The organism is Actinosynnema pretiosum (assembly GCF_024171695.1).
In the GTDB taxonomy this organism is placed as follows: domain Bacteria; phylum Actinomycetota; class Actinomycetes; order Mycobacteriales; family Pseudonocardiaceae; genus Actinosynnema; species Actinosynnema pretiosum.
In genome coordinates this window covers 115,343-173,013 of sequence record NZ_JAMTCF010000013.1, presented here as the reverse complement: position 1 = coordinate 173,013, position 57,671 = coordinate 115,343, and the positions used below count along the sequence as shown (strand labels likewise).

Below are 57,671 nucleotides of genomic sequence, written 5' to 3'. Positions count from 1 at the left end.
GGTGCCCTTGGCCGCCCAGTCGCGGGACGAGCCGGAGCCGTACTCCTTGCCCGCCAGGACGACCAGCGGCACGCCCGCCTCGGCGTAGCTCGCCGACGCGTCGTAGATCGTGGTCTGCGGCGCGCCCTCGGCCAGGAAGTCGCGGGTGAAGCCGCCCTGGACGTCGTCGAGCAGCAGGTTGCGCAGGCGGATGTTCGCGAACGTGCCGCGGATCATCACCTCGTGGTTGCCGCGCCGCGAGCCGTACGAGTTGAAGTCCTTGCGGTCCACGCCGTGCTCGGTCAGGTACTTGCCCGCGGGCGAGTCTGCCTTGATCGAACCGGCCGGGGAGATGTGGTCCGTGGTGACCGAGTCGCCCAGCAGCGCGAGCACGCGCGCGCCGCTGATCTCGGTGACCGGCTTCGGCTCCATCTCCATGCCCTCGAAGTACGGGGGCTTGCGCACGTAGGTGGAGTCGTCGGCCCACTCGAAGGTGTTGCCGGTCGGCGTGGGCAGCGACTGCCAGCGCCGGTCACCGGTGAACACGTTCTCGTAGCCCTTGGCGAAGCCCTCGGGCGAGATCGCCGAGCCGACGACCTCCGAGACCTCCTGCGGCGACGGCCAGATGTCGGCCAGGTAGACCGGCTTGCCCTCGTTGTCGGTGCCCAGCGGCTCGGTGGTGATGTCCTTGTCCATCGAGCCCGCGAGCGCGTACGCCACCACGAGCGGCGGGGACGCCAGGTAGTTCATCTTGATGTCGGGGTTGATCCGGCCCTCGAAGTTCCGGTTGCCCGACAGCACCGACACCGCGGCGAGGTCGCCGTGGTTGATGCCCGCGCTGATCTCGTCCTGCAGCGGGCCGGAGTTGCCGATGCACGTGGTGCAGCCGTAGCCGACCAGGTGGAAGCCCAGCTTCTCCAGGTACGGCATGAGACCGGCGCGCTCGTAGTAGTCCATGACGACCTTGGAGCCGGGCGCCAGCGTGGTCTTGACCCACGGCTTGCGCTCCAGGCCCTTCTCCACGGCCTTCTTCGCCAGCAGCGCCGCGCCGATCATCACCGACGGGTTCGAGGTGTTGGTGCACGAGGTGATCGCGGCGATCGCGACGGCGCCGTGGTCCAGCTCGAACTCGTTGCCGTCCAGGGTCACCTTGACCGGGTTGGACGGGCGGCCCTCGCTGCCGGTCGCGGCCGAGTGGACCACGCGCGGCGCGCCGCCGTTGTCACCGTTCGCGGGCGAGATCGGGTCGCTGGCCGGGAAGGTCTCCTCCACGGCCTCGTCCACGCTGGAGGCCGAGGTCGGCTCGGTGTCGGAGACGTACGCGCCCAGCGCCTGGCGGAACGCGGTCTTGGACGACGCCAGCTCGATCCGGTCCTGCGGGCGCTTCGGACCGGCGATCGACGGGACGACCGTCGACAGGTCCAGCGACAGCGTCTCGGAGTACACCGGCTCGCGGTCGGCCTCGTGCCACAGGCCCTGCTCCTTGGCGTACGCCTCGACCAGCGCCAGCTGCTCGGCCGAGCGGCCGGTCAGCTTCAGGTAGTCGATGGTCTCGCCGTCGATCGGGAAGATCGCGCAGGTGGAGCCGAACTCCGGGCTCATGTTGCCGATGGTGGCGCGGTTGGCCAGCGGCACCGCGCCGACGCCCGAGCCGTAGAACTCGACGAACTTGCCGACCACGCCGTGCTTGCGCAGCATCTCGGTGATCGTGAGCACCAGGTCGGTGGCGGTCGCGCCCGCGGGCAGCTCGCCGTGCAGCTTGAAGCCGACCACGCGCGGGATCAGCATCGACACCGGCTGGCCCAGCATCGCGGCCTCGGCCTCGATGCCGCCGACGCCCCAGCCCAGCACGCCGATGCCGTTCACCATGGTGGTGTGGCTGTCGGTGCCGACCAGGGTGTCCGGGTAGGCGACGCCGCCCCGCACCATGACCACGCGGGCCAGGTGCTCGATGTTGACCTGGTGGACGATGCCGGTGCCCGGCGGGACGACCTTGAACTCGTCGAACGCGGTCTGGCCCCAGCGCAGGAACTGGTAGCGCTCCTTGTTGCGCTCGTACTCCAGGTCCACGTTCAGCTCGAAGGCGTCCGGGCGGCCGAAGATGTCGGCGATCACCGAGTGGTCGATGACCAGCTCGGCCGGGGCCAGCGGGTTGACCTTCGCCGGGTCGCCGCCGAGCTGGGTCACGGCCTCGCGCATGGTGGCGAGGTCGACCACGCAGGGCACGCCGGTGAAGTCCTGCATGACCACGCGCGCGGGCGTGAACTGGATCTCCTTGTTCGGCTGGGCGCTGGGGTCCCAGGCGCCGAGCGCGCGCACGTGGTCGGCGGTGATGTTCGCGCCGTCCTCGGTGCGGAGCAGGTTCTCCAGCAGGATCTTCAGGCTGTACGGCAGGCGCTCCGCACCCTCGACGGCGCTCAGTCGGTACACCTCGTACGAGGCGTCGCCGACCGAGAGCGTGCCGCGGGCGCCGAAGCTGTCCTTGCTCGCTGGTGCAGTCACGTCCAACTCCATCTGGTGACTCTGGTGACGCGCATAAGTCGGTAGGGGAACATCCGTGAGTCTTCCGCACCTGTGGGTGCGGCGCCCTCTCGCCCTAAACAGTACGCGTGTCCTGTATTCGGGTTCAAGCTGACCCGCGAGGTTGGTCGGCGGTGGCGGTGGTGCTGCGGGGACCCGCTGGGGCCGGTGACCTCGGGCGGCGTGGCGGGTCGGGGCGGGCCGCGCCCGGTGGGAGGGTGTCGCGGGTGAGCGGCTGGGGGCTGGGTGGCGTGCGCGGTGCGGCCGGGGATGGCGCGGTCGGGGATAGTGCGGCCCGGTTGGCCGGGGTCGGCAAGCGGTACGGGCGCGGGCCCTGGGTGCTGCGCGGGGTCGACCTGGACGTCGGGGCGGGCGAGCTGGTCGTGGTCGCGGGTGGCAACGGCGCGGGCAAGTCCACGCTGCTGCGCGTCGCGGCCGGGCTGACCAGGCCCGACGAGGGGCGGGCCACGCGCGCGGACGACGTCGGCTACCTGCCCGAGCGGTTTCCCCCCGACGTGCGGTTCTCCGCGCGGGACTACCTGCGGCGCCTCGCCTCGGTGCGCGGGGTGGCCGACCGGTGGGAGCTGGTGGAGGCGCTCGGGTTCGCGGGTGATCCGGACGGGCCGATGTCCGCGCTGTCCAAGGGCAACGCGCAGAAGGTCGCGCTCGCCCAGGCCCTGCACGCGCGCGGGCTCCTCGTGCTGGACGAGCCGTGGTCCGGGCTGGACGCGAGCGCGGGCGCCGCGCTGGTCGGGCTGCTCGCGCGGGCGCGGGAGGACGGGGCCGGGGTGCTGGTCACCGACCACACCGGGCGCGAGCCGGCCGGGGCGCGGCACTTCGCGCTCGGCGGCGGGCGGGACCGGGTGGTCGTGATCGAGCTCGACCGGGCGGGGGCGGTGTTCGAGCAGGTCAGGGCGGCGGACGGGGTGCTGGTGGCCGAGCGGGGCGGGGACGGGGTCCGGGTGGAGGTCGAGCCGGGGCGCAGCGACGAGGTGCTGGCGCTCGCGCTGCGGCTGGGGTGCTCGGTGCGCGGGGTGCGGTCGTGAGGACGCTCGCGCTGGTGCGGTACCTGGTGGCGGACGTCGCGCGCGGGCAGCGGTTCCTGCCGCCGGTGCTGCTGCTCCTGGCGGTGCTCGCCATGCTCTACGCCGGGGACGCGGGCGAGGCGCCGCAGGCCTACATCGGGTCGAGCGCGCTGCTATACCCGGTGTCGGTGTGGCTCGCGATCGTGGTCGCGGGGTCGGAGGACCCGGTGCGGCACGCGGTCACCGTGACGGCCTCGGGCGGGTGGGCGCGGGCGCGGGTCGGGGTGGCGCTGGCCGCGCTGGTGTGGGCGTGCGGGGCGGCGGTGCTGGGCACGCTGGTCCCGGTGCTGACGCAGAGCAGGCCCTACCCGGCGGCGGTGGTGCTGACCGGGCTCGCGGCGAACCTGGTGTGCGCGGTCGCCGGGGTCGGCGTCGGGCTGCTGTGCGCGCGACCGGTGGTGGTGCGGGCCGGGTGGACCGCCGTGGCCGCGCTGGCGCTGACCGTCGCCGCCTACCCGCTGGGGCCGGTGCCGCCGGTCGGGGCGGTGCTCGGGGCGCTCGGCGGGCGGGTCGCGCCCGTGCCCGCGCTGGGCTGGTCGGCGGTGATCGCCTCGGGCCTGGTGGTGGCCGCTACCCTGGCTGCTCGGGTGATCGGATCGCGCAGGGGGTGACCTGGATGGGGACCACCGGACCGGGGCCGTGGGACATCGTCGGCCGGAGCGCTGGCGGGCGCGGGGCGCGAGGTCCCGTCGAACGGGCCTCCGACAGCGGGAAGGGCTGCGTCGACCGGGGGTCGGCGTCGTCCTCCGACTGCGTCGGCGGGGCGCCCTCGGCCAAGCCGGGCGGGGCCGGGCGCTCGGGGATCGGGTTGACCGGCCTGATCGCGATCGGCCTCGCCATCGCGGACGCGGCCAAGGGCAGGCGGAGATGAGCCCCCGGCTGCGGCTCGTGGACGGGGTGCGCCCCGACGAGCCGGACCTGCCGGTGCCGGTGCTGCTGGTCGACCCCGGTGGGACGCCGGGGGAGCGGGCCGTGGCGGCGCTGCGCAGGCACTGCGTCGAGGGCGTCGGCGTGCTGTTCCTGATGGGCAGCGACGGGTGGGCGCGGCAGGAGCTGCGCGACGGGGTGCTGGTGGTGGAGATCGCGGCGCACCCGTTCACGCTCGGGCAGGTCGACGTGGACCCGGAGGACTTCCCCGAGCGCGTCGGCGACTCGGTGCTGCTGCTGCGGGCGGAGGCGGAGGTCGACCCGGAGCGGTTCGCCCGCGCGGCCGGGGAGACCGCGCTGCTGGCGGCCGGTCCCGAGGTGGAGCTCGCGGACGCGCTGGCAGGCGCGGCGCGCAAGGTCCTGCTGCTGGGGCCGCCACCGGCCGCGGTGCCCCGGTAGCCGCGCCCGCTCAGCCGGTCCGGGCGAACGCCGCCAGCAGCACCCCGACGTCGGCCGGGGCCAGTGCGGGGGCGGCGGTCAGTGCTGCTCGCACGAGCGTGCGGGCCGGGCTGACGTGCCACCCGCCGGACCCGCGCGTCGCCACCACGGGCACCCCCTCGGTGACCAGCCGCTCCAGCACCCGCGCCAGGACGTCCAGGGTCTCCGGTGGCGCGTCCGGCGGGGTGAGCAGGGCGGCCAGGTCGTTCGCGCACAGCGGCCGGGTTGGTGTGTCCGGGGTGTAGCAGGCGCCCTCGCGGGTGAACCGGCCGCTCGCGCCCCCGGTGGTCAGGGTCAGCGCCCGGACCACCGCGTGGGCCCCCTCGGGGGTCTCGGACACGTCGACCTCGATGTCCCGCACGCCCACCGCGCTCGGCACCGCCCCGGCCAGGTCCACGAGCGCCGGTCCGGCGGCCTGGACGGCGCCCATCTCGTCCGGCGGCAGGAGCGCGATCGCGGTGGTCAGGTCGCCCCCGGCCACCGCCTCGGCGAACCGGCGCACGGCCGCTCCCGGCGAGCTCTCGGCGATCGGCGCGATCCCCCGCCGAGGCCAGTCGAGCCCGTGGCCGTCCAGCAGGGCGTGCACGGCGGTGCGCAGCGCGCTCGCGTACCACCGACCGCCGACCTCGACGGTGGCGATCTCCACCGGCGCGCCCCGCCGCGCGCCCAGCTCGCCGAAGTCGACCGTCCACCCCCGCCCGTCCGGCGACGCCCCGAGCGCCTCCGCCAGGCTCCCGGTCACCACGTCCCCGGCGGCGGCCGACGTCGTCAACCAGCCGCCCACCACCTCGGTGACGGCCGCCCGCTCGCCGATCCGGCGGGTCCCGCCCACCGCGACGCCCCCGCCGCGCACCGAGGGCAGGGCGCTGATCAGCGACAACCTGCTCCCCTCCGCGACGACCGCGCGGCCGTGGTCGACGACCACCGCGGCCTCCGCGGGCGCCAACGCCCCCAGCGCGCCCGCGAGGTCGTTCCCGGCGAGCGCCCCGAGGAACCCCGCCACCACCTCGGCGGGCCCGTCGCCACCGGCGTCGGACGTGCCGGACCGCACCGCCTGACCGGCGACCAGACCCCCCGACAGCACCCCCGCCACCAGCGCGAGCACCCCGAGCGCCCGCCCGACCGAACCCCGACGCACCACCCGCGACCACCGCCCGTGTCATCCGAAGCGCACGCCCGCGAACCGGAGAGCCGGGCACGGTCATGCTCGCACCGACCCGGCTTCCGGTCCCGGCGCGCGACGTGACACGGTGGTGTGGTGACGCCCCAGGAAGCGATGGCCGCTGCTCGTCGGATCACGGTCCTGACCGGGGCGGGCGTCTCCACCGAGTCGGGCATCCCGGACTTCCGTGGGCCGCACGGGTCGCTGAGCGGGGTCACCGAGGCGGGGCGGTCCTACACCCCCGAGGAGTACCTGAGCGACCTCGGGGTGCGGCGGCGGGTCTGGTTGGCCCGGCTGCACCACCCGATGTGGGTCGCCGAGCCTAACGGGGCGCACCGGGCGCTGGTCGAGCTGCAGCGGACCGGGCGGCTGCGGGCGCTGCTGACGCAGAACGTCGACGGGCTGCACCAGCGGGCCGGGGCGCGGGGGGTCGTGGAGCTGCACGGGTCGCTGCTGCGGACGGCGTGCACCGACTGCGGGTCGCCGGGGGACATGCGGGAGGCGCTGGAGCGGGTCAGGGGCGGGGAGGACGACCCGGACTGCCCGGCCTGCGGCGGGGTGCTGCGGGCCACCACGGTCGCGTTCGGGCAGCCGCTCGACCCGGACGTGCTGCGGGCGGCCCGCGCCGCCGTGGTGGACTGCGACCTGCTGCTGGTCGCCGGGACGTCGCTGGTGGTCAGCCCGGCGTCGGACCTGGTGCCGCTGGCGGCCCGCGCCGGTGCGGCGGTGCTGATCTGCAACGGGGAGCCGACGCCGTGCGACCCGCTGGCGAGCGCGCTCGACCGGCGGCCGGTCGGGGTGTCGCTGCCCGAGCTCGTGGCCGTGCCGGTGACCGGCGAGGGGCCGGTGCGCACCTGGGGCGACCCGAGCACCTGGTGACGCGCCGGGGGCGAACCCCACCAACGGGTTAGTCGACCGGCGCGGGGACCGGGGGTCTGGTCTTCTGCCGGTGTGCGCAACGCTTCCTCCTGGCAGTCACCGGTCAACCTCCGTGCGCCCATCGTCGTCCCCGGCGCGAGCGGGTCGCTCGACCTGCGGTGGGAGAGGGGGAGCCAGCGGTTCGACGTCGTCGCCGAGCCGCACGGGCAGCGGTTCCGGCCGGTCGTCGCGCAGGAGGCCGCGCTCGGGGACGAGGTGTTCCGGCTCGCCAACGTGCACTTCCACCGGCCCGGCGAGCACTGGGTCGACGGGGAGCCGCAGCAGGCCGAGCTGCACGCGGTGCACGTCCGGGCCGAGCGCGCCCTGCACGTCCTGATCGTCTCCGTGCTGCTGCGGTACGAGGCCGACGGCGAGGGCGGCGCGCCCACCTCGTTCGACCTCGGCGCGCTCCTGCCGGGGCGGCGCGCCTTCTACCGGTACGAGGGCTCGCTCAGCACCCCCGACCACAGCGAGAACGTCAGCCACGTCGTGTTCGCCGAGCCCGTCCAGGTCGCCGACCAGCACCTCGCCCGGTTCATCGCGGGCCGCGCCGACCGGGCCCGCTCGCCCCAGGACCTCGGGCGGCGGTTCCTGCTGCTCTGCGAGTGAGCGCGCGCCTGCGCGCACTGAACCGATCCGCCGCCAACTGAGACGCATCGTCCCTGGTCAGCGGCCCCCGGCTCGGAATAACGTCGGCGGATGCGCGTACCGCTGACCGTTGCGGACTTCCTCGACCGGGCCGAGGTCGCCTTCGCCTCGACCACCGCCGTCGTCGACGAGCCGCACCAACCCGCGCCACCCGTCCCCACCACCACCTACGCCGGGTTCGCCGACCGCGTCCGCGCCTGGCAGGCCGGGTTCGACGCGCTCGGGATCGGCGAGGGCGAGCGGATCGCCGTGGTCAGCCACAACTCGGCGCGGATGCTCGAACTCCTGCACGCCGTGCCCGGCAGCGGGCGGATCTGCGTGCCCGTGAACTACCGGCTGCGCCCCGCCGAGGTCGCCCACATCGTCGAGCACAGCGGGGCCACCGCGCTCCTGGTCGACCCGGAGCTCGAACTCGGCGGCGTCCGCGCCCCGCACCGCTTCACCCTCGGCGCGCACACCGAGGAGGAGCTGATGCTCTTCGGCGTCGCACCGCGCCCGTGGCGCGAACCCGACGAGGACGCCACCGCCACCGTCAACTACACCTCCGGCACCACCGCCCGGCCCAAGGGCGTGCGGCTGACCCACCGCAACGTGTGGATCAACGCGGTCACCTTCGCCATGCACACCCGCGCCTGGGAGCGGGACGTCTACCTGCACGTCCTGCCGATGTTCCACTGCAACGGCTGGGGGATGCCCTACGGGTTGGCGGGTCTCGGGGTGCCGCAGGTGGTGCTGCGCAAGGTCGACGGCGACGAGATCCTGCGCCGCGTCCGCGACCACGGCGTCACGCTCATCTGCGGCGCCCCCGCCGTGTGGAGCGCGGTGCTCGACGCCGCCGCCCGCTGGGACGGCGAGATCCCAGGGCGGGGCGCGGTGCGGGTGGTGTGCGCGGGCGCCCCGCCGCCCAGCCGCGTCATCGCCCGGATCACCGCCGAGCTGGGCTGGGAGTTCCTCCAGATCTACGGCCTGACCGAGACCGCGCCGCTGCTCACGTTCAACCGCGCCCGCCCCGAGGACGACGGGCTGACCGACGAGGAGCGCGCCCGCAAGCTCTCCCGCGCAGGCGCGCCCGCGCTCGGCGCCCGCCTGCGGATCTCCGACACCGGCGAGGTGCTGGCCCGCTCGAACGTGGTCATGGACTGCTACTGGGACAACCCCGGCGCCAGCGCGGAGGCGCTGGACGGCGGCTGGTTCCACACCGGCGACGGCGGGCACGTCGACGACGACGGACACCTGGTGATCTCCGACCGGAAGAAGGACGTGATCATCACGGGCGGCGAGAACGTCGCCTCCGTGGAGGTGGAGGACGCGCTGTACGACCACCCGGCGGTCGCCGAGGCCGCCGTCATCGGCGTCCCGCACGAGAAGTGGGGCGAGACGGTCAAGGCGCTCGTCGTGCTCGCCGACGGCGCGTCCGCCACCGAGGCCGAGCTGATCGCGCACTGCAAGCAGCGGCTGGCCGGGTACAAGGCCCCGACGTCGGTGGAGATCCGGGACGCCATCCCGCGCACCGCCACCGGGAAGGTGCAGAAGTTCAAGCTCCGCTCGCCCTACTGGAGCGACCTCAACCGCGAGGTCAACTGATCGTGCGCGTCAGCCACCCGTGTGGTTGAAGTTGCCCGTGTGGCGCTGAAGGCCCTCGTGGGGCGGTGGCACAGTCTCCGTCGAGGTGTTGCGCCGAACGGCGCAACGGGTCGACGCGGCGGAGGCGGGAGCGGTGGGTCGGTGGACGGGTTCCGGTGTGGTCGCGCTGGTCGCTCTCCTCGTCCTGACGGGACAGTCAGCGGCTGTCCCCCCGCCTCCGCCCAACCCCAGCGACAGCGAGATCAGCGAGGGCCACGAGGCCGCTGACGCCGCCGCGGCGCGCGTCGGGGAGCTGAACAGCAAGCTCAGCGAGGCCGAGTCCCGCCTGCAGGCGCTGGACAGCGAGGTCGCGTACAAGATGGAGCTGGCGAACAAGGCGCGGGTCGACCTGGACATCGCGCGCGGCGCCGCCGACTCCGCGCGCGCCGAGGCCGACTCGGCCCGCGCCCAGTCCGACGCGGCGTTCGAGGCGGTGGAGCGCTCCCGCACGGCGCTGGACGAGTTCGCCGCCGCCAGCTACGAGCACGGCAGCGCGCTGGGATCGGTCACCGCCTACTTCGGCGCGACCAGCCCCGAGGACCTGCTGGCGCGCGCCCAGCTGCTGGAGGCGGTCGGCGGGTTCGGGCTGGACACGCTCGATGACCTGCACAAGGCCCAGGACGAGGCGGCCAACAAGGACTCCGCGGCGCGGGCCGCGCGCGGTGAGGCGGAGAAGAAGGAGAAGGCGGCCGACGACGCGCAGCGCGCAGCCGAGGGCGTGATGGCGGCGGCGGTGCAGGCGCAGCGGGCGCAGCGCGAGCAGGCGGGCGCGATCGAGCAGGAGCGCGGCCGGGTGCAGGGGGAGCTGGAGCAGGCGCTCGGGTCCGTGGAGGGGCTGGAGTCGCAGCGCGAGCGGTACGGGCGGTGGTTGGAGGACAAGCGGCGCGAGGACGCCGCCGCCGCTGCCTTCCGGCCGCCCGTGGTGATCGCGCCACCGGCGGGTGGGGGCGGGCCGGTCGGCGAGGGCGTGGAGACGGTGATCGCGCGGGCCATGACCCAGATCGGGGTGCGCTACTCGTGGGGCGGGGGGAACTACACCGGGCCCACGGTGGGGGTGCGGGACGGCGGCGAGGGCGACGTCCACGGTGACTACTACTCGGTGGGGTTCGACTGCTCCGGGTTGATGATGTACGCGTTCGCGGGGGTGGGGATCTACCTGCCGCACTACTCGGGGTACCAGTACACGTCGGGCGACCGGGTGCCGCTGGAGCAGGCGCGGCGGGGGGACATGCTGTTCTGGGGGCCGGGCGGGGGGACGCACGTGGCGCTGTACCTGGGGGACGGGATGATGCTGGAGGCGCCCTACTCGGGGTCGGCGGTCAAGGTGTCGCCGGTTCGGTACAGCGGGATCGTGCCTTACGTGACGCGGTTGCTCTGAGGTTTTTGCGCTGGGTTTTTCGCTTGGTTTTTGCGCTTGGTTTTCTTGTTGGGCTTGGGATTCGGGAGCGGGGCCGTGCCACTCTGGCGCGGTCCCGCTTTTTCGGGTCGTGAACCTCGCGGGCCCGTTCGGCGACTGAACCGGGCGAGGAGGTCACATGGACAACGACGAGCTGCTCGTCCTCCGCTGCAAGCTCGGTGAGCGGGACGCCTGCGCCGAGCTGGTGCGGGGGTGGCACCCGGTCGTGGAGCGGTACGTGGCCCGGATGCTCGGGCGCGCCGACGACGACGCGGTCCAGGAGGTGTGGATCGGTGTGTTCGCCGGGTTGCCGAAGCTGCGCGACGCGGGGCGGTTCACGCCCTGGCTGTACACGATCGCCCGGCGCGCGGTGGTGAACCGGTTGCGCGGGTCTTACCGGGAGCCTCGGGTCGGGTTGTTGGACGGGGACGGTGGGGTTGGTGGGGTCGGGGGGAGCGGCGGCGGGGCCGGTGGTGGGTTCGGTGGTGGGTTCGGTGAGCCCGCCGTCGATCCGGTCGCGGATCTGGTGCTCGACCGGGAGGCGGTCGCGGCGGGGCTTGCGGACCTGCCGCCGCTGGAACGCGAGGTGATCGTGCTGTTCCACCTCGAAGATCTGGCGCTGGAGACCTGCGCGCACGTGTGCGGCGTGCCCGTGGGCACCGTCAAGTCCCGGCTCAACCGGGCACGCGGCCTGCTGCGGGCCGCACTGGAGCGGAAGGGGTACCCGGCGTGAACCCGGAGGACGTTCTCGGCGGGCTGCGGCCCGTGCTGTCGCTGCGGCGGCGGGTTGGTTACCTGCTGGTGGGGCTTGGGGGGTTGGTGGGGGCTTGTTTGATCGGGGTGCTGTGGGCGACCGAGGCCGCGCTGCCGGTGCGGACGGCGGCGTCGTTCGCGGTGTTGATGGTGATCGGGGTCGGGTGGGCGGGGTTCGCGTTGTGGGTGCTCACCCGGAGGGCGCCGTTGTACGCGCGTGATCGGGTGGTGGCGGCTTGGTTGGGGGGTGCGGCCTGGGCGGTGTTCTCGGTCGGGGCGCTGGTGATCGTGCGGGGGGCGGCCGGGGGGTGGCTGCTCGGGGTGATCGGGGGGCTGGGGGTGGTGGCTGTGGTGAACGGGTGGTTCGCGGGGCGCGAGCGTGCTCGGTTGCTTCGGCGGGTTCGGGAGTTGCGGGGGTGAGGGTGGGGTGGTTTGCGGTTGAGGGGTGGTGACGGGGGAGTGGTGTGGCTTGTGGTGGCTGGGGGGTGGGGTGGCGGGTGCCGGTTGGTTGAGCGGTCGGTGGCGGGGGCCAGTCGGTTGAACGGTCCGTTCAACCGGGGGTGAACGGACCGTTCACCCCTCAAGCCAGCAAACTGCCCTCCGTTCAAGCGTTGAACGGTCCGTTCAATAACGTTGAACGGACCGTTCAACTTTCAAGCTGGCAGTCCGCGCTCCAGCGACACGATGAACGGTCCGTTCACCCCGCCCTCCATCACCCCGCCCTCCATCAGTCTGTCTCCGGCAGTTCGCCCTCCGGCAGTGCGCCCTCCGGCAGTTCGCGCTCCGACAGAGTGGTGAACGGACCGCTCACCTCGCAGACCAGCAGTCCGTCCCCTGGCAGAGCGGCGAACAGCCCGATTACCCCACAAGTCAGCAGCCCGCCCCTCAGTAGCGCGGTAAACAGCACGATTAGCCAGTGAGTCAGCAGTCGCCCCTGGTGGGGAGTGAACGGTCCGTTCAACTCGTAGTGAGCTGTCCGATCGTTGCTGTTTGGCCGGTCCGTTCATTGCTTCGCCGAGAGGCAGGGGTGAGGAGTGTTGTCTCCCCGGTTGAACGGTCCGTTCAACCGAGGAGGGGAGCTTTTGGTCGAGGTGAACGGTCCGTTCACCTGTGGGTTGAACGGACCGTTCGTCGCCCTCCTGAGGTGGGGGAAGGGGTGTCGGGGTGCTGGAGTGTCGGTTGAACGGTCCGTTCAACCGGGGCGGTGGACCTTTGATCGAGGGTGAGTGGTCCGTTCGCCGGGGGGGCGATTGCGGGACCTGGTGGAGTGGGCCGAGCGGCTTCCGATGGGGCCTGTGCCGAGTGGCGTCTGAAGAGGCTTGGGCCGAGTGATGCCTGATAGGGCCATGAGTCGCGTGGGACTGATGTGTGGCCCAAGGGACGCGGTGTGCGGGTGCGGGGCGGTGTGCGGGGCGGCTGGGTGTGCCTGAGCAGTGGCCGTTTGAGGTGAGGGGTCAGTGCTGGTCGGCTAGGTCTTGAGGGGTGTCCACGTCCTTGGACTCCGCCTCGGTCGCGGGGAGTCTGGTTTCCACCAGTTCCGCCAGCACCGCGCGCATCGGGGCGTTCCTCGGGTCCTGGGGCAGGGCGGCTCTCAGCTCCTCGGTTCGCCACACGCCGGTCAGCCACTGGGTTCTGCCGTCCGCGTCCACCAGAACGGTGTTCGGGCCCGAGGTCAGGAGGCGGGACACGGTGGATGCCGTCACGCCCGGTTGGTCTACCGCCAGGACTACCACGCACGGGTGTTCCACCAGGGCCACGCCTGCTGCCAGACCTGCCAGTGGGCCGCCGCCCGGTGGGGATTCGCGGGTCCACTGGACGTCGGGTTCGTTCTTCGGGGCGCCCACCACGATCACCTGGGCGGCGTTGGAGACCGCGTCCAGGGCGTGTCTGAGCAGGGTTCGGCCTCGGACCACCAGGTCCGACTTGTCCACCCCGCCCAGTCTGCTGCCGCGACCGCCGCTCAGGACTACGGCTGACCACGCGGCACGCGCGGTGCCTGAGGCGCCTGCGGCATCAGCGGTACCTGCGGTACCGGACACGCCGGCCAGGTCTGCCGTACCGGCCACGTCCGGTCCGCCTGCCGTGCCAACCCCGCCAACCCCGCCAACCCCGCCGGCCGAGCCAGACTCGCCGGCCGCGCCCGCCCCGCCAACCCCGCCGTTGCCCACCCGCTCCACCACGCCGCCAGGCTAGCGCCGCCGCAGCAAGAACCCGTGCTCGCGCAGCTCCTCCAGCCCGAACTTCTCCACCATCCGGTGCCCCGGCTGCGCCTCGTCCACCCAGTGCTCGATCTCGAACGCCTCCCCGTAGTACCCGGCCACCTCCCCCGGCCCCACCGAGAACGGTGGCGAGTCCAGGGCCGGGCGGTACTCCAGGGTGTTCAGGAAGTACCTCGTCCCCGGTTCCGCCAGCTCCAGGATCTTCGCCACGTACCGGCCCCGCATCGCCTCCGGGAACGCGATCAGCGCGGCCCGGTCGTACACCACGTCCACCCTCCCCAGGTCGCCCCTCCCCAGGTCGAACAAGCTCTGGTTCCGGATCGTCAGGTTCCCCGCCGTGAACACGCCCTCGTCCACCTCGGTCGGCGACAGGCCGTTCTCCGCGAAGAACTCCTCCACCGCCCGCCCGACCAGTTCCACGCCGACCACCCGTTCCGCCCGCTCGGCGAAGAACAGCAGGTCGACCGTCTTCCCGCACAGCGGCACCAGCACCACCCGCCCCTCCAGGGGGACGCGCTCGGCCAGCAGCTCGGCGTGCGGGTGCACCCTCCTCAGGTGGAAACTCGTGCGGGACCCGCCCTCGGCCCACGAGTCCACCCAGAACTCCTCTTCCACAACCTGCGACGATAAGCCCGCCCGCGCCCCGCGCCGGTTACCCGATCGGGCGGTGTCCCGAGCGGGGGCGCTGGTCGGCAGGGGGGTCTTCACAAGGTCCATACCGGCCGGGGGCGACACTGGGAAAGTCGCACAACCCCGTCTAGGAGGACCCTTGTCCGAGCCCGCCGCCGAGGCGCACACCACGCCGGCTCGTGACGCCCAGCTGCTCGAACGCACCGTGTTCGAGGTCAAGCGGGTGATCGTCGGCCAGGACCGGCTGGTCGAGCGGATGCTCGTCGGCCTGCTCGCGAAGGGCCACCTGCTCCTGGAGGGCGTGCCCGGCGTCGCCAAGACCCTGGCCGTGGAGACCTTCGCGACCGTGGTGGGCGGCAGCTTCTCGCGCGTGCAGTTCACGCCCGACCTCGTGCCCGCCGACATCCTCGGCACCCGCATCTACCGGCAGGCCAGCGAGAGCTTCGACGTGGAGCTCGGCCCGGTCGTCGCGAACTTCGTCCTCGCCGACGAGATCAACCGCGCGCCCGCCAAGGTCCAGTCCGCGATGCTGGAGGTCATGGCCGAGCGGCACGTGTCCATCGGCGGCAAGACCTTCCCGATGCCCACGCCGTTCCTGGTGCTGGCCACCCAGAACCCGATCGAGAACGAGGGCGTCTACCCGCTCCCCGAGGCCCAGCGCGACCGGTTCCTGTTCAAGATCCAGGTCGAGTACCCCACGGCCGAGGAGGAGCGGGAGATCGTCTACCGGATGGGCGTCGAGGCCCCCGTCCCGCAGCAGGTGCTCAGCCCGGACGAGCTGGTGCGGCTGCAGGGCGTGGCCTCGCGGGTGTTCGTGCACCACGCGCTGGTGGACTACGTGGTGCGGCTGGTCATCGCGACCCGCGCGCCCAAGGAGCACCAGCTCAACGACGTCGCCGGCTGGGTCGCGTACGGCGCCTCGCCGCGCGCCAGCCTCGGCATCATCGCCGCCTCGCGCGCGCTGGCCCTGGTGCGCGGGCGCGACTACGTGCTGCCCCAGGACGTCGTGGACGTGGTGCCGGACGTGCTGCGGCACCGGCTCGTGCTGTCCTACGACGCGCTCGCCGACGGCGTCCCGCTGGACCACATCATCACCCGCGTCCTGCAGACCGTGCCGCTGCCGCAGGTGTCGGCCCGGCCCCAGGCAGGCGGCGCGCCGCAGCCCGTGGGCAGGCCGTGACCGCAGCCGACCACCCCACCGCAGGACCGGGAGCGCAGGCCTCGGGGGCGCAGAACCCCAGCGGGCTGAACCCCGACGCGGAGCCGGAGAGCGCGGCGGACCGGCCCCACTGGGCCCCGCCCGCGCTGCACGGCGGTCGCATGGAGGCCGCACTGCGCACCCTGGAGCTGGAGGTCAACCGGCGGCTCGACGGGCTGCTCCAGGGCAACCACCTCGGCCTGGTCCCCGGACCCGGCTCCGAGCCCGGCGAGGCCCGCCCGTACCAGCCCGGCGACGACGTGCGCCGGATGGACTGGGCGGTCACCGCGCGCACCACCGTCCCGCACATCCGGGAGACCGTCGCCGACCGCGAGCTGGAGACGTGGGTCGCCGTCGACCTCTCGCCCAGCCTCGACTTCGGCACCGCCGCGTGCGAGAAGCGCGACCTGGTCGTCGCGGGCGTCGCGGCTGCCGCCCACCTGACCAGGGGCGGCGGCAACCGGATCGGCGCGCTGGTGTCCACCGGCGAGCAGGTCGTCCGCGTCCCCGCGCGCGGCGGCCTCGCGCACGCCCGAGGGCTGGTGCGCAAGGTCGCCGAGACGCCCAGGGCGCCCGAGGGCACCAGGGGCGACCTCGCCCAGCTCGTGGAGCAGCTGCGCCGACCGCCGCGCAGGCGCGGGCTGGTCGTGGTGATCTCCGACTTCCTGGGCGAGCTGGAGTGGCAGCGACCGCTGCGCGCCCTGTCCGCCCGGCACGACCTCCTGGCGATCGAGGTCGTCGACCCGCGCGACATCGACCTGCCCGACGTGGGCACCGTCGTGCTGTCCGACCCGGAGACCGGGCGGCAGCGCGAGGTGGTCGCCTCGCCGCTGCTGCGCCGCGAGTTCTCGGCCGCCGCCGCCGAGCACCGCGCCGAGGTCGCCGCGGGCCTGCGCCGCGCGGGGGCCGGACACCTGGTGCTGCGCACCGACTCGGACTGGATCGCCGACACCGTGCGCTTCGTGGTCGCCCGCAAGCGCCGCTGGTCGGGAGGGGTGGCCTGATGAGCCTGTCGGGATTCGCCTCGGCGTGGTGGTTCCTGCTGCTGCTGGTCGTCGCAGGCCTCGCGGCGCTGTACGTGGTGCTCCAGCGGGTGCTGCGCAAGCGCTCGCTGCGGTTCGCGAACCTGGCCCTGCTGGAGCGCGTCGCGCCCAAGAGGCAGGGCTGGTACCGGCACGTGCCCGCCGCGTTCCTGATGGTGGCGTTCATCCTGCTGACGGTCGCGCTCGCCGGGCCGACCGCCGAGCAGAAGGTGCCGCGCAACCGGGCCACCGTGATGCTGGTGATCGACGTGTCGCTGTCCATGAAGGCCACCGACGTGCAGCCGACCCGCCTGGAAGCGGCGCAGGTCGCGGCCAAGTCGTTCGCGGAGGGGCTCACGCCGGGCATCAACCTCGGGCTGATCTCGTTCGCGGGCTCGGCCACGGTGCTGGTCGCGCCGACCACGGACCGCTCGGCGGTGTCGCAGGGCATCGACGGGCTCAAGCTCGCCCAGTCCACCGCCACCGGTGACGCGATCGTCGCGGCGCTGTCCGCGATCGACTCGTTCGGCAAGGTCGTGGGCGGCGCGGACGGACCGCCACCGGCGCGCGTCGTGCTGATGACGGACGGCAAGGAGACCGTCGGCACCCGCAAGGCCACCGACGCCGCCGGGGACGCCAAGGAGGCGGGCATCCCGATCTCCACGATCTCCTTCGGCACCGAGCGCGGCAGCGTCGACATCAACGGCAAGGCGCAGGAAGTGCCGGTGGACGACGAGTCCATGAAGGAGATCGCGAAGATCTCCGGCGGCGAGTTCTTCAAGGCGGCGTCCGCCGAGGAGCTGCGGCGGGTGTACGACACGCTCGGCGAGCAGATCGGCTACGAGAAGAAGCAGGCCGACGCCAGCAGGCCGTGGCTCATCGCGGGCACGCTGGTCGGGATGCTCGCCGTGGCCGGGGCCCTGCTCCTCGGGCAACGCCTGCCTTGACGACCGCGCGTGCGTGGCAGGAGGTGGCCGACTGGTCGGCCACCCTGCTGCGCAGGCAGACCGGGGCCGGGGTGCCGGAGTGGAACCGGCGGGTCCTGGGGTGCGGCGAGGGGACCGAGGCCGGGGTCCGGCGGTGGCTGCGGGAGCGCGGGGTGCTCGGGTACCCGCAGCTGCTGCTGGTGATGGAGCGGTTCGGCCGCCCAGGGCCGCTCGGCGGGGTCGCCTCCGGGGTGCTGGCCGCGCAGTACGCGGGGCGGCCCGAGCTGCGGCCGGTGCTGGAGCGGCTGGTCGCCGAGGGCGGCACGTTCGGGGCCCAGCACGTGCAGGTCCGGCGCACGCACGTGGCGCTGGTGACCCCTCGGCGGACCTACGCGGTGCTGCGGCCGGTCGGGCGGGACCGGGTGGACCTCGGGCTGCGGCTGGCCGGGCAGGAGCCGGTGGGGCGGCTGTCGGCCGTCGCGGTGTCCGGGAACGCCTCGCTGACCGTGCGGATCGCGGTGACCAGCGCGGACGAGGTGGACGGCGAGACCGTCGACTGGCTCCGCCGGGCCTACTCGGAGAACCGCTAGCCGGTCAGCCGTGCAGGTCGCGGTACGCGGACGCGGCGCCGGGGTGCAGGGGGACGCCGTGGGTGGTGATCAGGCTGCGGACGTCCAGGAACTGCGCGCCGAGCGCCTGGTGGGGGACCAGGGACGCGGCTCGGCCCGCGAGGGTGCGCGCGGTGGCGCCCGCGGTGGCCTGCGGCAGGTCCGGGCGGCAGACCAGCAGGTTCGCCACGCCGATCGTGCGCACCTCGGTCGTGGCGCCGTAGACGCCCGCCGGGACGGTGACCTGCTCGTAGTGGTCGCCGCCGAGCGCGCGCAGCGCGGGCAGGACGTCGGCCAGGGGGAGCAGGCGGACCCCGCCCAGGTCGGCGAGCACGGGCGTGGGGACGCCGCCCGACCACAGCAGCGCGTCGATCCGGCCCGCCGCCAGCTCGCGCGCGGCGGTGCGGAACGGCAGGTGGTCCACGCGGGTGGTCCGGTGCAGGTCAAGGGCGGTGAACAGGCGGTCGCCCGCCAGCGCGGCGCCCGAGCCCGGCGCGCCCAGCGAGACCCGCAGGCCGCGCAGGTCGCTCGCCGCGCGGGCCGGGGAGTCGGCGGGGACGACGAGTTGCAGGTAGTTCTCGTACACGCGGCCCAGCGCGCGCAGGTCCTCGGCCTCCTGGGCGGCGTCGGCGAGGGTCAGCGCCAGGTCCGCCTGGCGGGCGGCCAGCAGGCGGAGGTTGTCGCGGCTGCCCTCGGTGGGGCGCGGGGTGGCCGGGAACGGGAGCTGGGCGGCCAGGAGGGTGGCGAAGTCCAGGTAGAAACCGCCCTCCTCGCCCGCCGCGATCACGGTCGTGGCCTGCGGGGCGCTCGGGGCGCAGGTGGCCAGCAGCGGGGTCAGCGCGCAGGCCAGCAGGGCGGTGCGGCGCGGGAACGGCGGGCGGGCGGTCACAGCGGCGGCTCCAGGGGCAGTTCCACGCGGGCGCGCAGGCCGCCCGGCGAGGTGAGCAGCAACCGGCCGCCGCAGGCCCTGACCAGCTCGTCCGCGATCGCCAGGCCCAGACCGGTGCCGGTCGCACCGGTGTCGCCGCGCCAGAAGCGGGTGGTGGCGCGCGGCAGGGCCTCCTCGGGCAGGCCGGGGCCGTCGTCGTGGACCTCGAACCACGCCGTGCCCGCCGCGCGGTCCGCGCCCACCGCCACCCGCGCCGTCCCACCGTGCTTGTCGGCGTTGTCCAGCAGGACGTCCAGCACCTGCGCCACGTCCTCCGCGCGGCACCTGGCCAGCACCGGCAGCGGGGTCGGCGGGGGCGGGGGAGTGCGCCAGGCGTCGGCGCGGTCGGCCACCACGGCGCCCACGTCGCACAGCTCGTCGTGGTCGCCGCTCGCGGTCTCGGTGGTGCGGCTCTCGGCGGACGCCAGCGCCAGCAGGGCGTTCAGCATCGACTCCAGGCGGTCGGCCTCGGCCAGGCCCGCCGCGTACGCGCGCTCGCCCCTCGGGCGCACGTTCGGGGCCAGCGCGTCCAGCCGCAGCCGCAGGGCCGCCATCGGGTTGCGCAGCCGGTGCGAGGTGTCCGCGACGAGCGCGCGCTGGCGCTCCGCCGCCTCGCCCACGGTCTCGGCCATCCGGTTGAACAGCACGGCCAGCTCGCGCAGCTCCGGCGGTCCGCTCACCGCAGCCACCCGCGCGTTGCGGTGGCCCAGCGCCACCGCGCGCACCCCGGCCTCCAGCTCGGCGACCGGGCGCAGCAGCCAGCGGGTCGCGGCCACCACCAGCAGCACCGACCCGGCCGCCGCCGCCAGCGCGCCCAGCAGCACCCACAGCCAGCGGCGGGCCACGTCGGCGGCGGCCCGGTCCACGTTCGCCCGCAGCACCACCGCGCCCTCCACGCGGGTTCCGGTGCCGACCGGGCGGGCGAACACGACCTCGCCGGACGACCACGGCAGCACCGTCGGGACGGGGGCGGCGGGCTGGTTGCGCAGCGCCGCGTCCAGCGCGCCCGCCAGCTCGGGGGCGTCCGTCCCTGCCAGCGGGGCGCGGCGGGCGTCCACCACCAGCACCGGCTCCCCGTACAGCTCGGCGTGGGCGCGGACCTCGGCCGCCAGCGGCACCGCGTCGCCGGTCGCGCGGCTCTGCTGGGCCAGCGCGGCGAACCGGTCCAGGTCGGCGGTGCGGTCCAGCGCGAACCGCTGGGTGCGCTCGGCGGCGGTCGTGGCCAGGAGGGGGACCGCGAACCCGGCCACCGCCGCCGACGAGAACAGCAGCAGCACCAGCAGCAACCGGCGGCGCACCCGGCTCAGCCGCCCAGCCGGTAGCCGAAGCCCCGGATCGTGGTGATCAGCCCCGGCCGGTCCAGCTTCGCCCGCAGGCCCGCCAGGTGCACGTCCAGGGAGCGGGACACCGCGAGGTAGGCGTCGCCCCACACCTCGTCCATGAGCTGCTGCCTGCTCACCGCCGTGCCCGCCCGGCTGGCCAGCGCGGCCAGGACCGCGAACTCCTTGGCGGTGAGCCTCGCCTCCGCGCCCGCGACCAGCACGCGCCTGCCCGCCAGGTCGATCTCCACGTCGGCCACGCGCACGCGCTCTGTCGCGCTCGTCACGGCTGTGCGCCTGACCACCGCGTCCATCCGCGCCAGCAGCTCGCCCAGGCGCACCGGCTTCACCAGGTAGTCGTCCGCGCCCAGCCGCAGGCCCCGCACGACGGACCGCTCGTCGCCGCGCGCGGTCAGCACCAGCACCGGCGCGGACCCCACCAGCCGCAGCTTCCGCAGCACGTCAAGGCCGTCCACGTCGGGTAAGCCGAGGTCCAGCAGCACCAGGTCGTGGTCCCGGTGGACCAGCAGCGCGTCCGCCCCGCGCCGGACCCGGCGCACCCGGTGGCCGTGGTCGCGCAACGCCTCCACGAGGGCGTCGGCGACGCCGTCGTCGTCCTCCACGAGCAGCACGCGCACGCGGCCCCCTTCCGGTGCGGGTGATTATGGCGTCCGGGGTGTAGACAATGCGGTGTGAACACCGATGCCACCGCCGCTGAGCACCTGGACGAGGCCAGTCAGGCGCTGGAAGACCTCATGGCTCAGCTCGCCGACGAGCACCCGCTCGCGGGCGTGCTGAACCAGCTCGCCGAGTCCGCCGTGCGGGTCATCCCCGACACGACGGCGGTCAGCGTCACGCTCGTGGAGGGCGAGGGCGGGCGCACCGCCGCCGCGACCGAGCAGCTGGTCGCGGACGTGGACGAGGTGCAGTACCGGGCCGGGTTCGGGCCCTGCCTGGAAGCGGCGCACTCGCTCAAGCCGGTGCGGGTGTCGGTGACCGAGGCGCGCGACCGGTGGCCCGACTTCGCCGACGCGGCCGAGCGGGCCGGGGCGCGGGCCTACCTGTCGGCCCCGCTGGTGGTGGACGTGGACGGGCACCGGCTGCTCGGGGCGCTGAACCTGTACAGCGAGGACGAGCACGGGTTCGACCCGTTCGACGAGGCGCTGCTGCGGCTGTTCACCACGGCGGCGTCCACGGCGATCACCGGGGCCCGGCGGTACGAGCGGTCCAGGGCGCTGATCGCGAACCTGCAGCGGGCGCTGCTGTCCCGCGCGGAGATCGACCAGGCCAAGGGGGTGCTGATGGCCGCGCACGGGATCGGGCCGGACGAGGCGTTCCGGAAGCTGGCGGAGGAGTCGCAGCGGCAGAACACCAAGCTGCGGGACGTGGCGAAGAACCTGCTGGAGTCGGTGCGCGCGTCGGAGGGCGCGGAACCCGCCTGATCAGGGCTGCCGGTCGGCGCGCAGCGCCAGGACGATCAGCCAGGTCCAGCCGAGCGCGTTGGTGAGGCGCTGCCACAGGCCGAAGGTGTCCGGTGACAGCGCGCCGACCGCGAAGGCCAGCGGCACGGCGGCGCCGACGGCGAGGCTGCAGCGGCGCCACCGGGGGGTGGGGCGCCAGCGGGCGGCGGTGAAGCAGGCGATGATCAGCGCGACCGAGCTGAGCGTGCCGGCGGTGTTGTGGACCGCGCCCTGCCAGGTGGGGGCGTCGGTGGGCACCGGGTCGGTCGGGAACGCGCCCGCGAGCGCCAGGCCCGCCCCGACCAGGGCGACCAGCGCGCCCGTCCAGCGGCCGACCCGGCTCGCCACGGCCGGTGCGGAGACCGCGATGAGCAGGCCGGACAGCAGGAAGTTCGTGGTCTGCACCCAGCCGCCCGCCCCGAGCGCGGCCTCGCTCACCGCGTCGCGGAGCGGGTCGTAGTCGGGCTTGACGGCGTCGTCGAGCAGGAGCAGCGCGAGGAACAGCGCCGAACCGGCCGCGCCGCACCAGAGCAGCGCGCGGTGGACGACCATGGGGTGAGGCTGGGGGGAACTTCCCCCGATCGGGGCATCCGGGGTGGGGAACCGGCCGGCGGCGCGGGGCGTCCACGGGACGGTGGGATTTCTGCGACTGCGACTGCCCTGGGGGATCGTGTGACCGGTTACGAAGCTGTGGCGGGGGAGATCGACGCGCTCGCCGGTCGGGTCGACGGGCTCGCGGGGCGGTTGACCGGGGCGGCCGACGCGGGGCGGACCGTGGCCATGAACGACTCCGCCTACGGGGTGATCTGCCAGCCGTTCGCGGCGCTGCTCCAGCCGTTCGAGGAGATGGGCGTGCAGGCGCTGTCCGCCGCGGCGGAGGCGGTGGCGGGGAACGCGGCGAAGCTGCGCGAGACCTCCCGCGAGTACGACCGGCGGGAGAGCGAGCAGTCGGCGGACTTCGACGGCATGAACGCGTGAACAGCCCTCTGGTGGCCACGCCCTCGGAGGACACCTCGGCGGTGGCCGGGATCGGGATCGCCGAGTCGTCGGTGGACCTGGCGAACGGGATCGCGGACGGGAACTGGGTCGAGGCCGGGCTCGGGGGTGTCGGGGTCGGGTTGGAAGTGCTGTCGATGGTGATCGACCCCGTCGGCACGGTGGCCTCGTACGGCGTGGGTTGGTTGATGGAGCACGTGCAGCCGCTCAAGGAGGCCCTGGACTGGCTTGCGGGTGATCCGCCGGTGATCCGGTCGTTCAGCGAGACGTGGGGCAACGTCGCGGCCGAGGTCAGGGCGGTGGCGGAGGAGTTGGGCAGGCAGGAGGCGGCTGGGTGGGAGGGCGAGGCGGCGCAGGCGTTCCGCCGTGCCAACGCCGAGACGGTTGACGCGATCGCCGGGGCCGGGGTGCTCGCGGAGGGCGTCGGGATCGGCGTGATGGCCATGGGCGAGGTCGTCGCCGCCGTCCGCGAGTTGGTGCGGGACCTGGTGGCCGAGCTGGTCGGCCGGTTGATCGCGTGGGCGTTGGAGGCGGTGGCGACCCTCGGCCTGGCCACGCCGGTGATCGTGGCGCAGGCGGTCACGGCGATCTCGCGGATGTGCTCGCGGATCGCGGACCTGGTGCGCAAGCTGGTGAAGACGATCTCGAACGTGGCTCCGCGCATCCGGGCGGTGGTGGACAAGCTCGGCGAGATCATGCGGAAGCTGGGCAAGCTCGGGCGTCGGGGCGACGCGCCCGGCGGCCCGGACGCGCCGAGTCCGGCGGGTGGCAGGCCGGCCACCCCCGACTCGCCCTCCGGCGCCACCAGCCCGTCAGGCGCCACCAGCCCGTCAGGCGCAACCTCACCCTCCGGCGCGAGCAGCCCGGACGCCCCGGCCAGGGCTCCTGGCGCCGACCAGCCCTCCGGGAGCACCTCGCCGACCGGGACGACCAGCCCCTCCGGGGCCACCTCCCCGAGCGGTGCGGGGAACCCCGCGCCCGGCAAGGGCGGCTCACCGGGCAAGGGCGACGCGCCGGCGCGCGACCAGGTCGACCCGCAGCGCGCCTGCCGCCCCGCCGAGAGCAAGTGCACCGGCGGCGACCCCGTCGACCTCGCGACCGGCGAGGTGCTGATGACGCAGGTCGACGTCGACCTGCCCGGCGCCCCCGACCTGCTCGTCCGCCGCACCCACGTGTCCGCCCACGCCACCGGCCGCGCGTTCGGGCCGCGCTGGACCTCCACGCTCGACCAGCGCCTTGAGATCGACGACCGGGGCGCCTGCTTCGTCGCCGACGACGGCCTGGTGCTGCTCTACCCGCACCAGGCGGAGACCGACGTCCCCGCGCTCCCCGAGCAGGGACCGCCGCTGCCGCTCACCAGGACCGCCGACGGCCACCACCTCACCAGGGACGGCCTGACGCTGGTGTTCAGCGGTCCCCCGCACGGTGAGCTGCCGCTGTCCGCGATCGTCGACCGCAACGGCAACCGGGTCGACGTCGACCGCGACGGGCACGGGGTCCCGGTCCGCGTCCGGCACTCGGGCGGGCGCGTCCTGGACGTGCTCTCCGCCGACGGCCTGGTCGTGGAGCTGCGGCTGCACGACCCGCGCGGCGGCGGCGTGCCGCTCGTGCGCTACCGGTACGACGACGCGCGCCAGCTCACCGAGGTCCACAACTCCTCCGGCGTCCCCGCGACCTTCCGGTACGACGCCGACGGCCGCCTCGCCCGCTGGGAGGACCGCAACGGCCGCTGGTACTCCTACTCCTACGACCGCGACGGCCGCTGCACCGGCGCGGACGGCTCGGGTGGCGCGCTGGCCTGCGCGATCGAGTACGACGGGCGCACCACCCGCTACCGCGACTCCCTCGGGCACGTGAGCACCTACGAGTTCGACGAGGCGTGGCGGCTCGTCCGCGACACCGACCCGCTCGGCGGCGTCACCGAGAGCACCTGGGGTCCGCGTTCCCGGCTGCTCACCCGCACCGATCCGCTCGGGCTCACCACCCGCTACGCCTACGACGACGCCGACAACGTCGTCGCCGTCACCCGGCCGGACGGCGCGACCACCACCATCGAGCAAGGCCCCCACGGCCTGCCGGTCGCCGTCGTGGAGGCGGACGGCTCGCGGTGGAGCCAGGAGCACGACGAGCGCGGCAACACCACCTCGGTCACCGACCCGGTCGGCGCCGTCACCCGGTACGCCTACGACGAGCGCGGGCACGTCCGCGAGGTCACCGACCCGCTCGGCAACACGCGGCGCGTGCTCACCGACCCGCACGGGGCGCTGCTGGCCGTGATCGAGCCGGACGGCGCCACCACCAGCTACACCAGGGACCTGTTCGGCCGCCCGACCTCGGTCATCGACCCCACCGGCAGCGCGGTCCACCAGACCTGGACCGTCGAGGGCCGCCCGCTCACCCGCACCCACCCGGACGGCGCGGTGGAGCGCTGGCGCTACGACGCCGAGGGCAACCAGGTCGAGCACACCGACCCGAACGGCGCCACCACGCGGCTGGAGACCACCCACTTCGACCTGCCCGCCGCCCAGGTCGGGCCGGACGGCGCGCGCCTGCGGTTCGACTACGACACCGAGCTGCGGCTCGTCGCCGTCACCGACCCGCGCGGGCTGGTGTGGCGCTACGAGTACGACGCCGCGGGCAGGCTGGTGCGCGAGACCGACTTCGACGGCCGCGTCCTCGGCTACCTGCGGGACGCCGCGGGCAGGCTCGTCGAGCGGGTCAACGGCGCAGGCCAGGTCGTGCGGTACGAGCGCGACGCGGTCGGCAACATCACCGCCCAGCGCACCCAGGACGGCGACGCGCTGTTCGAGCACGACCCGCTGGGCCGGATCACCAGGGCGGTCAACGCCGACGCCGAGGTGGTCATCACCCGCGACGCGGCGGGCCGGGTGCTCACCGAGACCGTCGACGGGCGCGCCGTCGTCTCGGAGCACGACCTCGCGGGCAGGCGGACCCGCCGCACCACCCCGGCCGGGGTGAGCACGCGCTGGGACTACGACAGCGCGGGCAGGCCGTCCGCGCTGACCGGGGCGGGCGGCCGGATCGGGTTCGAGCACGACCGGGCGGGCCGCGAGGTGCGGCGCGTCCTCGGCTCCGGCGCGGTGCTGGCCCAGCGGTGGGACGCGGGCAGGCGGCTGGCCGCCCAGAGCGTGCACGCCCCTGGGGGCCGGGTGCTGGCGCACCGCGAGTTCGCCTACCGGCCCGACGGCAACGTGGTGGGGGTGCGGGACGACCTCCTCGGGGCGCGGCGCTTCGACCTCGACCCGGTCGGCCGGGTGCGGGCCGTCGTCGGCGACGGGTGGCACGAGCGCTACGACTACGACGCGTCGGGCAACGTCCTGTCCGCGCGGTGGCCGGGCACGCCCCCGCGCGCCTCCGCCTACACCGGCGCCCTCGTCACGCACGTGGGCGGGACCGAGCTGCACCACGACCGGCAGGGGCGGCTGGCCGTCAAGCGGGACGGCGCGGCCGAGTGGCGGCACACCTGGGACCACGACGACCGGCTCACCTCGGTCACCACCCCGGACGGCTCGACGTGGCGCTACCGCTACGACGCCCTCGGCCGCCGCACCGCCAAGGAGCACTTCCCGCCGGGAGCGGACGCGCCCGTCGACCGGGTGCGCTTCACCTGGGACGGCGAGGTCCTCGTCGAGCAGGCCGCGGTGGCGGGCACCACCACCTGGGAGCACCTGCCAGGCAGCCACCGGCCGGTGGCGCAGGTCGAGCGGGACGAGGTCGACGAGCGGTTCCACGCCCTGGTCACCGACCTCGTCGGCACCCCCACCGAACTGGTGTCCGCGAGCGGCGCCGTCGAGTGGCGGGCCCGCTCGACGGTCTGGGGCGTGTCCCTGGACACCGGGCCCTCGGCGTCCAGGGTGCCGCTGCGCTTCCCCGGCCAGTACCACGACGCGGAGACCGGCCTGCACTACAACCACTTCCGCTTCTACGACCCCGCCGCGGGGCGCTACCTGTCGCCCGACCCGCTCGGGCTCGGCGGCGGGTTCGCCCCGCACGCCTACGTCCGCAACCCCGGCACCTGGTACGACCCGCTCGGCCTGACCGAGGACAGCCCGGTCGGCACGGTCGTCAACGATCGGGGCGTCCGGGTGCAGATCTACTCCAACGACCACGCCCCGCCGCACGCCCACGTCAAGGGCGGCGGCTCGGAGGTCCGGATCGGGCAGAACGGCAAGCCGCTCAGCGGAGACCCGGAGCTGAGCCCCAAGCAGCAGAAGGTCGTGGACGAGCACATCAAGGAGATCCGGGCGGCCATCCGCAAGGACATGCGGCGCCACCGCCCCTGCGCGGGCGGCTAGCGGCGCCGGATCGGGAGGAGAGCTGTGGTGGAGCACGACGGTTTCCGGGAGTTCGCCGCACTGGTCGGTGCGACCGGCGACCGGGTCGAGGAGGGCGTCCGCGACGAGCACGTGCGGCACGCGGTGTACCTGGAGGCGCTCGCCGCCGCCGGTCCCGGCGCCGACGTCGCGCTGATCGGGCGGGTGCTGGACGACCCGGACCGGGTCGTGGCGGAGGCCTCGGTGGTCCGGCACGTCGACCGGGTCGCGGCCGGGGCGGGCGCCGGGTTCGGCGCGTGGGCCGACGCGGTGCGCCAGGTCGTCGGCGAGCGCGCGTTCCCGCTGGCGCGGATCGAGGAGTGGCGGCTCTTCCTGGCCGTGCGGGACGGCGAGGCGGTCGACGGCGGGCGGCTGGTGGCGGCCTCGGACTGGTTGCAGCGCAAGGTGGTGGAGGAGCTGGCGGTCCCTGCGGCGCTGGAGGCGCTCGCCGAGGGCGGGCGGACCAAGCGGGTGCGCAACCAGGCGAGGAACAAGCTGGGGAAGCGCCGCTAGGGCGACTTTGTCACCGGGGTGAGCGGAACCGGGGCCGGACTTGCGGCCCGGAGGCGGAAAACGGTGCGGGGCGGCGGTTTTCCCGGTGCGCGCCGCTACAGTCCTGGGCGTCCCCGCAGCCGTGGACCCCTGGAGGCGGCCCGTGCGCGCTCGCGTCGGCGTTCTCGCGCTCTGCCTGGTCGCGTGCGCGCCCGAAGCGCCGCCCGCGCCCGCCGAACCCGGCTACCAGACCGCGCAGGCGCTCGCCGAGGCCGTGCTCGTCGCCGCCAGGGACGAGGGCGGCGTGCGCGTCCAGCTCGACCTCGCGGGCAACGGCAGCGGGCGGTGCGGGGTGCGGACCTCGGACTTCGCCGCCTCGTGCGCGGTCGCGCTCGCCGGGTCCGGGGAGGTCTCCTACGTGCTGTCCGGGGACGGGATCTTCGTGCGGATCCCCGCACTGAAGGCGGACAAGGCCTGGGTGCGGGTGGACCCGGAGGACCAGCGCAGCGCGCTCAGCCGGGCCATGGCGCAGGTCGCCGTGCGGGTCTGGGACAGCGCCGACGTGCGCAAGGCGCTGCCCGAGGCCGCGCGGATCGTGGAGCGGGTCGAGGAGGGCGTCGGCGGGGTCCCCGCCGTCCGGTACACGGTGCACGGTGACGCGGGCGGGAAGCCCGTCGTGACGCGGTTGTGGGTGGACGAGCGGGACCGGGTGCTGCGCAGCGAGGCCCGCACCTCGGTCACCGGCGGCGAACCGGTCGAGGTCGTCGCGACCTACCTGGACTGGGGCGAGCCCGTGGACGTCGTGCCGCCACCGGCCGAGCAGGTCGCCGCGCTGCCGCGCTGACGACCCTCACCCCTGTGGGCGGCTCGTGGTGGAAACGGGCCGCGACCGCCTCGCGGTGGCCTAGAGTCCCTGCTGCTACGGCGAAGGGGGAGAGCTGTGTCTGATCCGCTCGGAAACGCGCGAAGCCTCGTCGACGACTGGGAGCGCGGCGCGCAGGAGCGCGCGGCCAAGTACGAGGCCATGCGGGAGGCCACCGAGCGCATCTCGCTCACCGGGAGCGCGGCGGACGGCGCGGTCAAGGTCACGGTGGGGCCCAACGGGATTCCCAGCGACGTGGTCATGACCGACGGGGTGGCCAAGCTGCGGCCGGAGCAGATCGCCGCCGCCGTGCTGGAGGCGATGCGCGCGGCGCAGTCCGGGTACGCGGCGGAGCTGGCGCGGATCGTCGGGGAGACGGTCGGGGAGACGCCCGCCGGGCAGCACATCGTGGCCACCGCGCAGCGGAACTTCCCGCAGCCGGACGGGCCGGACGCGCCCGTGGTGCGGAAGCGGCCCCGCGACGACGGGGACTTCAGCGGGGAGAGCTACCTGGGGTGACCTCGGCCGCCCGGTCGCCACGTCCGCGCGCGTGGCGACCGGGTCCCGGTCGGTCGTGCCGGGGTCGGTCGTGCTCGGGTCAGCCGCGTCGCCTGCCGCGCTTGAGCAGCAGCAGCGCCACCGCGCCCACCAGCACCAGCGAACCGCCCAGCACCAGCGGTCCGACGATCGGCGAGCCCGTGTAGGCCAGCTTCCCCGACTGCGGCGGTGCGGCGGGGGGCTGGGGCGCGGGCGGGAGCGCCGTGGTGGTCGTGGTGGGCGGGACCGTCGTGGTCGTGGTCGTCGGCGCGGTGGTCGTCGTGCTCGCGCCGGTCGTGGTGGTGCGCGAGGACGTCGTGGTCGTGGGGACCGTGGTCGTCGTGCTCGTGGTGGTCGTGGTCGGGTCCGTCGTCGTCGTCGTCGTCGTCGTCGTCGTGGTCGTGGTCGTGGTCGTCGTCGTGCTCGACTCGTCCGTCGTGGTGGTGTCGTCCGTGGTCGTGGTCGTCTCACCGGTCGTCGTCGTGGTCGTGCCGGTGGTGGTCGTCGTCTCGTCGGTGGTGGTCGTGGTGGTGGTCGTCGTGGGCTCGGCGCTCACGGTGAACCGGTGCAGCAGCGTGTCCTGTCCCGGCTTCAAGGTGCAGGGCGAGGTGAACGTCCCCAGCCCGGTCTCCCCGCCCTCCGCGTTGCGCGGCGTCAGCGTGGTCTCGAAGTTCCCCACGCTGATCGTGGTCTCCCCGGCCGCGCCGAGCAGCACCGGCGGCGTCGTCCCGGTCGCGACCGCGTCGAACTCGCCCGACACCGGCACGTCCGTGCGCGCCACCACCAGCGCGGGCTCGATGTCGTGCACCTGCCCCGCGTTGTCCACCCGCGTGGTGGCCTTCGCGGTCCCCTCGACCGTGACCGCGCCGACCAGCGACAGGCCCTGCGTGGCCAGGTCCGGCACCGTCGCCACCGCCGTCACCCGCGACGTCGGCAGCTCGTCGCCGACCCGCGCCGCGTCGGGCAGGTCCTCCACGGTGATCCGCACGCTCATGTCCTGCTCGCCGATCAGCGGGAACGGGCAGTTGTAGACGAGGGTGATGGAGGCGGTGGCCGCGCTGCCGGTCCCCGCCGCGAACAGGGCGGAACCGGCGAGCACCAGCGCGCTCATGCCTGAAGCCGCCATCCGGTTGCTGGTTCTCATCTGCGCTCCGGGAACTAGGCTGCCCCGGCGGGCCCGCTTCGAGCAGCGGGTCCGCCGGGGCGCGGGGGTGGTGGTCTCACGCGCGGGCGATGTCCAGCGCGAGGGTGTTGCCTTCGCCGGGGATGGTGCCGTTCACGATCGCCGTCGCCAGGCCGCAGCCCGAGAACGGCGCGATCCGGTACTCCCCGCTGAGCGGACCGCCGAGCAGCGGGTCGAAGCCGGGGCCCGACGACAGGACCACCGTGCTCGGCTCCGTCGTCGTGCAGTTGAGCAGCGGGCCGCCGACCACCGGGATGCCCAGCACGCGCACGTCGGTGAGCTTGATGTCCACCTTCGTGGTCGCGGTGACCGCGCCCTCGGAGATCACGCCCGTGGTGGGGCCGCGCGGGATGAGCCGCACGGTCGCCTTCGCGGGCAGGAACCCGAACAGGGAGAACTCGCCCTTCGCGTCCGGCAGCGCCAGCTCGCCGGTGAACGTGCCGGTGGCCAGGTCGACGTCGGCGCCCAGGGTGCCGGGACCCAGCGGGAGGCTGGAGCCCAGCTTCTTGATCGAGGACGCGCCGGTGACGCCGAAGTCCAGGCGCAGCGGCGGGAGCGGGTCGTCCTGAGCGGCCTCAGGAGCGGTGGGGGACTGCGCGTGGAACGCCGGTCTGGCAGGCTCCTCGTCGGAGTCCGAGGAGGACCCCTTCGAGACGGCGGGGGCCTCCCGCTGGGCGACCTGGACACCGGCCGCGCTGACCTGGAACCGGTGCAGCTCGGTCTGCTGCCCGGCCTTGAGCGTGCAGTTGGACGTGAACGTGCCCAGGCCCGTCAGGCTGCCGTCGGCCTTGCGCGGGGTGAGCGTGGTGCTGAAGTTGCCGACCGTGATGATCGTGGTGCCCGTGTTGGAGAAGGTCACGGGCGGGGTGGAGCCGGTCGCGGTGGTGTTGAACGAGCCGGACGTGGGCACGGCCGTGCTCGGGATGGTCATGTTCGCGACCACGCCCTGGGTGGCGCCCGCGTTGTTGATGCTGGTGTTCGCGATCGCGGTGCCCTGCACGGTCTTCGCGCCGACCAGGGACAGGCCCAGGGTGGCGGTCGCCGGGACCGTGGCGACGGCGGTGACGTTGGTGGCGGGCGTCGGCTGGCCCACCACGGCGGAGTCGGGCAGGTTCGTCGTGGTGATCTTCACGCTCATGTCCTGAGCGCCGATCAGCGGGAACGGGCAGTTGTAGACCAGGGTGAGCGTGGCGGTGGCGGCCAGGCCCGTCCCCGCGCCCGCGAAGGCCACGGAGCCCGCGACGGCGACCCCGGCCGCGAGCCCGCCGACGACCCGTCGTGCGGTGGAGCTCTGCTTCAGCATGTGCGTCTCCTCGTTGAGACTGTTCGCCGGAAACGTGTTCCGCGCGTTCGAGCACGCTTGCCTACTCGTCGGTAAAGTAGCTGTGAGCGGAACCTCCGGCAAGGACGTGCCGCGCGTTCCGGGCGGGTGCCCACCGGTTCGGCGGAAACCGGTCGGGGAATTTGTCACCTGGGTGACAAACAACCGGTTCCGCGTGCTTCCCGCGTTGTCCGGGACTTGTTCCGGGGGCTAGTTTCGGGCGCGTGGCAGCCCACCGAGCGTCCCGCGCCCTGGCCGTCCTGCTGCTCCTCCCGGCGCTCGCGCTGGCCCCCTCGGCGGCGGGCGCGCCCGCCCCTGAGCCGCCCCCCGACCCCGCGCCGCCGTCGGCCTCGGCCGGGATCGTGGTCAACTACCGGGTGGACGGGACCAACCGGGTGGCGAAGTTCGGCTCCGACCTGACCATCGGGCCCGGCTCGCTCAGCGCCGAGATCGACCTGCTCGCGGGCAGCATCACCGGGCAGCTCGAACTGCCGCCCAGCGACGGCTACTTCCTGTCGTTCGGCTTCGTGCCCACCACGTCCAGGGTGGATTTGATCCCGGTGAACCCGGTCCGGGGGACCATCAAGGAGGGGCAGGTCACCGCCACCGCGCTGATCACGATCCGGTTGGGCGACGTGGTCGTCGGCGGGCAGCCGCTGGACGTGGGCCCGGACTGCCGGACGGCGGAACCGGCGGTGCTGGAGCTGTCCGGCCCGTTCGACCTGACCGCGATCCCGATGGAGGCGGTGTTCACCATCCCGCCGTTCACCGGCTGCCAGGGCGCCGAGCGGTTGGACCCGCTGCTCACCGGACTGGTGTCCGGGCCGGGGAACGGGGTGGAACTGACGCTGACGGCGAAGCTGTGAGCCGTTTTTTGTCACCGGGGTGACAAAGTTCGGCGATTCCTTGTGCCTGCGCCGTACCCGTCAGTAACGTCGCCCGGACAATCCGGCCACGGCATCGCCCCGAGAGTTCCGGGAGAAACGCCCATGCGGAGCAGGCAGCGCTTGGCGGGATTGCTCTTCGCGGTGCTGCTGCTCGGTGTGTGCGCGCTTTCCACCGCCGTCTACCTCGGCGCCTTCCGGGACGAGGTCCCGGTCCTGCTGCGCACCGACCGGGTGGGCAACCAGCTCCAGGTGGACTCCGAGGTGAAGCTGCTCGGCGTCCCGATCGGCCGGGTGCGCGCGGTGCGGGCCACCGGGGGCGGCGCCGAGGTCGAGCTGGCGATCGACCCCGGTCAGGTCGGGCTCGTGCCCGGCAACACCACGGCCCGGTTGCTGCCCAAGACGCTGTTCGGCGAGCGGTACGTGAGCCTGGAGGCGCCCGCGCGGCCGAGCGGGGCGCTGGCGGCCGGGGACGTCATCGACCAGGACCGCAGCGCCGCGGCCGTGGAGCTGGAGCGGGTGCTGGCGGACCTGATGCCCACGCTGCAAGCCGTCCGCCCGGACAAGCTGTCCGCCGCGCTCACCTCGATCGCGAAAGCCCTGCGCGGTCGGGGTGAGGACCTCGGGGACACCGTGGTGAAGCTCGACGAGCACCTGCGGGCGTTCAACCCCGACCTGCCCGTGCTGACCGAGGACCTGGACCGGCTGGCGGGGGTGGCCGACGTGTACGCGGGCGCGGGCGACGACCTGGTGTCCGCGCTGGCCGACGCCACCACGACCAGCCGCACCCTCGCCCGCCAGCGCGCGGACCTGGCCGCGCTGCACCGGAACCTGACCACGGCGGCCGACGACCTCACCGCGTTCGTCTCCGCCAACTCGGGCAACCTGGTGGCGCTCGCGGGAACCGCCCGGCCCACCCTGGAGCTGCTGGCCGAGCACGCCCCGAGCTACCGCTGCGTCCTGCGGGCCGTGGACGGGCTCCGGCCCGCCGTCGACCGGGCGCTGGGCGAGGGCACCGACCAACCGGGGCTGCACGGGGAGCTGGTGGTGGTGCCCGGCCGGGCGGAACCCGCGCCGGGGCCGGACGCGCCGGGCCACCCCTGCCCGCAGGGGCCCGCGAACGCGGTCGCGCCCGGCGACGTGCCGGACTGGGCCGGTCTGCTGCTCGGCACGGGGGCGCGCTGATGCGCCGCGGCGTGGACGGCCTGGTCGGGCCGCTGGTCAAGTTCGCGGTGTTCGTCGTCGTCACCATCGCGGCCACCGCGTTCCTCGCCGCCACCATCACCGGCGTCGACCTCGGGCCGGGCGCGGGCTACACCGCCCGCTTCACCGACGTCACCGCGCTCGCCGAGGGCGACGAGGTCCGCATGTCCGGCGTGCGGATCGGGCAGGTCGAGTCGATGGCGCTGGTCGACGACGAGCTGGTCGACGTCCGCTTCTCGGTCGAGCGCGGCCGGTCGCTGTCCGCCGAGGTCACCGCCACCGTCAAGTACCGCAACCTGGTCGGCCAGCGCTACGTCTCGCTCGACCAGCCCGCAGGGCGGATCGGCGAGCGGCTGCCCGAGGGCGGGCTCATCCCGGTCGAGCGCACCGCGCCCGCGCTCGACCTCACCACCCTGTTCAACGGGTTCCGCCCGCTCTTCCAAGCGCTCGACCCCGAGGACGTCAACCGCCTGTCGCTCCAGATCATCCAGGTGCTGCAAGGGGAAGGCGGCACGATCGAGAGCCTGCTCGCCCACACCGCCTCCCTCACCTCCGCCCTCGCCGCCAAGGACCGGGTGATCGGCGAGGTGGTCGACAACCTCAACACCGTGCTCCAGACGGTGAACTCGCGCGGCGACAAGTTCTCCTCGCTCATCGCCGCCCTGCGCGCCCTGGTGTCCGGGTTCGCCGCCGACCGGGAGAGCGTCGGCACGGCCGTCGACGGCATCGGCGCGCTCGCCGACAGCACCGCCCGGCTGCTGGAGCAGGGCAGGCAACCGCTCAAGGACGACGTCGACCGGCTCGGCCTGCTCGCCGGGAACCTCGCCGACGCGCCCGAGCTGGAGCCGTTCGTGCGCACCCTGCCGGTGAAGTTCGAGGCCATCGGGCGCACCGCCTCCTACGGCTCGTGGCTCAACTTCTACCTGTGCCTGGCGAAGTCCGACGCGCCGCCCGCGCCCGGCGGCGGGGCCGTCGGCATCCCCCTCACCGAAGCGAGGTGCCGCCGATGACCCGCAGACCGGCGCTGATCGGGGCCTTCGGGCTCGTCGCGCTCGTCGCCGCCGTCGCCCTCGCGCTCGGCCTGGACGCCGTCCCGCTGACCGCAGGGACCCGCTACCGCGCCGAGTTCGCCGAGGCCGCCGGGCTCGAACCCGACGACGAGGTCCGGGTGTCCGGCCTCAAGGTCGGCGAGGTGACCCGCGTGCGGCTCGCGGGCGACCGGGTGCTGGTGGAGTTCCGGGTGCGCGGGGTGTCCGTCGGCGACCGCAGCACCGCCGACATCCGCATCAAAACGCTGCTGGGGCAGAAGTTCCTCGCGCTCGACACCGCGGGCCGCGACCCGCTCGACCCGGACACGCCCATCCCGCTGGAGCGCACCACCTCGCCCTACGACGTGGTCGACGCGTTCAACGGCCTCGCGGGCACCCTCGGCGGCCTGGACGCCGAGCAGCTCGCGGAGAGCTTCCGGGTCCTGTCCGACTCGTTCCGGGACACCCCCGAGCACGTTCGCGGCGCGCTGGACGGCCTGACCTCGTTGTCCCGCACCATCTCCACCCGCGACCGCGAGCTGCGCACCCTGCTGGACGGGACCGAGAAGGTCAGCGGCGCGCTCGCCGAGCGGGCCGACGACGTCACCGCTATCGTCGAGGACGGCAACCGGCTGCTGGCCGAGATCAACCGCCGCCGCGCCGCCATCAGCGGCCTGCTCGACGGGGCCCGCGAGCTCTCCCGTCAGCTGAGCGGGCTGGTGGCGGACAACGAGGAGCGGTTGCGGCCCGCGCTGGAGCAGGTCGAGCGGGTCACCGACCTGCTGCGCCGCGAGCAGGCCTCGTTCGAGCGCGGCCTGTCACTGGCCGGGCCGTACTACCGGCTGCTGTCCGACGCCACCGGCACCGGGCCGTGGGTCGACACCTACGTGTGCGGCCTCGTGGTCAGCACCGAGCGGCGCGACTGCCCCACCGGGGGGCGCTGATGTTCCGGAGCCTGGCGCAGCGGCGGCGGTACGTGCTCACCGCGCAGGTCATGGCGCTGGTGCTGCTGGTCGCGACCGCCGTGTGGTGGGTCTTCCTGCAACCGCAGGGAATCCGGTTCACCGCGCGCTTCGCGTCCGCCGTCGGCGTCTACCCGGAGTCGGACGTGCGGGTGCTCGGCGTCCGGGTGGGCCGGGTCCTCTCCGTCGTGCCGGAACGGGATTCGGTGCGGGTCGAGGTGGAGCTCGACCACGGGGTCGACGTGCCCGCCGACGTCAGGGCCGCCGTGGTCGCGCCGTCCGTCGTCGCCGACCGCTACCTCCAGCTCGCCCCCGCCCACACCGGCGGCGACCGGCTGGTCGCGGGCGCCGTGGTGCCGCTGGAGCGCACCGCCGCGAGCGTCGAGCTGGACCAGCTGTACGGGAGCCTGGAACGGCTGCTCGACGCGCTCGGCCCGGACGGCGCCAACCGCGAGGGCGCGCTGTCCGACCTGCTCGGCACCGGCGCCGCCGCGCTCGACGGGAACGGCGCGAAGCTCGGGGAAGCGGTGCGGGAGCTGGCGTCCGCCACCCGCGTGCTCTCCGGGTCGCGCGACGACCTGTTCGGCGCCGTCGACCACCTGAAGACGTTCACCGGGGCGCTCGCGTCGGTGGACGAGCAGGTCGGGCTGCTGGCCGGTCAGCTGTCCGACGTCGCCGGGTTCTTCGCCGCCGAGCGCGGCGACCTGGAGGCGCTGCTCGGCGAGCTGGCTGCCGCGCTGGAGGCGGTGCGCGGCTTCGTCGGCGACAACCGGGGGCGGCTCAAGTCCACTGTGGACGATCTGGCCGAGCTGACCGGCGTGCTGGCCGCGCAGCGCGGGTCGCTGGACGAGGCGATCCGCTCCGCGCCCCGCGCGCTGCACAACGTGATCGACGCCTACGACCCGCGGACGGGGCGGCTGACCGTGCGGGCCAACCTGAACGAGTTCGTGTCCGACCTGCTCAGCGTGCCGGGAGGACCGAGGTGAGGGCGCTGCGGTGGACCGCGCTCGTGGCCGTGCTGGTGCTGCTCGCCGGGTGCTCCGGGATGCCCAGCGCCTACGACCTGCCGCTGCCCGGCGGCGCCGACGTGGGCGAGCGGCCGTACCGGGTGACCGTCGAGTTCGACGACGTGCTCGACCTGGTGCCGCAGGCCGCCGTGAAGGTCGCCGACGTGCCGGTCGGGCGGGTGGAGGAGGTCGGGCTGTCCGAGGACGGCTCGGTCGCGCTGGTGCGGCTGCTGGTGAACGGGGACGTGCGGCTGCCCGCCGACGCCAGGGGGTTGCTGCGGCAGTCCTCGCTGCTGGGGGAGAAGTACGTGGAGCTCGCCCCCGGTGAGAGCGGTTCCACGGGGGGACCGCTGGTGGACGGCGCGGTCGTGCCGGTGGCGCGCACCAACCGCAACCCCGAGGTGGAGGAGGTGCTCGGCGCGCTGTCCATGCTGCTCAACGGCGGCGGCATCGGGCAGGTCCAGGACATCTCCCGCGAGCTGTCCGCCGCCTTCGACGGCAACACCGAGCAGGCCCGCTCGCTGCTGTCCACAGTGGACGAGTTCGTGCGGCGGCTGGACGAGCGGCGCGACGACATCACGCGGGCCGTCGACGGGCTCGCCCGGCTGTCCGCCGTGCTGGAGGACCAGAAGCCCGGCATCGCCGAGGTGCTGGACGGGCTGGAACCGGGGCTGCGGGTGCTGGAGGAGCAGCGCGGGCAGCTCGTCGGGCTGCTCGGGGCGCTCGACCGGCTCTCCGGGGTCGCCGTCGACACCGTCGAGCGCTCGCGCGACGACCTCGTCGCAGACCTCAAGGCGCTCGAACCGGTGCTGCGCGAACTCGTCGCGGCGGGCCAGGACCTGCCCCGGTCGCTGGAGCTGCTGCTCACGTTCCCGTTCACCGACGCGGTGCTCGACGGCGTCAAGGGCGACTACCTCAACACCTACCTGGAGCTGAAGGGCGGTCCGAGGTGAGCGGGGTGCGGCTGAAGATCGCGCTGTTCGCGGTGATCGCCCTGCTGGGCACCGGGTTCACCGGCGCGCGCTACGCCGGGCTCGTGCCCGGAGACGAGTACGCCGTGCACGTGCGGCTGGCCAGGACCGGCGGGCTGTTCGCGGGCGGCGAGGTCACCTACCGGGGCGTGCGGGTCGGGCGGGTCGACCGGGTCCGGCTGGTCGACGGGGTGGTGCAGGCCGACCTGCTCATCGACGGCGGAGTCGCCATCCCGCGCGCCGCCCAGGCGGTCGTGACCAACCGGTCCGCCGTGGGGGAGCAGTACCTGGACTTCAAGCCCGGCAACGGTTCCGCGAGCGGCGACCTGGCCGAGGGCGAGGTCGTGCCGATCGACCGGACCGCGCTGCCGCCACCCGTGGAGGGCGTGCTGACCGAGCTGGACGACCTGGCCAGGTCCGTGCCGCAGGACGCGCTGCGCACCGTCGTCGACGAGCTGGACCTCGCGCTCCGCGACACCGGGCCCGACCTGGGGCTGCTGCTCGACGGCGTCCGCGACCTCACCGCCACCGCGAGCGAGCACCTGCCCCGGACCAGCGCGCTGCTGCGCGACGCCGGGACCGTGCTGGGCACCCAGCTCGACCAGGCCGCCGCCATCACCTCGTTCGCCGAGTCCGCCGCCCAGGTCGCCGCCTCGCTGGAGCGCGGGGACGCCGACCTGCGCCGCGTGATCAAGGCCGGTCCCGGCGTCGGCGAGCAGGTCGGCGGGCTGCTGCGGGAGAGCGGCGGCGGCCTCGGCGCCACCCTGGCCAACCTCGTCACCACCGCCGACGTCCTGCTGCGCAGGCGCGGGGACCTGGATCAGGTGCTGGTGTCGCTGCCGCGCGCCGTCGAGGTCGGGCAGTCGGTGTACTCCGGCGGCGGCGTCTCGCTCGGCCTGGCGCTCACCTTCTTCGAGCCGCCACCGTGCACGCAGGGCTACGAGGCGACCGCGCGGCGTGGCGCGCTCGACACCGGACCGGCCCCGTTCAACGCGACCGCCGCCTGCACCCTGCCGAGGTGAGCTTCCCCGTGAAGGGCAACCCTTCGGCCCTGTGAGATTGCTCCGAAAGCAGCAACGGGCTACACCTGTCGGAATTGTCGGCCTGGTCAACCATGATGATCACATGACCTACGAACCGTTCCCCGGCGGCGAAGGTGCCGTGGTGGGAATCGAATCCCTCACCCTGGACGGCACCAGGTACTACTTCGCCTTCAACTACCCCTCCGACTTCGTGCTGTCCCCGCTGATCGACGACGCGGAGACCATGGCGGCGTTCGCGGCCGAGCACTTCACCCAGACCGACGGGAAGCACGACGCCGCCTACTGGGCCGAGCTGGTCGAGATCGCCGACGAGGACTCGGGGCTCGCCGAGTTCGAGAACACGTTCTTCGAGAGCGAGGAGCTGGAGCGCGGCGAGACCACCTACCACCTGCGCTACCTGCTCGGCGCGGCCTGCGCGTGGGACGGCGCGATCCTGAAGGACGCCGAGGTGCTCGCCGCGCTCGACCGGCTCGGGCTCGGTCACGAGTGGGACGACCTCGACAAGTGCACGGAGCTCGACGGCGACGACGCCGAGTACGTGGTCGAGCGCTACTTCGACCACATCGCCGAACTGCTGCAGGGCAACTGGCGCACCGTCTTCGCCCCGCTGTTCGACCGCTGACGGCGGGCTGACGCGGGAGCTCGGCAACGCGGGGGCGGTCACGGGGAGGGGGCCGGGTGGGCGGGTTGGCTGGTCGCGCAGGTACCAGCCAACCTGATCTCACGACACCCCTCCGAACCCGGACCGCCCGTGCCCTGAAAACCTTGCCCGACAACGGGAATCGCGCCTCCCGGCCACCGGGGTCCGCCAAAACCGGTTGGCCGCGCGCGAACCGCCTTGCTAGCTTCGCGCGCATGTCGCTGCCCATCGCGGACACCGTGGCCCGGTTCGAGGCGCTCACCCCCGAGGAGCTGCTGCCCGGCGTCGCCGGACTCGCGCGGCGCCTCGGCCTGGACGCCGCGCCCGAGCGGTTCGCGTCCGGCTCGCTCCCGGTCTACTCGGTCGGTCGCGACCACGTGCTCAAGCTCTTCCCCGGCCCCTACCTGTCCGAGGTCGCGGTGGAGCGGGACGTCCTGGCCGCCGTGCACGGGAAGCTCCCGGTTCCCACGCCCGAAGTCCTCGGCTCGGGCGAGTTCCAGGGCTGGGGGTACGTCCACATGGGACGGTTGCGCGGCGACGAGGTCCACCTGCTGTGGCCGGGGCTGACCGCCGCCGAGCGGGTCGGCCTCGCCGGTCAGGTCGGCGAGTCGCTCGCGGCGCTGCACGAGCTCCCCTCGCCGGTCGCGGAACCCGCCGACTGGGCCGCGTTCACCGCCCGGCAGCGCGCGGGCTGCGTGGAGCGGCAGCGGGCGCGCGGGCTGGAGCCGCGCTGGGTCGAGCAGATCCCGGACTTCCTCGACTCCGTCGACCTCGGCGTCGAACCGCAGGTGCTCGCGCACACCGAGGTCATGGGCGCGCACCTGCTCGCGAGCGGTGGCCGCCTCACCGGGCTGTTCGACTTCGAACCCGCCATGCTCGCCGCGCGCGAGTACGAGTTCGTCGCCACCGGGGTCTTCCTCACCCGAGGCGACCGGGTCGCGAACCGGGCGCTGCACGCCGGGTACGGGCGCGAGGTCGACCCGCGCCGCGTCATGGCCTACGCGCTGCTGCACGTGTACTCGAACCTGCCCTGGTACCTCAGGGAAGTGCCGAGCGATGCGACCACGTTCGACGAGCTGGCGCAGGACTGGTTCGGCTGCTGACCGCCCGGTTCGGCGGCCAGGAACCACTCGGTTCGACGGCCCGGCCTGGTCGTCAGCCGAGCGCCTCGACGTAGGTCCACGCCCCGTCGACCCGGCGGAACGAGCTCCGCTCGTGCAGCTCCTCCCGGCCGCCTGACCACCGGTAGTGCGCCCGGAACTCGACCTCGCCCTCGGCGTCCAGCACGCCCCCGCCGGTCCACGACAGCACCTCCAGGTGCAGCCACTTCTGGTCCGGCTCCAGGTCCAGCTCCTCGGGGCGGGTGTCCGGGTGCCAGGTGCGCAGCAGGTAGTCGGGGTCGCCCACCGCGAACGCCGAGTAGCGCGAGCGCATCAGCGCGACGGCCGTCGGCGCGCGCTCGCCGCCGTGGTAGCGGGCGCAGCACTCGTCGTAGGGGGAACCGGAACCGCAGGGGCAGCGCATGGCACCAGTAAAGCGGCCACCCTCCCCGGCTGCCGCGCCGGGGAGGGTGGCCGGACTGGGGAACGCGCGGGTCAGGCGCAGGCCGTTCCGTTCAGCACGGGAGACGAGAACGGAGGCGTGCCGCCGCTGAAGCTCGCCGAGTAGCCGGTGGTCGCGGTTCCACCGGTGGCGAGCCCGCCGTTCCAGGACGCGCTGGTGACCCGGACCTGGTCGCCCAGGTCGGTCCACGTCCCGTTCCAGCCCTGGGAGACGGCCACTCCGGGGGCGGAGAACTCCAAGGTCCAGCTCTGGAGCGCCGGACCCCGGTTCTCGATCACCACCTCGCCGGTGTAGCCGCCCGACCACGAGCTGACCACCCGGTGCCGCACCACGCAGGCCGCGCCGTTCGGCGGGGGCGTGGTGGTGGTCGTGGTGACGCGCGTGGTCGTGGTGGTCGTGGTCGTCGTCGGGACGGGGCCCGCGGCCACCGCCATGTCGTACGCGCGCTGCGGCACGAACTGGCCCGCGCCCGCGATGCAGCCGTCCGCCTCGCCGGGGATCTTGACCCAGAGGAAGGCGTCGATCTGCGGGTCGCCGGTGTTCCTGGTGCTCGGGGTGCCGATGGCCCGGCCGGGCGGGTCGCACCACTCGCTGCCGAGCGGTCCGTTGCCGTTGCGGCTGGTGTCGACGACGGCCTTGAGCCTGCCGTCGCCGAGCGCGTTCAGGGTGGCCTTGGCGAACGCCACCTCGTCGGCGGTGCGGCGGTAGTTGGAGACGTTGGTCGCGATGCCGTCCGCGCTGGTGGAGATCTCCGCCGCGCGCAGGCGGTTCGCGGCCTCGGCCGGGGTCAGCCAGGCCGAGTGGCCGATGTCGAAGTAGACCTTCGCCTGGCTCGACGCGGCCTTGAGCGCCTTGCCCGCGTAGGCCATCGACGCGCGGGTCTCGGCCTGCTGGGACGCGCTCTGGCAGGTGCTCATGATCGGGAGCACGTCGGGTTCGAGGATGATCGCGGCCGGGCGTCCGGCCAGACCCGCCGCGAACTGGTCGACCCACTGGCGGTAGGCGCTGTGCGAGGGGGCGCCGCCGCCGCTGGCGCCGCCGCAGTCGCGGTTGGGGATGTTGTAGACCACCAGGATCGGGGTCTTGCCCGCCGACGAGGCCGCCGAGGTGTGGGCGTCCACCTCGGAGCGGATGGTCGAGGTGTTGGTCGTGGTGAACCACTTCGCCTGGGGGACCGAGGCGACGCGGTCGCGGATGACGGCAGCCCGGCTGTCGTTCGGGTTGGCCGCCACCCACCTGGCCGCGCTGGTCGCCGGGTCGGAGTAGAACTCCGAGTCCGCCGCCACCGCCGCGGGGGAAGCCGTCCCCGTGGCGATGGCGGTGGCCGCGGCGACCAGCGCGCTGGACAGCGCTCCCGCTGCCACCTTCCCGCGACGGGACTTCGACGGCGTGGCGCCGTTGCCGCGCGCCGTGGTCGTTGATCGCATGGTGTGGGTTCCTCTTCGCAGCGTCGTTGCTGGGACGGGGTTGTCACTCTGGGGCTGGGAGCGCTCCCAGGTGGCCGGGACTGTAACCGCCGGGAAACGACGTGGAAAAGGGTGCGGGGGTGGTCTTGCCTGACGGCGGTGGGGTGGAATCGCTCACGGTGCGTTGAGGGGGTGGGGTTTTGGGACGGGCGCTAGGGGTGAACGGGCTGGAATTGCTCACCGGCGGTGACCGATCGGTGGGCGTTCCTGGGGGTGGTGGGGCCGTTCCGGGTGGGACCCCGCGATCGTGCGGGTGGCAAGTGAAGTTGATGTTGCTTTTCCGTCGAATTGCGTCGAACGCGGCACTGTTTTCTGGGCCGAACGGGTGAGCGTTCGCCAACAGAAGTCGGGTTCACGGGAGTGAACGCGGCTTTTGCGAGGTTCTGAGGGTTGGCGGGTGGGGTTCCTGGTCATCGGCGCGCGGCGAGCGATTCCCTCTCCCGCGGTGGCCGGTATTCGGCGCAGCGGGCGACGCCGACCGGCGCACCACGCGGTGGACTGCGGGCGAAGTCGGTCAAGGCTTTGTGGTCGAACCCTCTTTTCAGGCTGTTTCGATGCCGTTACAGTCCGAACCTGGGAGCGCTCCCAGAGGCGTTCCACCCCCTCGCAGCCCCGGAGGAACCGCCATGCGACGACGCATGAACGGCCACCCGCGCGGAACCCGGCCGATCCAGGCCGAGCCACCGACGCGCCCGCCGAGCCATTCCGCGCGACCGGCGGACTCCGGACGATGAACTTCGGCACGGGCCGTTCTGCGCGCCCAGGCGACCCGTGCCGACCCCCAGCTCGCCGCCGGGCGAACGGGCCGTTCGCTCACCCGGCGCGCAGGCGGCGCGCAGGCGGCATGCAGGCGGCACGTAGGCGGCCCGCTTGCTCGATCACTCCAGCTGCTCACCAGGTGAGCGGCCCGACCACCGGACGAGCGGCCCGCCCGCCAGGTGGATGGTCCGGTCACCAGGTGAGCGGCCCGACTACCAGATGAATGGTCCGGTCACCAGATGAGCGGCCCGACCACTAGATGAATGGTCCGTTCACCTGGTGACTGGTCCGACCACTGTGCGAATGGTCCGTTCACCTGGTGACTGGTCCGACCACTGTGCGAAGGGTCCGTTCACCTGGTGACTGGTCCGACCACTGTGCGAACGGTCCGTTCACCTAGTGAACGGGCCAGTCACTTGGTGAACGGCCCGACCGTCAAGCGAACAGCTGGTCGCCTGGCAAAGGACCTGACCGTCAGGTGAACAGCTCAATCGCATGGTGAACGGTCCGTTCACCATGCGAACGGCCCGGCCGTTGGGTGAATGGTCCGGTCACCTGGTGAACGGTCCGATCACTGTGCGAACGGGTCGGCCACTAGGCGAATGGTCCAGCCGCTTGGTGGATGGTCCGATCGCTTGGTGGATGGTCCGGCTGCGTGGTGACTGGCCCGACCACTAGGTGAATGGGCCGATCACCTGGTGAATGGGCCGGTGATCTCGTTGATGGAGCTTGTCTGTCCGGGTGAGCGGTCCGTTCATCCGGAGCTGGTCTCGGCAGGTCGCCCCCGGCCCCCGATCGGGGGCGGCTGCGCCGTGGCCCGGTGAACCACCGGACTTCCGTGTGGTTCTCCACTGACGGGCGCGGCTCGGTGCACCGCCGACCCGGTGTGCCGAGTCGCGCCACCAGTTCAACCCGCCTCGCAGGGCGAGCTTCACAACCCAGTACTGCTGACCAGCCCCACCACCAGGCCCCATCTCAAGCCCCAATGCCCAGTCCGACCCCAAGCCTCATCGCTCAGTACCGCCGCCACCCCCAGGTCCGCCGCCAGTCTCAGTACCGCCGCCCCCCAGGTCCGCCGCCACCGCCGAGTCCCACCAAGCCCCACCGCCAAGCCCCCACCCAAAGCCCCACCGCCACCCCCAAGCCAGCCCACGCACCGCCCCAAGCCCGCGGGTCAACGGCTGATCCGCGCAGGAGGAGGACGCATGAGGTACCGCACCAGAGCGGGAAGGTCCCGGCCGCTCGCCCTGACCGCCGCTGCGGTCGTCGCAGCCGGGATCGCGCCCGTAGTGGTCGCGCCGGTCGCCAACGCCGCGGTGACCTGCACGGTCAACTACCAGGTCACCAACGAGTGGAACAACGGGTTCGGCGCGAGCGTCGCCGTCCGCAACCAGGGCGACGCCATCGCCAACTGGCGCCTCACGTGGACCTTCCCCAGCGGCCAGACCGTGCAGCAGGGCTGGAACGGCACGTTTACCCAGGCTGGCAGCAAGGTCACCGTCGCCGCGCCCACCTGGTCGCCCAACCTGCCCAGCGGCGGCGAGGTCACGGTCGGCTTCAACGGGACCAAGGGCGCCACCAACACCGCGCCCACGGACTTCGCCGTCAACGGCACCCCGTGCACCGGGCCGAACACCGCCCCGACGGTCAGCCTGACCTCGCCCGCCTCCGGCGCGTCCTACGTGACCGGCACGGCGATCCCGCTCGCCGCCACGGCCGCGGACTCCGACGGCACGGTCGCCAAGGTCGACTTCCTGGCCGACGGCGCCGTCGTGGCCACCGACACCTCCGCCCCGTTCCAGGGCTCCTGGACCGGCGCGGCCACCGGTGACCACACCATCACCGCCCGCGCCACGGACAACAAGGGCGCCACCGCCCTGTCCTCCCCGGTCGGCGTGAAGGTCCTCGCGGGGCAGGCGATCCTGGCCAGCCCCAACACGCTCAGCGTGAAGCAGGGCGCCACCGGCGCGTTCGGCGTCTCCCTGGCCACCGCGCCCAGCGGCCCGGTCACCGTCGCCGTCGCCCGCTCCTCCGGCAGCGCCGACCTCACGGCGGGCCCGGCGACGCTGACCTTCACCACCGCGAACTGGTCGACCAGGCAGAACGTCACGGTCACCTCCGCGAACAACGGCGGCGCGCTGGCCGAGGCCACGTTCACCGCCTCCGCCACCGGCATCACCTCGGCCTCGGTGGCGGTCAAGGAGATCTCACCGTCCACGACGGACTTCGACCAGGCGTTCCTCGACCAGTACGCCAAGATCCACGACCCGTCCAGCGGCTACTTCCGCGACTTCGGCGGCCTGAAGGTCCCCTACCACTCGGTGGAGACCCTGCTCGTCGAGGCCCCGGACCACGGCCACCAGACGACCTCCGAGGCGTTCAGCTACTACCTGTGGCTGGAGGCCAGCTACGCCCGCATCACCGGTGACTGGACCTCGTTCAAGTCCGCGTGGGCGTCGATGGAGAAGTTCGCCATCCCGGCCAAGGCCGACCAGCCCACCAACGACAAGTACAACCCCTCGAAGCCGGCCACCTACGCGCCGGAGAACCCGAGGATGGACCAGTACCCGGCGCAGCTCGACGCCAACATCCCCGTCGGCACGGACCCGATCGCGGCCGAGCTGAAGTCCGCGTACGGCACCGACGACATCTACGGGATGCACTGGCTGTTCGACGTCGACAACACCTACGGCTTCGGCCGCTGCGGCGACGGCACCGACACCGCGCCCGCGTACATCAACACCTACCAGCGCGGCTCGTCCGAGTCTGTGTGGGAGACCATCCCGCACTCCTCGTGCGACACGTTCAAGCACGGCGGCCCCAACGGCTTCCTGGACCTGTTCACCAAGGACGCCAGCTACGCCAAGCAGTGGAAGTACACCAACGCCCCCGACGCCGACGCGCGCGCGGTCCAGGTCGCGCTGCTGGCGCAGCAGTGGGCCACCTCGCAGGGCAAGGCGGGCGAGATCTCCGCGGAGATCGGCAAGGCCGCCAAGATGGGCGACTACCTGCGGTACGCCATGTTCGACAAGTACTTCAAGAAGATCGGCGGCTGCACCAGCCCGTCCTGCGCGCCCGGCACCGGCAAGGACGCCGCGCACTACCTGATGTCCTGGTACTACGCGTGGGGCGGCGCGACCGACACCTCCGCCGGGTGGGCCTGGCGGATCGGCGACGGCGCCTCGCACCAGGGCTACCAGAACCCGCTCGCGGCCTACGCCCTCTCGCAGGTCGCCTCGCTCAAGCCCAAGTCGGCCACCGGCCAGCAGGACTGGGCCAAGTCGCTGGACCGCCAGCTTGAGCTGCTGCAGTGGCTCCAGTCCTCGGACGGCGGCATCGCCGGTGGCGTCACGAACTCGTGGGAGGGCCACTACGGCGCGCCGCCCAGCGGCACCCCGACCTTCTACGGCATGTTCTACGACGCCCACCCGGTGTGGCGCGACCCGCCGTCGAACCGCTGGTTCGGCTTCCAGGCGTGGCAGATGGAGCGCACCGCCTCGCTCTACCAGATGACCGGTGACGCCCGCGCCAAGAAGATCCTCGACAAGTGGGTCCCCTGGGCGCTGGCCAACACCACCGTCGGCGCGAACGGCGCGTTCCAGATCCCGTCCGACATGAACTGGACCGGCGCGCCCGACACCTGGAACCCGAGCAACCCCAGCGGGAACTCGGGCCTGCGGGTGAGCGTGCTCAACCACAGCCAGGACGTCGGCATCGCCGCGTCGCTCGCCAAGACGCTGCTGAACTACGCGGCCAAGTCCGGCAACGCCGCCGCCCGCACCACCGGCGAGGGCCTGCTGACCGCGCTGCTGTCCCACCAGGACGACAAGGGCATCGCGACCCCCGAGTCCCGCGCGGACTACAACCGGTTCGACGACACCTACGACTCGGCCTCCGGGTCCGGCGTCTACGTGCCGCCGGGCTGGACCGGGAAGATGCCCAACGGCGACACCATCAACCAGAGCTCCACGTTCCTGTCGATCCGCTCGATGTACCGGGACGACCCCGACTGGCCCAAGGTGCAGGCTTACCTGAACGGTGGTTCCGCGCCGACCTTCGAGTACCACAGGTTCTGGGCGCAGGCCGAGATCGCCACCGCGTTCTCGCTGCACTCGGAGCTGTTCGGCTAACCGCACAACCGCAGGTCGAGAGCACCCCCCGCGCCGAACGAGCGCGGGGGGTGCCCGGCTTTCCCGGACATTCGTCGAACGCGTTCGAATCGAATGCGTCGACCGGAATTCGGGTGTTGACCACCGGTGAGCGCCGTGGCACATTTCTGACCACTTCACCCGCTGATGATCTGCCGGAAATGCCTGGCCGTTAAATCGAATCGATTCGACTTCGGGCGCAGGCGGTTCGACGTGTTCGACGAGAGGCGTGCCGTGGGCCAGTTCCCGTTCCGCGACCCCGACCTGCCGCTGCGCGACCGGGTCGCCGACCTGCTCTCCCGGCTCACCGAGCGGGAGAAGATCTCCCTGCTGCACCAGCGGCAGCCCGCCGTCCCGCGCCTCGGGCTCGCCGAGTTCCGCACCGGCCTGGAAGTCGCGCACGGCGTCGCCTGGCTCGGCGAGGCGACCGTCTTCCCGCAACCGGTCGGGCTCGCCGCGAGCTGGGACGTCGAGCTGGTCCGGAAGGTCGGCGACGCGGCGGGGACCGAGGCGCGCGGGTTCCACGACCGCGACCCGCTCAACGGGCTCAACGTGTGGGCGCCGGTGGTCAACCCGCTGCGCGACCCGCGCTGGGGCCGCAACGAGGAGGCCTACTCCGAGGACCCGGTGCTCACCTCCGCGATGGGCACCGCGTTCGCGTCCGGCCTGCGCGGCGACCACCCGTTCTACCTCAAGACCGCGCCCACCCTGAAGCACTTCCTGGGCTACAACAACGAGACCCGCCGCGACACCACTTCCTCGGACCTGCGCCCGCGCGTGCTGCACGAGTACGAGCTGCCCTGCTTCCGGGGACCGGTCGAGGCGGGCGCGGCGGTCGCCGTCATGCCGTCCTACAACCTCGTCAACGGCCGCCCGGCGCACCTGAGCCCGCTGCTGGAGAGCGAGCTGCGGACCTGGCACCCGGACGGCGTCGCGGTGGTCAGCGACGCGTTCGCGCCGTCCAACATCGCCGGGTCGCAGGGCTTCCGCGCCACCCAGGCCGAGGGGCACGCCGCGATGCTGATCGCGGGCGTGGACAACTGCACCGACCAGGGGCCGGACCCCGAGCTCACCGTCACCGCCGTCACCGAGGCGCTGGAGCGGCACCTGCTGCCGTGGGAGGTCGTGGAGCGCGCGGTCGGCCGGTTGCTGGCGCTGCGGTTCCGGCTCGGCGAGTTCGACCCGGCCGGGCGCAACCCGCACGCGGGCATCACGCAGGACGTCATCGGCTCGCACGACGACCTCGCGCTCGACGCCGCCCGCGCCGCGATCGTGCTGCTGCGCAACGAGGAGCAGGCGCTCCCGCTGCCGCGCGGCGTCCGGCTCGCGGTGATCGGCACGCACGCCGACACCCTGTTCGAGGACTGGTACAGCGGCACCCTGCCGGGCAGCGCCGTCACCGTCCTCAGTGGACTGTCCGAGTTCGCCGCGACCTCGTTCGCCGAGGGCGTCGACCGGATCACCCTGCGCGGCCCCGACGGCCGCCACCTCGCCGTCGTCGACGGCCGCGTGGAGACCACCGCCGAACCCGGTGACGGCTTCGACCGGTTCGACTGGGGCGACGGCGCGTGGACCCTGCGCGCCGCCGCCAACCGCCGGTTCCTCGGCGTCACCGAGGACGGCGACCTGGTCGCCGAGGCGCTCGCCCCCGGCGGCTGGGACGTCCGCGAGCTGTTCACGCCCGAGGACACCCCCGACGGCCTGGTGCTGCGGCACGTGGTCAGCGACCTGACCTACGGGCCGTTCACCGCCGAGGTCGTCCACGACGGCGCGGCGGAGGCCGTCGCGCTCGCCAGGGAGGCCGACGTGGCGGTGGTCGTGGTCGGCAACGACCCGCACGTCAACGGCCGCGAGACCCAGGACCGCACCGGCCTCGACCTGCCGCAGCTCCCGCTCGTGCGGGCCGTCCGCGCGGCCAACCCGCGCACGGTGCTCGTGCTGGTCAGCAGCTACCCGTACGCGCTGGACGGCGAGGAGGAGCACCTGCCCGCCGTCCTGTGGACCGCGCACGGCGGCCAGCGCCAGGGCACCGCCGTCGCCGAGGCCCTGTTCGGCGCGCTCAACCCGTCCGGCAGGCTCCCGCAGGCCTGGCCGCGCTCCGCCGCCGACCTGCCCGACCTGCTGGACTACGACATCATCCGCTCCGGCGGCACCTACCTGTACTCCACCGCCGAGCCGCTGTTCTGCTTCGGCCACGGCCTGTCGTACACCGCGTTCGACTACGGCGAACCGGCCTGGGACGGTGAGCGGGTCACCGTCACCGTCACCAACACCGGCCGCGTCGCGGGCGCCGAGGTGGTCCAGCTCTACGCCGCCCGACCGGACTCGGCGATCCGCCAGCCGCTGCGCAGGCTCCAGTCCTTCCGCCGCGTCGACCTCGCGCCCGGCGAGTCCGCCGAGGTCGAGCTGCCCGCCGACGCCCTGTGGCACTGGGACGTGGTCCGGGGCCGCCGCTCGGTCGAGGCCGGTCCGTGCGTGCTGCTGGTCGGCCCGTCCAGCCGGGACGTCCGCGCCCGCCTGGAGGTCGAGCTGCCGGGGGAGGCGCCCGCGCCGCGCACCGGTCCGCTGCGCGCGACCGACTTCGACCACCACAGCGGCGTGCGCCTGGTCGACGACGCCGTGGTGTTCCCGGCCGAGGGCGACTGGATCGCGTTCCACGACGTCACCCCGTGGCCCTACGAGACCCCGGACGGCACCGAGCTGACCAGGGAGGGCGGCTCCACCGTCGTCGTCACCGCGCTGCGCGCGGGCGTCCGGGTGGAGCGGGTGGTCTGATGGTGACGATCGCCGACGTGGCCCGGCACGCCGGGGTCGCGCCCAGCACGGTCTCCTACGTGCTCACCGGAAGGCGCTCCATCTCGCCCGCGACCAGGGCCAGGGTCGAGGCCAGCGTCCGCGCGCTCGGCTACCACCCGCACGCGGGCGCCCGCTCGCTCGCCAGCAACCGGGCCAACGTCCTGGCGCTGGTCCTGCCGATGCGCGAGGGCATGAACCTGCCGGTGCTGATGCAGTTCGTGGTCGCGGTGGCGCACGCCGCGCGCGGCCACGAGCACGACGTGCTGCTGGTGACGGCGGACCAGGGCGCGGCCGGGCTGCGCCGGGTCGCGGGCAGCGCGCAGGTGGACGGGCTGCTGGTGATGGACGTGGAGATGCACGACGAGCGGGTGCCGGTGCTGCGCGAGCTGGAGCGGCCCTCGGTGCTGATCGGCTTCCCGGCCGACGCCGCCGGGTTGACCTGCGTCGACCTGGACTTCGCCGAGGCGGGCGCCCGCTGCGTCGACCACCTGGCCGACCTCGGGCACCGCTCGGTGGCGCTGGTGGGGGCGCCCCGCGCGGTCTACGAGCGCGACACCGGGTTCGCGCACCGCTGCATGGCCGGGTTCAGCGCGGCGGCGATGCGGCGCGGCATCTCGTCGACGACCCTGCCGACCGAGACCGACCACAGCTCGGTGCGGGCGGCGGTGACGGGCCTGCTGGACCGGCACCCCACGGTCACCGGGCTGGTCGTGCACAACGAGGCCGCGCTGCCGTCGGTCCTGGAGGCGTTGCGCGCGCTGGGCCGCGACGTGCCGGACGACATCGCGGTGGTCGCGATCTGCCCGGACGACCTGGCCGACCGCCTGTCCCCGGAGCTGACCTCCGTGCAGCTGCCCGCCGAGCAGCTCGGCCACCGGGCCGTGGAGCTGCTGATGGCGAAGCTGAACCGCGGCAGGGTCGCCCCGCTGACCCTGCTGCGGCCCCGCCTGGTCGAACGCGCCAGCACCGCCGCCCGCGCCGGGCGCCGGTGAGGACCACCCCATGCCCGCACCCGGCCGCGCACCCCACGTCGAAGCGCTTCACCGCAGAGCGCCGGCCCTGGCCGCGCCGTACCGGGGAGCGCCGCACCGGCACGAGCCACGCAGGGAAGCGCTTCCTCCCCACGGGGTGACCGGACCAGCACCACTCCGCGACACGCGCGCCGCCGTCCGCGCCGTCGAGCCCGCGCACCACACCCCGACGGCACCCCTATCACCGACGCGAAGGGGCGTTGTCCGATGAATGTGTCCCGCAGGAGTTTCTTCGGCATGAGTGCGGCTGCCGGTGGTGCGCTGCTGGTCGGCTGCGGTGGGCCCGCGCCGCAGCAGGGAGGGGGCGGTGGCGCGCTCAACTCCGAGGAGCTCGCCAAGCTGCTCCCGTCGTACTCGCCGGTCGAGTTCGCCAAGCCCGACCTCCCTGGGGTCAACGGCTCCAAGGCCGGGTACCTCAAGTTCCCCTCCACGCTCGTCGAGGCGGTCAAGGAGAAGCCGCTCTCCGGCGGCGAGGTCACCGTCATGACGCCGACGTTCTGGCCGGTGCCGCCGGGCCTCGGGCAGAACTCGTACTACGACGCCGTCAACGAGCGGCTCGGCGGGACGGTCAAGTTCGAGCTGGTCGCGGGCGCGGACTACGCGCAGAAGCTCGCCGCCATGATGGCGGGCAAGCAGGTGCCCGAGCTGACCGTCATGCCCACCTTCACCGTGCCGCCCCGGTTCAGCGCGGGCGTCGGCGAGGTGTTCCGCGACATCGGCGGCCTCATCGCGGGCGACAAGGCCAAGGACTACCCGATGCTCGCGGGCATCCCCACCGCCGTGTGGGAGAACTGCGTCTACAACGGCAAGCTGTTCGCGGTGCCGTTCCCCGGCGACCTGTTCGCCGAGGCCACCTTCTACCGGCCCGAGCTGTTCGAGAGCCTCGGCGTCGACCCGCGGGTCAAGTCCTTCGCGGAGCTGAAGGACCTGTGCGCCAAGGTGAACGACCCGGCGGGCAACCGCTGGGCGGTCGGCGACATCTTCCGCACGCTCGTGCGCGCTCGGGGCGACAAGGGCGACTGGCAGCGCGACTCCTCCGGCAAGGTCGTCAACCACATCGAGACGCCCGAGTACGCCGCGGCCATCCGCGACATGCGCGAGCTGTTCGACGCCGGCTACGTGCACCCCGACGTGGTCGCGGGCAACTTCAGCCGCCTCAAGGAGCTGTTCGCCTCCGGGCAGGTCCTGCTGCACCAGGACGGCGTCGGCGCGTGGCACGAGACCTTCGAGCAGCAACGGCCGGTGAACCCGGACTTCCGGATGTCCGCCATCCTGCCGTTCGCCTCGGACGGCGGGAAGGCCACCTACCCGATCAGCAACCCGGTCTCCATGCTCACCCTGTTCCGCAAGGACCTCTCCGACGACCGGGTCAAGGAGCTGCTGCGGCTGTGCAACTTCGCCGCCGCGCCGTTCGGCACCAGCGAGCACTTCCTGCTGCGCTACGGCATCGACGGCAAGCACAGCACCCGCAACGCCGACGGCTCGCCGCAGCTGAACGCCCTGGGAGCCAAGGAGATCACCCTGACCTACGGGTTCATCTCCGGCCCCGCCGAGGCGTACGCGCACACCCAGTTCCCGGACTTCGTGCGCGAGGCCCACGCCTGGCACGCGGACGCCTACTCCAAGCAGGTCAAGCCGATCACGTTCGGCCTGCGCATCGAGGAGCCGGCCGAGCTGACCAAGCTGGGCAAGCAGTTCGAGGACCGCACCAACGACATCCTGCGCGGGCGCGCCAGCGCCAAGGACGCGGACGGCCTGGCCGAGGAGTGGCGCAAGGCGGGCGGCGACAAGCTGCGCGAGTTCTACGACAAGGTCCTCACCGATGCCGGGCGCTGACCTGACGACCCCACCGGAGGCGCGGCGCGGCGAGCACACCGCCGCCCGCCGCGCCCCCGCGTGGTCGCGCAAGCTGCGCCGCGACTGGCCGATGCTGCTCATGGTCATGCCCGCCGCGCTGGTGCTCGTGGTGTTCCACTACGTGCCGCTGCTCGGCAACGTCGTGGCGTTCCAGGACTACTCGCCGTACACCGGCGTCATGGCCAGCACGTGGACCGGCCTGGTGAACTTCGAGCGGATCGCGACCGACCCGAACTTCTGGGCCGCCGCCGGCAACACGCTGATGATCACCGCGTTCCAGCTGGTGTTCTACTTCCCGATCCCGATCGGGCTGGCGCTGCTGGTGCACAGCCTGCTCTCGCCCCGGCTGCGCCTGCTCGTGCAGAGCGTGGTGTACCTGCCGCACTTCTTCTCCTGGGTGCTCGTGATCACCCTGTTCCAGCAGATGCTGGGCGGCGCCGGTCTGCTCAACTCGTTCCTGCGCTCCAACGGCGCCACCACGTTCGACGTGATGACCGACCCCGACCTGTTCCTGGGGCTGGTCACCGCGCAGGCGGTGTGGAAGGACGCCGGGTGGGGCGCGATCGTGTTCCTGGCCGCGCTGGCGACCGTGGACGCCTCGCTGTACGAGGCCGCCGCCGTCGACGGGGCCGGGCGGTGGCGCAGGCTCTGGCACGTCACGCTGCCCGCGCTCGTGCCGGTCGTGGTGCTGCTGCTGATCCTGCGCCTCGGCGAGGCGCTGACCGTCGGCTTCGAGCAGTTCCTGCTGCAACGCGAGGCGGTGGGGCGGGAAGCGGCGGAAGTGCTCGACACGTACGTCTACTTCACCGGCGTGGTCAACTCGGACTTCTCCTACGCGGCGGCGGCCGGGCTGGTGAAGGGCCTGGTGGGGCTCGCGCTCGTGCTGGCGGCCAACAAGGTCGCGCACCTGGCGGGCGAGCAGGGGGTGTACTCCCGATGACGACCACGACCCCGCGCCCGACGATCCGCTCGGCGCGCGCCTCGGCGAAGCCGACCAGGCCGGTGTGGGAGGAGCCGCCCTCCGCGCTCGGCCGGGCCGCCAAGGGCGTGCTGGTCGCGGTGATCCTGCTGGTGGTGCTGTTCCCGCTGTGGGTGGTGGTGCTGACCAGCCTGTCCACCCAGCAGGCCATCACGGCGGCCGGTGGGCTCGTCGTGGTGCCGGACGGCATCACGTTCGCCGCCTACGAGGAGCTGCTCACCGGCGGCGTGGTCACCCGCGCCGTGCTGGTCAGCCTGGGCATCACCGCGGTGGGCACGGCGTTCAGCACCGGCATCTCGCTGCTCGCCGCCTACGGCCTGTCCCGACCGGGCACGTTCGCGCACCGGCCGCTGCTGTTCCTGGTGCTGCTGACGTTCCTGTTCGGGCCGGGCCTGATCCCCACCTACCTGCTGGTGCAGTCGCTGGGGATGCTGGACAGCTACTCGGCGCTGATCCTGCCCGGCGCGGTGTCGGCGTTCAACCTGGTGGTGCTGCGCTCGTTCTTCATGAACCTGCCCGGCGAGCTGATCGACAGCGCCCGCATCGACGGGGCCAGCGAGTTCGGCGTGCTCACCAGGATCGTGCTGCCGCTGTCCAAGGGCGTCACCGCGGTGGTCTCGCTGTTCTACGCGGTCGGCTACTGGAACGCGTTCTTCAACGCGTTCCTGTACCTGAACAGCACCGAGAAGTGGCCGCTGCAGCTGGTGCTGCGCACCTTCGTGCTCCAGGGGCAGCCGATCCCCGGCGTCACGCAGGGCGCGGAGACGGTCGGCGCCGGGGGTGGACTGGTGGCCACCCTGGCCATCAAGATGGCCGTCGTCGTGCTGGCCCTCGTCCCGGTCGCGGTGGTCTACCCGTTCGTGCAGAAGCACTTCACGAAGGGCGTGATCGTGGGGGCGGTCAAGGGGTGACGGTGGAAGCGGGGACGGTGTGACGGGACTGGACGCGGTGGGACCGGGCTCGGGGGTACCGGGCGCTGTCGGACTTGGCGCGGCGGTGCGCGGCAGGCTGCGCTACGGCGGGGACTACAACCCCGAGCAGTGGCCGGAGGAGGTGTGGGCCGAGGACGTCGAGCTGATGAAGCGGGCCGGGGTGAACGTGGCCACGGTCGGCGTCTTCTCCTGGGCCACCCTCGAACCGACCCCCGGCGCGCGCGAGTTCGACTGGCTCGACCGGGTGCTGTCCCTGCTGCACGCCAACGGGATCGCGGTGTGCCTGGCCACCCCGACGGCGTCGCCGCCGCCGTGGCTGGGCCACCGCCACCCGGAGACGCTGCCGGTGGACTTCGACGGGCGCAGGCTGTCCTACGGCTCGCGCAACCAGTTCTGCCCGTCGTCCCCGGTCTACCGCAAGCGGTCGCTGGAGCTGGTCACGGACCTGGCGGCCCGGTACGCGCACCACCCGGCGGTGGTGATGTGGCACGTGAACAACGAGTACTGCGAGGTCTGCCACTGCGACGTCAGCGCCGAGCACTTCCGGCGCTGGCTGCGGGCAAGGCACGGCACGCTCGACGCGCTGAACGCCGCGTGGAGCACCGCGTTCTGGAGCCAGCGCTACGGCGACTGGGACGAGGTCGTGCCGCCGCGCCGCGCCCCGTACCTGATCAACCCGGCGCAGCGGCTGGACTTCGCCCGGTTCTCCTCGGACGCGCTGCTGGAGTGCTTCCTCGCGGAGAAGGCCGTGCTGCGGGCGGCGAACCCGGACGTGCCGATCACGACGAACTTCATGGGCCTGGACCAGCCGATGGACTACTGGGCGCTGGCCGCGCACGAGGACGTCGTCTCGCACGACTGGTACCCGGACCCCTCGGACCCGAAGTCGCACGTGGGCACGGCCATCGCCTACGACCTGGTGCGCTCGCTCGCGGGCGGGCCGTGGGCGCTGATGGAGCAGGCGGCGAGCGCGGTGAACTGGCGGCGCCGCAACCCGGCCAAGCCCGCAGGCCAGCTGCGGGCCCAGTCCGCGCAGGCGGTGGCGCGCGGCGCGGACGCGGTCTGCTTCTTCCAGTGGCGGGCCTCGGCCGGTGGCGCGGAGAAGTTCCACTCCGGGATGCTGCCGCACGCCGGGCCGGACACGCGGGTGTTCCGCGAGGTGTGCGAGCTGGGCGCGGACCTCGCGAAGCTGGACGAGGTCGTCGGGGCGGACGTGCGCGCGTCGGTGGCGTTCGCGCTGGACTGGGAGAGCTGGTGGGCGTGCAGGCTCGACGCCCACCCGGCGAACGACTTCGACCTGCTGGCGCGGGTGCGGGACTTCTACGAGCCGCTGTTCGACCTCGGCGTCGCGGTGGACTTCGTCCGGCCGGACGCGGACCTGTCGGCCTACGCGCTGGTGGTCGTGCCGAACCTGTACCTGGTGCGGGACGCCACCCGGTTCGAGTCCTTCGTGGACGGTGGCGGCACGCTGCTGGTCGGGTTCTTCTCCGGCGTGGTGGACGAGAACGACCGGGTCCACCCCGGTGGCGCGCCCGGTCCGCTGCGCGGGCTGCTCGGGCTGACCGTGCAGGAGATGGCCCCGGTCGAGCGCGAGCTGCGCTGCGAGTCCGAGCTGCTGGGCGAGTTCACCGCCGACTTCTGGCTCGACGACGTGGTCCCGCACGGGGCCGAGGTCGTCGCGCGCGCCGGGGACGCCCCGGTGGTGCTGCGGCACGGCCGCGCCTGGTACGCCGCCACCCGGCCCGAGCCCGCCGCCACCGCGCGGCTGCTCGCCCACCTGGTCGAGAGCGCGGGCGTGCCGCGCGCGCTGCCGCTGCTGCCCTCGGGCGTGGAGGCGGTGTGGCGGGGCGAGTTCCTGTTCCTGGTCAACCACAACGACGAACCGGTGTCCGTGGCCGTTCCCGGCGGCGGGGTCGACCTGCTGGCCGGGGACGCGCGCGCCGGGAGCGGTCAGGGCGCCGAGGCCGCGCCCGCCGACGAGGTCGAACTCGGGAGGTTCGGTGTCGCCGTTCTCCGACAGCCCTAGCCCGTGGGCCGCCGAACCCGCCGCGCGCTGGGAGGAGGCGCACCCGATCGGCGACGGCCGGTTCGGCGCGATGTGCTGGGGCGACGGCAGGTTCGACCTCAACGACGACCGGCTGTGGACCGACCCGTCCCCGCCCGCCACCGGTGACCCCGAGGTCGTGCGGGCCGCCCGCGCCGCCGCGCTCGCGGGCGACCCGGAGCGCGCGGACGAGCTGCTGCGCTCGGTCCAGGGCCCGGACACCGCCAGCTACCAGCCCCTCGGCACGCTCGTGCTCGGCTACCGCGCCGAGGGCGGCTACCGGCGGGAGCTGGACCTGCTCAAGGGGATCTCCACCACCTTCCACGGTCCCGTGACGGTGGAGGCGGTGTGCGGCGGCGGGTTCGGGGTGCGCGTCACCGGGGCCGACGAGGTCACCGTCGAGTCCGATGTGGACTTCACCCGGCTGGACGAGGACGACGCGGTCGTGGTCTACGTCGGCGTCGACGGGGTCCCGCCGTGGCACCTGTTCCGGCACCGCGCCACCACCGCGCACGCCGAGCTGGTCGGCCGGGTCGAGCTGGACCTCGGCCCCGCGCCGGACGGCCCGCCGTCGACCTGGCCGCGCGAGCACCCGGCGCTGGCGGCGCTGCTGTTCCAGCACGGCAGGCACCTGCTGGTGGCCAGCTCCCGGCCGGGCACGCTGCCCGCGAACCTGCAGGGCGTGTGGAACCCGCACGCCGAGCCGCCGTGGCGGTCCAACTACACGCTCAACATCAACACCGAGATGAACTACTGGCCCGCCGAGCCGACCGCGCTCGCCGAGTGCCACGAACCGCTGCTGGAGTTCCTCGAGGGGCTCGCGGAGTCGGGCGCGCGGGTGGCGCGGGAGCTGTACGGGCTGCCCGGCTGGTGC

General features: G+C 73.5%; 48 protein-coding genes and 1 pseudogene (2 of these 49 running past the window's edge). 37 read left to right on the top strand and 12 right to left on the bottom strand.

Annotated elements, in window-relative coordinates; all coding sequences use genetic code 11:
- Positions 1-2,481, bottom strand: the 5' portion of a protein-coding gene (locus LV78_RS25950) for an aconitate hydratase (protein ID WP_308208754.1). The gene continues 333 nt to the left of window position 1, outside the view; the window shows 2,481 of its 2,814 coding nt (coding positions 1-2,481); its start codon is at positions 2,479-2,481; its stop codon lies beyond the left edge, outside the window.
- A gap of 317 nt (positions 2,482-2,798) precedes the next feature.
- On the opposite strand from LV78_RS25950, the gene LV78_RS25945 reads away from it, so the two are divergent.
- Genes LV78_RS25945 through LV78_RS25930 form a run of 4 tightly spaced genes read left to right on the top strand, consistent with a single transcriptional unit; the run spans position 2,799 to position 4,910 of the window.
- Entirely contained in the window at positions 2,799-3,545 is a 747-nt protein-coding gene (locus tag LV78_RS25945; protein ID WP_253848233.1) for an ABC transporter ATP-binding protein, read from the top strand.
- On the top strand, positions 3,542-4,195 hold the full coding sequence (locus tag LV78_RS25940; protein ID WP_253848232.1) for a hypothetical protein: 654 nt from the start codon (positions 3,542-3,544) through the stop codon (positions 4,193-4,195). The genes LV78_RS25945 and LV78_RS25940 overlap by 4 nt, the downstream gene beginning before the upstream one ends.
- A gap of 5 nt (positions 4,196-4,200) precedes the next feature.
- Positions 4,201-4,455 (top strand): hypothetical protein, encoded by a 255-nt coding sequence (locus LV78_RS25935; protein WP_253848231.1) that lies wholly within the window; start codon positions 4,201-4,203, stop codon positions 4,453-4,455.
- Complete coding sequence (locus LV78_RS25930; protein ID WP_253848230.1) at positions 4,452-4,910, top strand: hypothetical protein; 459 nt, start codon at positions 4,452-4,454, stop codon at positions 4,908-4,910. The genes LV78_RS25935 and LV78_RS25930 overlap by 4 nt, the downstream gene beginning before the upstream one ends.
- A gap of 10 nt (positions 4,911-4,920) precedes the next feature.
- Here the strand turns inward: LV78_RS25930 and LV78_RS25925 are convergent, their stop codons facing one another.
- Positions 4,921-6,090, bottom strand: coding sequence for a hypothetical protein (locus tag LV78_RS25925; RefSeq protein ID WP_253848229.1), 1,170 nt, complete (start codon positions 6,088-6,090; stop codon positions 4,921-4,923).
- A 135-nt stretch (positions 6,091-6,225) separates the two neighbouring features.
- Here LV78_RS25925 and LV78_RS25920 point away from each other — a divergent pair, with 135 nt between their 5' ends.
- The 6 genes and pseudogenes from LV78_RS25920 to LV78_RS25895 all read left to right on the top strand — a co-directional run bounded on the left by LV78_RS25920 (position 6,226) and on the right by LV78_RS25895 (position 11,869).
- Complete coding sequence (locus LV78_RS25920) at positions 6,226-6,990, top strand: SIR2 family NAD-dependent protein deacylase (protein WP_253848350.1); 765 nt, start codon at positions 6,226-6,228, stop codon at positions 6,988-6,990.
- A gap of 57 nt (positions 6,991-7,047) precedes the next feature.
- Positions 7,048-7,638: pseudogene (locus LV78_RS25915) on the top strand (carbonic anhydrase family protein); the annotation flags it as partial.
- A 90-nt stretch (positions 7,639-7,728) separates the two neighbouring features.
- Complete coding sequence (locus LV78_RS25910) at positions 7,729-9,261, top strand: AMP-binding protein (protein ID WP_253848226.1); 1,533 nt, start codon at positions 7,729-7,731, stop codon at positions 9,259-9,261.
- A 133-nt stretch (positions 9,262-9,394) separates the two neighbouring features.
- Entirely contained in the window at positions 9,395-10,678 is a 1,284-nt protein-coding gene (locus LV78_RS25905) for an NlpC/P60 family protein (RefSeq protein ID WP_253848225.1), read from the top strand.
- A 157-nt stretch (positions 10,679-10,835) separates the two neighbouring features.
- Positions 10,836-11,429, top strand: a complete 594-nt coding sequence (locus LV78_RS25900) for an RNA polymerase sigma factor (RefSeq protein ID WP_253848224.1) — start codon at positions 10,836-10,838, stop codon at positions 11,427-11,429.
- Complete coding sequence (locus LV78_RS25895; protein WP_253848223.1) at positions 11,426-11,869, top strand: hypothetical protein; 444 nt, start codon at positions 11,426-11,428, stop codon at positions 11,867-11,869. Before LV78_RS25900 ends, LV78_RS25895 begins: the two co-directional genes overlap by 4 nt.
- Before the next feature lie 1,034 nt (positions 11,870-12,903).
- Here the strand turns inward: LV78_RS25895 and mobA are convergent.
- Together mobA and LV78_RS25885 are read right to left on the bottom strand one after the other, a co-directional pair.
- The gene (mobA, locus tag LV78_RS25890) at positions 12,904-13,488 is read right to left on the bottom strand and encodes a molybdenum cofactor guanylyltransferase (RefSeq protein ID WP_308208761.1); all 585 of its coding nucleotides are present in this window, start codon (positions 13,486-13,488) and stop codon (positions 12,904-12,906) included.
- A 150-nt stretch (positions 13,489-13,638) separates the two neighbouring features.
- Positions 13,639-14,283 carry a class I SAM-dependent methyltransferase gene (locus LV78_RS25885; protein ID WP_253848222.1) on the bottom strand — a complete coding sequence of 215 codons (645 nt, stop codon included), beginning with the start codon at positions 14,281-14,283 and terminating at the stop codon, positions 13,639-13,641.
- Between the two features lie 154 nt (positions 14,284-14,437).
- Here LV78_RS25885 and LV78_RS25880 point away from each other — a divergent pair, with 154 nt between their 5' ends.
- The 4 genes from LV78_RS25880 to LV78_RS25865 all read left to right on the top strand — a co-directional run bounded on the left by LV78_RS25880 (position 14,438) and on the right by LV78_RS25865 (position 18,034).
- Positions 14,438-15,478, top strand: a complete 1,041-nt coding sequence (locus LV78_RS25880; RefSeq protein WP_253848221.1) for an AAA family ATPase — start codon at positions 14,438-14,440, stop codon at positions 15,476-15,478.
- Between the two features lie 140 nt (positions 15,479-15,618).
- On the top strand, positions 15,619-16,500 hold the full coding sequence (locus LV78_RS25875) for a DUF58 domain-containing protein (protein WP_253848348.1): 882 nt from the start codon (positions 15,619-15,621) through the stop codon (positions 16,498-16,500).
- Positions 16,500-17,465, top strand: coding sequence for a VWA domain-containing protein (locus LV78_RS25870; RefSeq protein WP_253848220.1), 966 nt, complete (start codon positions 16,500-16,502; stop codon positions 17,463-17,465). Before LV78_RS25875 ends, LV78_RS25870 begins: the two co-directional genes overlap by 1 nt.
- Complete coding sequence (locus tag LV78_RS25865; protein ID WP_253848219.1) at positions 17,462-18,034, top strand: DUF5655 domain-containing protein; 573 nt, start codon at positions 17,462-17,464, stop codon at positions 18,032-18,034. Before LV78_RS25870 ends, LV78_RS25865 begins: the two co-directional genes overlap by 4 nt.
- A gap of 4 nt (positions 18,035-18,038) precedes the next feature.
- Here the strand turns inward: LV78_RS25865 and LV78_RS25860 are convergent, their stop codons facing one another.
- Genes LV78_RS25860 through LV78_RS25850 form a run of 3 tightly spaced genes read right to left on the bottom strand, consistent with a single transcriptional unit; the run spans position 18,039 to position 20,937 of the window.
- On the bottom strand, positions 18,039-18,941 hold the full coding sequence (locus LV78_RS25860; RefSeq protein WP_253848218.1) for a TAXI family TRAP transporter solute-binding subunit: 903 nt from the start codon (positions 18,939-18,941) through the stop codon (positions 18,039-18,041).
- Positions 18,938-20,278, bottom strand: a complete 1,341-nt coding sequence (locus tag LV78_RS25855; protein WP_253848217.1) for a sensor histidine kinase — start codon at positions 20,276-20,278, stop codon at positions 18,938-18,940. The genes LV78_RS25860 and LV78_RS25855 overlap by 4 nt, the downstream gene beginning before the upstream one ends.
- Before the next feature lie 5 nt (positions 20,279-20,283).
- Positions 20,284-20,937: a response regulator transcription factor gene (locus LV78_RS25850; RefSeq protein WP_253848216.1), complete on the bottom strand. Its 654-nt coding sequence runs from the start codon at positions 20,935-20,937 to the stop codon at positions 20,284-20,286.
- A gap of 54 nt (positions 20,938-20,991) precedes the next feature.
- Between LV78_RS25850 and LV78_RS25845 the strand changes: the two genes are divergently transcribed.
- Complete coding sequence (locus LV78_RS25845; protein WP_253848215.1) at positions 20,992-21,741, top strand: ANTAR domain-containing protein; 750 nt, start codon at positions 20,992-20,994, stop codon at positions 21,739-21,741.
- On the opposite strand, the gene LV78_RS25840 is transcribed toward LV78_RS25845, so the two are convergent.
- Positions 21,742-22,311, bottom strand: coding sequence for a DUF998 domain-containing protein (locus tag LV78_RS25840; protein ID WP_253848214.1), 570 nt, complete (start codon positions 22,309-22,311; stop codon positions 21,742-21,744).
- A 120-nt stretch (positions 22,312-22,431) separates the two neighbouring features.
- Here LV78_RS25840 and LV78_RS25835 point away from each other — a divergent pair, with 120 nt between their 5' ends.
- The 5 genes from LV78_RS25835 to LV78_RS25815 all read left to right on the top strand — a co-directional run bounded on the left by LV78_RS25835 (position 22,432) and on the right by LV78_RS25815 (position 28,962).
- Entirely contained in the window at positions 22,432-22,737 is a 306-nt protein-coding gene (locus LV78_RS25835; protein ID WP_253848213.1) for a type VII secretion target, read from the top strand.
- Positions 22,734-27,071, top strand: coding sequence for an RHS repeat-associated core domain-containing protein (locus tag LV78_RS25830; protein WP_253848212.1), 4,338 nt, complete (start codon positions 22,734-22,736; stop codon positions 27,069-27,071). The genes LV78_RS25835 and LV78_RS25830 overlap by 4 nt, the downstream gene beginning before the upstream one ends.
- Positions 27,072-27,098: 27 nt before the next feature.
- Positions 27,099-27,602, top strand: a complete 504-nt coding sequence (locus tag LV78_RS25825) for a hypothetical protein (RefSeq protein ID WP_253848211.1) — start codon at positions 27,099-27,101, stop codon at positions 27,600-27,602.
- 142 nt (positions 27,603-27,744) lie between these two features.
- Positions 27,745-28,425, top strand: a complete 681-nt coding sequence (locus LV78_RS25820; RefSeq protein WP_253848210.1) for a hypothetical protein — start codon at positions 27,745-27,747, stop codon at positions 28,423-28,425.
- Between the two features lie 96 nt (positions 28,426-28,521).
- On the top strand, positions 28,522-28,962 hold the full coding sequence (locus LV78_RS25815; protein ID WP_253848209.1) for a YbaB/EbfC family nucleoid-associated protein: 441 nt from the start codon (positions 28,522-28,524) through the stop codon (positions 28,960-28,962).
- A 79-nt stretch (positions 28,963-29,041) separates the two neighbouring features.
- Here the strand turns inward: LV78_RS25815 and LV78_RS25810 are convergent, their stop codons facing one another.
- Both LV78_RS25810 and LV78_RS25805 read right to left on the bottom strand, forming a co-directional pair.
- On the bottom strand, positions 29,042-30,124 hold the full coding sequence (locus LV78_RS25810; RefSeq protein ID WP_253848208.1) for a DUF6801 domain-containing protein: 1,083 nt from the start codon (positions 30,122-30,124) through the stop codon (positions 29,042-29,044).
- A 76-nt stretch (positions 30,125-30,200) separates the two neighbouring features.
- Positions 30,201-31,466 carry a DUF6801 domain-containing protein gene (locus LV78_RS25805; RefSeq protein WP_253848207.1) on the bottom strand — a complete coding sequence of 422 codons (1,266 nt, stop codon included), beginning with the start codon at positions 31,464-31,466 and terminating at the stop codon, positions 30,201-30,203.
- Positions 31,467-31,708: 242 nt separating this feature from the next.
- Here LV78_RS25805 and LV78_RS25800 point away from each other — a divergent pair, with 242 nt between their 5' ends.
- The 9 genes from LV78_RS25800 (at position 31,709) to LV78_RS25760 (ending at position 40,325) form a co-directional block, all read left to right on the top strand.
- Positions 31,709-32,350 (top strand): hypothetical protein, encoded by a 642-nt coding sequence (locus tag LV78_RS25800; RefSeq protein WP_253848206.1) that lies wholly within the window; start codon positions 31,709-31,711, stop codon positions 32,348-32,350.
- A 123-nt stretch (positions 32,351-32,473) separates the two neighbouring features.
- Positions 32,474-33,553 (top strand): MCE family protein, encoded by a 1,080-nt coding sequence (locus tag LV78_RS25795; RefSeq protein WP_253848205.1) that lies wholly within the window; start codon positions 32,474-32,476, stop codon positions 33,551-33,553.
- On the top strand, positions 33,553-34,581 hold the full coding sequence (locus LV78_RS25790; protein ID WP_253848204.1) for an MCE family protein: 1,029 nt from the start codon (positions 33,553-33,555) through the stop codon (positions 34,579-34,581). The genes LV78_RS25795 and LV78_RS25790 overlap by 1 nt, the downstream gene beginning before the upstream one ends.
- Positions 34,578-35,543 (top strand): MCE family protein, encoded by a 966-nt coding sequence (locus tag LV78_RS25785; protein ID WP_253848203.1) that lies wholly within the window; start codon positions 34,578-34,580, stop codon positions 35,541-35,543. The genes LV78_RS25790 and LV78_RS25785 overlap by 4 nt, the downstream gene beginning before the upstream one ends.
- A complete protein-coding gene (locus LV78_RS25780; protein ID WP_253848202.1) occupies positions 35,543-36,547 on the top strand; it encodes an MCE family protein in 1,005 nt (334 codons plus the stop codon). The genes LV78_RS25785 and LV78_RS25780 overlap by 1 nt, the downstream gene beginning before the upstream one ends.
- The gene (locus LV78_RS25775) at positions 36,544-37,521 is read left to right on the top strand and encodes an MCE family protein (protein WP_308208753.1); all 978 of its coding nucleotides are present in this window, start codon (positions 36,544-36,546) and stop codon (positions 37,519-37,521) included. Before LV78_RS25780 ends, LV78_RS25775 begins: the two co-directional genes overlap by 4 nt.
- 5 nt (positions 37,522-37,526) lie before the next feature.
- On the top strand, positions 37,527-38,561 hold the full coding sequence (locus tag LV78_RS25770; RefSeq protein WP_253848201.1) for an MCE family protein: 1,035 nt from the start codon (positions 37,527-37,529) through the stop codon (positions 38,559-38,561).
- Between the two features lie 103 nt (positions 38,562-38,664).
- On the top strand, positions 38,665-39,204 hold the full coding sequence (locus tag LV78_RS25765) for an immune inhibitor A (protein WP_253848200.1): 540 nt from the start codon (positions 38,665-38,667) through the stop codon (positions 39,202-39,204).
- A gap of 233 nt (positions 39,205-39,437) precedes the next feature.
- A complete protein-coding gene (locus tag LV78_RS25760) occupies positions 39,438-40,325 on the top strand; it encodes an aminoglycoside phosphotransferase family protein (RefSeq protein WP_253848199.1) in 888 nt (295 codons plus the stop codon).
- Between the two features lie 52 nt (positions 40,326-40,377).
- On the opposite strand, the gene LV78_RS25755 is transcribed toward LV78_RS25760, so the two are convergent.
- Both LV78_RS25755 and LV78_RS25750 read right to left on the bottom strand, forming a co-directional pair.
- Positions 40,378-40,746 carry a YchJ family protein gene (locus LV78_RS25755; protein WP_253848198.1) on the bottom strand — a complete coding sequence of 123 codons (369 nt, stop codon included), beginning with the start codon at positions 40,744-40,746 and terminating at the stop codon, positions 40,378-40,380.
- Positions 40,747-40,817: 71 nt separating this feature from the next.
- Complete coding sequence (locus tag LV78_RS25750) at positions 40,818-42,212, bottom strand: glycoside hydrolase family 6 protein (protein WP_253848197.1); 1,395 nt, start codon at positions 42,210-42,212, stop codon at positions 40,818-40,820.
- A 2,003-nt stretch (positions 42,213-44,215) separates the two neighbouring features.
- Between LV78_RS25750 and LV78_RS25745 the strand changes: the two genes are divergently transcribed.
- The 8 genes from LV78_RS25745 to LV78_RS25710 form a co-directional block, all read left to right on the top strand.
- A complete protein-coding gene (locus LV78_RS25745; RefSeq protein WP_253848196.1) occupies positions 44,216-47,140 on the top strand; it encodes a glycoside hydrolase family 48 protein in 2,925 nt (974 codons plus the stop codon).
- 231 nt (positions 47,141-47,371) lie between these two features.
- Positions 47,372-49,933, top strand: coding sequence for a glycoside hydrolase family 3 C-terminal domain-containing protein (locus LV78_RS25740; protein ID WP_253848195.1), 2,562 nt, complete (start codon positions 47,372-47,374; stop codon positions 49,931-49,933).
- The gene (locus LV78_RS25735) at positions 49,933-50,946 is read left to right on the top strand and encodes a LacI family DNA-binding transcriptional regulator (protein ID WP_015801003.1); all 1,014 of its coding nucleotides are present in this window, start codon (positions 49,933-49,935) and stop codon (positions 50,944-50,946) included. Before LV78_RS25740 ends, LV78_RS25735 begins: the two co-directional genes overlap by 1 nt.
- Before the next feature lie 276 nt (positions 50,947-51,222).
- A complete protein-coding gene (locus LV78_RS25730) occupies positions 51,223-52,821 on the top strand; it encodes an extracellular solute-binding protein (RefSeq protein ID WP_253848194.1) in 1,599 nt (532 codons plus the stop codon).
- Complete coding sequence (locus tag LV78_RS25725) at positions 52,808-53,782, top strand: ABC transporter permease (RefSeq protein ID WP_253848193.1); 975 nt, start codon at positions 52,808-52,810, stop codon at positions 53,780-53,782. The genes LV78_RS25730 and LV78_RS25725 overlap by 14 nt, the downstream gene beginning before the upstream one ends.
- Positions 53,779-54,732 carry a carbohydrate ABC transporter permease gene (locus LV78_RS25720; RefSeq protein ID WP_253848192.1) on the top strand — a complete coding sequence of 318 codons (954 nt, stop codon included), beginning with the start codon at positions 53,779-53,781 and terminating at the stop codon, positions 54,730-54,732. Before LV78_RS25725 ends, LV78_RS25720 begins: the two co-directional genes overlap by 4 nt.
- 19 nt (positions 54,733-54,751) lie before the next feature.
- A complete protein-coding gene (locus tag LV78_RS25715; RefSeq protein WP_253848191.1) occupies positions 54,752-56,779 on the top strand; it encodes a beta-galactosidase in 2,028 nt (675 codons plus the stop codon).
- Positions 56,754-57,671: the 5' portion of a glycosyl hydrolase family 95 catalytic domain-containing protein gene (locus LV78_RS25710; protein ID WP_253848190.1), read on the top strand. 1,008 nt of this gene lie beyond the right edge of the window; 918 of the gene's 1,926 nt are visible here — the first part of the coding sequence; it begins with the start codon at positions 56,754-56,756; the stop codon falls past the right edge of the window. Before LV78_RS25715 ends, LV78_RS25710 begins: the two co-directional genes overlap by 26 nt.

Excerpts from the sequence above, each read along its gene's own strand:
- LV78_RS25760 (WP_253848199.1), top strand. The coding sequence starts at position 39,438 with ATGTCGCTGCCCATCGCGGACACCGTGGCCCGGTTCGAGGCGCTCACC.
- LV78_RS25780 (WP_253848202.1), top strand. The coding sequence starts at position 35,543 with ATGTTCCGGAGCCTGGCGCAGCGGCGGCGGTACGTGCTCACCGCGCAG.
- LV78_RS25730 (WP_253848194.1), top strand. The coding sequence starts at position 51,223 with ATGAGTGCGGCTGCCGGTGGTGCGCTGCTGGTCGGCTGCGGTGGGCCC.
- LV78_RS25870 (WP_253848220.1), top strand. The coding sequence starts at position 16,500 with ATGAGCCTGTCGGGATTCGCCTCGGCGTGGTGGTTCCTGCTGCTGCTG.
- LV78_RS25910 (WP_253848226.1), top strand. The coding sequence starts at position 7,729 with ATGCGCGTACCGCTGACCGTTGCGGACTTCCTCGACCGGGCCGAGGTC.
- LV78_RS25875 (WP_253848348.1), top strand. The coding sequence starts at position 15,619 with ATGGAGGCCGCACTGCGCACCCTGGAGCTGGAGGTCAACCGGCGGCTC.
- LV78_RS25790 (WP_253848204.1), top strand. The coding sequence starts at position 33,553 with ATGCGCCGCGGCGTGGACGGCCTGGTCGGGCCGCTGGTCAAGTTCGCG.
- LV78_RS25720 (WP_253848192.1), top strand. The coding sequence starts at position 53,779 with ATGACGACCACGACCCCGCGCCCGACGATCCGCTCGGCGCGCGCCTCG.
- LV78_RS25935 (WP_253848231.1), top strand. The coding sequence starts at position 4,201 with ATGGGGACCACCGGACCGGGGCCGTGGGACATCGTCGGCCGGAGCGCT.
- LV78_RS25755 (WP_253848198.1), bottom strand. The coding sequence starts at position 40,746 with ATGCGCTGCCCCTGCGGTTCCGGTTCCCCCTACGACGAGTGCTGCGCC.
- LV78_RS25735 (WP_015801003.1), top strand. The coding sequence starts at position 49,933 with ATGGTGACGATCGCCGACGTGGCCCGGCACGCCGGGGTCGCGCCCAGC.
- LV78_RS25765 (WP_253848200.1), top strand. The coding sequence starts at position 38,665 with ATGACCTACGAACCGTTCCCCGGCGGCGAAGGTGCCGTGGTGGGAATC.
- LV78_RS25920 (WP_253848350.1), top strand. The coding sequence starts at position 6,226 with ATGGCCGCTGCTCGTCGGATCACGGTCCTGACCGGGGCGGGCGTCTCC.
- LV78_RS25930 (WP_253848230.1), top strand. The coding sequence starts at position 4,452 with ATGAGCCCCCGGCTGCGGCTCGTGGACGGGGTGCGCCCCGACGAGCCG.
- LV78_RS25810 (WP_253848208.1), bottom strand. The coding sequence starts at position 30,124 with ATGAGAACCAGCAACCGGATGGCGGCTTCAGGCATGAGCGCGCTGGTG.
- LV78_RS25900 (WP_253848224.1), top strand. The coding sequence starts at position 10,836 with ATGGACAACGACGAGCTGCTCGTCCTCCGCTGCAAGCTCGGTGAGCGG.
- LV78_RS25805 (WP_253848207.1), bottom strand. The coding sequence starts at position 31,466 with ATGCTGAAGCAGAGCTCCACCGCACGACGGGTCGTCGGCGGGCTCGCG.
- LV78_RS25785 (WP_253848203.1), top strand. The coding sequence starts at position 34,578 with ATGACCCGCAGACCGGCGCTGATCGGGGCCTTCGGGCTCGTCGCGCTC.
- LV78_RS25745 (WP_253848196.1), top strand. The coding sequence starts at position 44,216 with ATGAGGTACCGCACCAGAGCGGGAAGGTCCCGGCCGCTCGCCCTGACC.
- LV78_RS25725 (WP_253848193.1), top strand. The coding sequence starts at position 52,808 with ATGCCGGGCGCTGACCTGACGACCCCACCGGAGGCGCGGCGCGGCGAG.
- LV78_RS25840 (WP_253848214.1), bottom strand. The coding sequence starts at position 22,311 with ATGGTCGTCCACCGCGCGCTGCTCTGGTGCGGCGCGGCCGGTTCGGCG.
- LV78_RS25795 (WP_253848205.1), top strand. The coding sequence starts at position 32,474 with ATGCGGAGCAGGCAGCGCTTGGCGGGATTGCTCTTCGCGGTGCTGCTG.
- LV78_RS25750 (WP_253848197.1), bottom strand. The coding sequence starts at position 42,212 with ATGCGATCAACGACCACGGCGCGCGGCAACGGCGCCACGCCGTCGAAG.